Annotated in this window: 55 protein-coding genes and 2 tRNA genes (2 of these 57 cut by a window edge); 18 read left to right on the top strand and 39 right to left on the bottom strand. The window is 57.8% G+C overall.

Features of this window, described 5'->3' with window-relative positions:
• From catC to RAN89_RS10495, 3 genes are all read left to right on the top strand, one after another.
• Window positions 1-172, top strand: the 3' portion of a protein-coding gene (gene catC / locus RAN89_RS10505) for a muconolactone Delta-isomerase (protein WP_313866267.1). Its footprint begins 107 nt before the window's first position; only the last 172 of its 279 coding nucleotides appear in the window; its start codon lies off the left edge, out of view; the stop codon is at window positions 170-172.
• 116 nt (window positions 173-288) lie between these two features.
• Window positions 289-777 (top strand): tripartite tricarboxylate transporter TctB family protein, encoded by a 489-nt coding sequence (locus RAN89_RS10500; protein ID WP_313866266.1) that lies wholly within the window; start codon window positions 289-291, stop codon window positions 775-777.
• A 34-nt stretch (window positions 778-811) separates the two neighbouring features.
• Window positions 812-2,323 carry a tripartite tricarboxylate transporter permease gene (locus tag RAN89_RS10495; RefSeq protein WP_313866265.1) on the top strand — a complete coding sequence of 504 codons (1,512 nt, stop codon included), beginning with the start codon at window positions 812-814 and terminating at the stop codon, window positions 2,321-2,323.
• A 144-nt stretch (window positions 2,324-2,467) separates the two neighbouring features.
• On the opposite strand, the gene RAN89_RS10490 is transcribed toward RAN89_RS10495, so the two are convergent.
• The 6 genes from RAN89_RS10490 to hemN all read right to left on the bottom strand — a co-directional run bounded on the left by RAN89_RS10490 (window position 2,468) and on the right by hemN (window position 8,664).
• Window positions 2,468-3,256 (bottom strand): hypothetical protein, encoded by a 789-nt coding sequence (locus tag RAN89_RS10490; RefSeq protein ID WP_313866264.1) that lies wholly within the window; start codon window positions 3,254-3,256, stop codon window positions 2,468-2,470.
• Between the two features lie 3 nt (window positions 3,257-3,259).
• Window positions 3,260-4,561: a Y-family DNA polymerase gene (locus tag RAN89_RS10485; RefSeq protein ID WP_313866263.1), complete on the bottom strand. Its 1,302-nt coding sequence runs from the start codon at window positions 4,559-4,561 to the stop codon at window positions 3,260-3,262.
• A 20-nt stretch (window positions 4,562-4,581) separates the two neighbouring features.
• Window positions 4,582-5,025, bottom strand: coding sequence for a LexA family protein (locus RAN89_RS10480; protein ID WP_313866262.1), 444 nt, complete (start codon window positions 5,023-5,025; stop codon window positions 4,582-4,584).
• A 402-nt stretch (window positions 5,026-5,427) separates the two neighbouring features.
• Window positions 5,428-6,564, bottom strand: coding sequence for a GGDEF domain-containing protein (locus RAN89_RS10475; RefSeq protein WP_313866261.1), 1,137 nt, complete (start codon window positions 6,562-6,564; stop codon window positions 5,428-5,430).
• 6 nt (window positions 6,565-6,570) lie between these two features.
• Window positions 6,571-7,254 carry a sulfite exporter TauE/SafE family protein gene (locus RAN89_RS10470; RefSeq protein WP_313866260.1) on the bottom strand — a complete coding sequence of 228 codons (684 nt, stop codon included), beginning with the start codon at window positions 7,252-7,254 and terminating at the stop codon, window positions 6,571-6,573.
• A gap of 9 nt (window positions 7,255-7,263) precedes the next feature.
• Window positions 7,264-8,664, bottom strand: a complete 1,401-nt coding sequence (gene hemN / locus RAN89_RS10465) for an oxygen-independent coproporphyrinogen III oxidase (protein ID WP_313866259.1) — start codon at window positions 8,662-8,664, stop codon at window positions 7,264-7,266.
• Window positions 8,665-8,860: 196 nt separating this feature from the next.
• On the opposite strand from hemN, the gene fnr reads away from it, so the two are divergent.
• Window positions 8,861-9,580, top strand: a complete 720-nt coding sequence (fnr, locus tag RAN89_RS10460; RefSeq protein WP_313869377.1) for a fumarate/nitrate reduction transcriptional regulator Fnr — start codon at window positions 8,861-8,863, stop codon at window positions 9,578-9,580.
• A 15-nt stretch (window positions 9,581-9,595) separates the two neighbouring features.
• Here fnr and RAN89_RS10455 read toward each other — a convergent pair whose 3' ends face one another.
• The 9 genes from RAN89_RS10455 to RAN89_RS10415 all read right to left on the bottom strand — a co-directional run bounded on the left by RAN89_RS10455 (window position 9,596) and on the right by RAN89_RS10415 (window position 17,400).
• The gene (locus RAN89_RS10455; RefSeq protein ID WP_313866258.1) at window positions 9,596-9,832 is read right to left on the bottom strand and encodes a hypothetical protein; all 237 of its coding nucleotides are present in this window, start codon (window positions 9,830-9,832) and stop codon (window positions 9,596-9,598) included.
• Window positions 9,833-9,854: 22 nt separating this feature from the next.
• On the bottom strand, window positions 9,855-10,133 hold the full coding sequence (locus RAN89_RS10450; RefSeq protein WP_313866257.1) for a FixH family protein: 279 nt from the start codon (window positions 10,131-10,133) through the stop codon (window positions 9,855-9,857).
• Window positions 10,134-10,145: 12 nt separating this feature from the next.
• Window positions 10,146-11,615, bottom strand: coding sequence for a cytochrome c oxidase accessory protein CcoG (ccoG, locus tag RAN89_RS10445; protein WP_428984440.1), 1,470 nt, complete (start codon window positions 11,613-11,615; stop codon window positions 10,146-10,148).
• A gap of 27 nt (window positions 11,616-11,642) precedes the next feature.
• Window positions 11,643-12,554 (bottom strand): cytochrome-c oxidase, cbb3-type subunit III, encoded by a 912-nt coding sequence (gene ccoP, locus RAN89_RS10440; RefSeq protein WP_313866256.1) that lies wholly within the window; start codon window positions 12,552-12,554, stop codon window positions 11,643-11,645.
• 18 nt (window positions 12,555-12,572) lie between these two features.
• Complete coding sequence (locus RAN89_RS10435; RefSeq protein ID WP_087497098.1) at window positions 12,573-12,716, bottom strand: cbb3-type cytochrome oxidase subunit 3; 144 nt, start codon at window positions 12,714-12,716, stop codon at window positions 12,573-12,575.
• A gap of 10 nt (window positions 12,717-12,726) precedes the next feature.
• Complete coding sequence (gene ccoO, locus RAN89_RS10430) at window positions 12,727-13,353, bottom strand: cytochrome-c oxidase, cbb3-type subunit II (RefSeq protein WP_313866255.1); 627 nt, start codon at window positions 13,351-13,353, stop codon at window positions 12,727-12,729.
• 12 nt (window positions 13,354-13,365) lie between these two features.
• Entirely contained in the window at window positions 13,366-14,799 is a 1,434-nt protein-coding gene (ccoN, locus tag RAN89_RS10425) for a cytochrome-c oxidase, cbb3-type subunit I (protein ID WP_313866254.1), read from the bottom strand.
• 100 nt (window positions 14,800-14,899) lie between these two features.
• Window positions 14,900-15,037: a cbb3-type cytochrome oxidase assembly protein CcoS gene (gene ccoS, locus RAN89_RS10420; protein WP_087493533.1), complete on the bottom strand. Its 138-nt coding sequence runs from the start codon at window positions 15,035-15,037 to the stop codon at window positions 14,900-14,902.
• A gap of 2 nt (window positions 15,038-15,039) precedes the next feature.
• Complete coding sequence (locus tag RAN89_RS10415) at window positions 15,040-17,400, bottom strand: heavy metal translocating P-type ATPase (RefSeq protein WP_313866253.1); 2,361 nt, start codon at window positions 17,398-17,400, stop codon at window positions 15,040-15,042.
• Window positions 17,401-17,504: 104 nt separating this feature from the next.
• Between RAN89_RS10415 and RAN89_RS10410 the strand changes: the two genes are divergently transcribed.
• Window positions 17,505-17,948 carry a universal stress protein gene (locus RAN89_RS10410; protein ID WP_313866252.1) on the top strand — a complete coding sequence of 148 codons (444 nt, stop codon included), beginning with the start codon at window positions 17,505-17,507 and terminating at the stop codon, window positions 17,946-17,948.
• Window positions 17,949-17,993: 45 nt separating this feature from the next.
• Here RAN89_RS10410 and RAN89_RS10405 read toward each other — a convergent pair whose 3' ends face one another.
• From RAN89_RS10405 to RAN89_RS10355, 11 genes are all read right to left on the bottom strand, one after another.
• The gene (locus RAN89_RS10405) at window positions 17,994-19,064 is read right to left on the bottom strand and encodes an HD domain-containing phosphohydrolase (protein ID WP_313866251.1); all 1,071 of its coding nucleotides are present in this window, start codon (window positions 19,062-19,064) and stop codon (window positions 17,994-17,996) included.
• 15 nt (window positions 19,065-19,079) lie between these two features.
• The gene (locus tag RAN89_RS10400; RefSeq protein WP_313866250.1) at window positions 19,080-22,676 is read right to left on the bottom strand and encodes a response regulator; all 3,597 of its coding nucleotides are present in this window, start codon (window positions 22,674-22,676) and stop codon (window positions 19,080-19,082) included.
• Window positions 22,673-23,803 (bottom strand): FIST signal transduction protein, encoded by a 1,131-nt coding sequence (locus tag RAN89_RS10395; protein WP_313866249.1) that lies wholly within the window; start codon window positions 23,801-23,803, stop codon window positions 22,673-22,675. The genes RAN89_RS10400 and RAN89_RS10395 overlap by 4 nt, the downstream gene beginning before the upstream one ends.
• Before the next feature lie 110 nt (window positions 23,804-23,913).
• Window positions 23,914-25,446 (bottom strand): malonate--CoA ligase, encoded by a 1,533-nt coding sequence (locus RAN89_RS10390; protein WP_313866248.1) that lies wholly within the window; start codon window positions 25,444-25,446, stop codon window positions 23,914-23,916.
• A gap of 55 nt (window positions 25,447-25,501) precedes the next feature.
• On the bottom strand, window positions 25,502-26,320 hold the full coding sequence (locus tag RAN89_RS10385) for an enoyl-CoA hydratase/isomerase family protein (protein WP_313866247.1): 819 nt from the start codon (window positions 26,318-26,320) through the stop codon (window positions 25,502-25,504).
• Window positions 26,321-26,328: 8 nt separating this feature from the next.
• Entirely contained in the window at window positions 26,329-27,372 is a 1,044-nt protein-coding gene (locus RAN89_RS10380) for a Bug family tripartite tricarboxylate transporter substrate binding protein (protein WP_313866246.1), read from the bottom strand.
• 43 nt (window positions 27,373-27,415) lie between these two features.
• Window positions 27,416-28,909 (bottom strand): malonyl-CoA decarboxylase domain-containing protein, encoded by a 1,494-nt coding sequence (locus tag RAN89_RS10375; RefSeq protein WP_313866245.1) that lies wholly within the window; start codon window positions 28,907-28,909, stop codon window positions 27,416-27,418.
• Window positions 28,906-29,574 (bottom strand): GntR family transcriptional regulator, encoded by a 669-nt coding sequence (locus RAN89_RS10370; RefSeq protein WP_313866244.1) that lies wholly within the window; start codon window positions 29,572-29,574, stop codon window positions 28,906-28,908. The genes RAN89_RS10375 and RAN89_RS10370 overlap by 4 nt, the downstream gene beginning before the upstream one ends.
• A 140-nt stretch (window positions 29,575-29,714) precedes the next feature.
• A complete protein-coding gene (lgt, locus tag RAN89_RS10365; RefSeq protein ID WP_313866243.1) occupies window positions 29,715-30,527 on the bottom strand; it encodes a prolipoprotein diacylglyceryl transferase in 813 nt (270 codons plus the stop codon).
• A 48-nt stretch (window positions 30,528-30,575) separates the two neighbouring features.
• The gene (ilvD, locus tag RAN89_RS10360; protein WP_313866242.1) at window positions 30,576-32,432 is read right to left on the bottom strand and encodes a dihydroxy-acid dehydratase; all 1,857 of its coding nucleotides are present in this window, start codon (window positions 32,430-32,432) and stop codon (window positions 30,576-30,578) included.
• Window positions 32,433-32,493: 61 nt separating this feature from the next.
• Window positions 32,494-32,739: a TIGR04438 family Trp-rich protein gene (locus tag RAN89_RS10355; protein ID WP_313866241.1), complete on the bottom strand. Its 246-nt coding sequence runs from the start codon at window positions 32,737-32,739 to the stop codon at window positions 32,494-32,496.
• Between the two features lie 100 nt (window positions 32,740-32,839).
• Between RAN89_RS10355 and RAN89_RS10350 the strand changes: the two genes are divergently transcribed.
• Window positions 32,840-33,151 carry a c-type cytochrome gene (locus RAN89_RS10350; RefSeq protein WP_313866240.1) on the top strand — a complete coding sequence of 104 codons (312 nt, stop codon included), beginning with the start codon at window positions 32,840-32,842 and terminating at the stop codon, window positions 33,149-33,151.
• Window positions 33,152-33,244: 93 nt separating this feature from the next.
• Here the strand turns inward: RAN89_RS10350 and acs are convergent, their stop codons facing one another.
• Window positions 33,245-35,239, bottom strand: coding sequence for an acetate--CoA ligase (acs, locus tag RAN89_RS10345; RefSeq protein WP_313866239.1), 1,995 nt, complete (start codon window positions 35,237-35,239; stop codon window positions 33,245-33,247).
• Between the two features lie 169 nt (window positions 35,240-35,408).
• Here acs and RAN89_RS10340 point away from each other — a divergent pair, with 169 nt between their 5' ends.
• Both RAN89_RS10340 and murI read left to right on the top strand, forming a co-directional pair.
• Window positions 35,409-36,962, top strand: a complete 1,554-nt coding sequence (locus tag RAN89_RS10340) for a fumarate hydratase (protein WP_313866238.1) — start codon at window positions 35,409-35,411, stop codon at window positions 36,960-36,962.
• A 4-nt stretch (window positions 36,963-36,966) separates the two neighbouring features.
• Window positions 36,967-37,788, top strand: a complete 822-nt coding sequence (murI, locus tag RAN89_RS10335; protein WP_313866237.1) for a glutamate racemase — start codon at window positions 36,967-36,969, stop codon at window positions 37,786-37,788.
• A 191-nt stretch (window positions 37,789-37,979) separates the two neighbouring features.
• Here murI and RAN89_RS10330 read toward each other — a convergent pair whose 3' ends face one another.
• Window positions 37,980-39,140, bottom strand: a complete 1,161-nt coding sequence (locus RAN89_RS10330; RefSeq protein WP_313866236.1) for an IS30 family transposase — start codon at window positions 39,138-39,140, stop codon at window positions 37,980-37,982.
• A 333-nt stretch (window positions 39,141-39,473) separates the two neighbouring features.
• Between RAN89_RS10330 and RAN89_RS10325 the strand changes: the two genes are divergently transcribed.
• Window positions 39,474-40,037: a hypothetical protein gene (locus RAN89_RS10325; protein ID WP_313866235.1), complete on the top strand. Its 564-nt coding sequence runs from the start codon at window positions 39,474-39,476 to the stop codon at window positions 40,035-40,037.
• Window positions 40,038-40,534: 497 nt separating this feature from the next.
• Here RAN89_RS10325 and RAN89_RS10320 read toward each other — a convergent pair.
• A tRNA-Arg gene (locus tag RAN89_RS10320) sits at window positions 40,535-40,611 on the bottom strand.
• 54 nt (window positions 40,612-40,665) lie between these two features.
• Window positions 40,666-40,742 (bottom strand) — tRNA-Pro (locus RAN89_RS10315).
• 69 nt (window positions 40,743-40,811) lie between these two features.
• Here RAN89_RS10315 and aat point away from each other — a divergent pair.
• From aat to RAN89_RS10300, 3 genes are read left to right on the top strand one after another with little or no spacing between them, the layout of a single operon-like run.
• On the top strand, window positions 40,812-41,576 hold the full coding sequence (gene aat / locus RAN89_RS10310) for a leucyl/phenylalanyl-tRNA--protein transferase (RefSeq protein ID WP_313866234.1): 765 nt from the start codon (window positions 40,812-40,814) through the stop codon (window positions 41,574-41,576).
• Window positions 41,573-42,313, top strand: a complete 741-nt coding sequence (locus tag RAN89_RS10305) for an arginyltransferase (protein WP_313866233.1) — start codon at window positions 41,573-41,575, stop codon at window positions 42,311-42,313. The genes aat and RAN89_RS10305 overlap by 4 nt, the downstream gene beginning before the upstream one ends.
• A gap of 54 nt (window positions 42,314-42,367) precedes the next feature.
• Window positions 42,368-43,153, top strand: a complete 786-nt coding sequence (locus tag RAN89_RS10300) for an IclR family transcriptional regulator (protein WP_313866232.1) — start codon at window positions 42,368-42,370, stop codon at window positions 43,151-43,153.
• Between the two features lie 38 nt (window positions 43,154-43,191).
• Here RAN89_RS10300 and RAN89_RS10295 read toward each other — a convergent pair whose 3' ends face one another.
• The 6 genes from RAN89_RS10295 to RAN89_RS10270 form a co-directional block, all read right to left on the bottom strand.
• The gene (locus RAN89_RS10295) at window positions 43,192-44,247 is read right to left on the bottom strand and encodes a serine hydrolase (protein ID WP_428983764.1); all 1,056 of its coding nucleotides are present in this window, start codon (window positions 44,245-44,247) and stop codon (window positions 43,192-43,194) included.
• Window positions 44,248-44,384: 137 nt separating this feature from the next.
• Entirely contained in the window at window positions 44,385-45,923 is a 1,539-nt protein-coding gene (locus tag RAN89_RS10290) for a 2-isopropylmalate synthase (protein WP_300474365.1), read from the bottom strand.
• Between the two features lie 21 nt (window positions 45,924-45,944).
• Window positions 45,945-46,778: a CDP-diacylglycerol--serine O-phosphatidyltransferase gene (gene pssA, locus RAN89_RS10285; protein WP_087493512.1), complete on the bottom strand. Its 834-nt coding sequence runs from the start codon at window positions 46,776-46,778 to the stop codon at window positions 45,945-45,947.
• A 162-nt stretch (window positions 46,779-46,940) separates the two neighbouring features.
• The gene (ilvC, locus tag RAN89_RS10280) at window positions 46,941-47,957 is read right to left on the bottom strand and encodes a ketol-acid reductoisomerase (RefSeq protein WP_087493511.1); all 1,017 of its coding nucleotides are present in this window, start codon (window positions 47,955-47,957) and stop codon (window positions 46,941-46,943) included.
• Between the two features lie 135 nt (window positions 47,958-48,092).
• Complete coding sequence (ilvN, locus tag RAN89_RS10275; RefSeq protein ID WP_087493510.1) at window positions 48,093-48,584, bottom strand: acetolactate synthase small subunit; 492 nt, start codon at window positions 48,582-48,584, stop codon at window positions 48,093-48,095.
• A 136-nt stretch (window positions 48,585-48,720) separates the two neighbouring features.
• The gene (locus tag RAN89_RS10270; protein WP_313866231.1) at window positions 48,721-50,499 is read right to left on the bottom strand and encodes an acetolactate synthase 3 catalytic subunit; all 1,779 of its coding nucleotides are present in this window, start codon (window positions 50,497-50,499) and stop codon (window positions 48,721-48,723) included.
• A gap of 292 nt (window positions 50,500-50,791) precedes the next feature.
• Here RAN89_RS10270 and RAN89_RS10265 point away from each other — a divergent pair, with 292 nt between their 5' ends.
• The 5 genes from RAN89_RS10265 (at window position 50,792) to RAN89_RS10245 (ending at window position 53,482) form a co-directional block, all read left to right on the top strand.
• Window positions 50,792-51,358 carry an RNA polymerase sigma factor gene (locus RAN89_RS10265; RefSeq protein ID WP_313866230.1) on the top strand — a complete coding sequence of 189 codons (567 nt, stop codon included), beginning with the start codon at window positions 50,792-50,794 and terminating at the stop codon, window positions 51,356-51,358.
• Complete coding sequence (locus RAN89_RS10260) at window positions 51,355-51,792, top strand: DUF3619 family protein (protein WP_313866229.1); 438 nt, start codon at window positions 51,355-51,357, stop codon at window positions 51,790-51,792. Before RAN89_RS10265 ends, RAN89_RS10260 begins: the two co-directional genes overlap by 4 nt.
• 35 nt (window positions 51,793-51,827) lie before the next feature.
• Window positions 51,828-52,469 carry a DUF3106 domain-containing protein gene (locus RAN89_RS10255; RefSeq protein ID WP_313866228.1) on the top strand — a complete coding sequence of 214 codons (642 nt, stop codon included), beginning with the start codon at window positions 51,828-51,830 and terminating at the stop codon, window positions 52,467-52,469.
• An 85-nt stretch (window positions 52,470-52,554) separates the two neighbouring features.
• Window positions 52,555-53,052 (top strand): RDD family protein, encoded by a 498-nt coding sequence (locus RAN89_RS10250; protein WP_313866227.1) that lies wholly within the window; start codon window positions 52,555-52,557, stop codon window positions 53,050-53,052.
• A 19-nt stretch (window positions 53,053-53,071) separates the two neighbouring features.
• Window positions 53,072-53,482: a diacylglycerol kinase gene (locus RAN89_RS10245; protein WP_313866226.1), complete on the top strand. Its 411-nt coding sequence runs from the start codon at window positions 53,072-53,074 to the stop codon at window positions 53,480-53,482.
• A gap of 9 nt (window positions 53,483-53,491) precedes the next feature.
• On the opposite strand, the gene RAN89_RS10240 is transcribed toward RAN89_RS10245, so the two are convergent.
• On the bottom strand, window positions 53,492-53,830 hold the full coding sequence (locus RAN89_RS10240; protein WP_087493503.1) for a P-II family nitrogen regulator: 339 nt from the start codon (window positions 53,828-53,830) through the stop codon (window positions 53,492-53,494).
• Between the two features lie 20 nt (window positions 53,831-53,850).
• Entirely contained in the window at window positions 53,851-55,527 is a 1,677-nt protein-coding gene (locus RAN89_RS10235) for an NAD+ synthase (protein WP_313866225.1), read from the bottom strand.
• Between the two features lie 73 nt (window positions 55,528-55,600).
• On the opposite strand from RAN89_RS10235, the gene RAN89_RS10230 reads away from it, so the two are divergent.
• A complete protein-coding gene (locus RAN89_RS10230) occupies window positions 55,601-56,794 on the top strand; it encodes a GNAT family N-acetyltransferase (protein WP_313866224.1) in 1,194 nt (397 codons plus the stop codon).
• On the opposite strand, the gene RAN89_RS10225 is transcribed toward RAN89_RS10230, so the two are convergent.
• Window positions 56,791-56,966: the 3' portion of a methyl-accepting chemotaxis protein gene (locus RAN89_RS10225; RefSeq protein WP_313866223.1), read on the bottom strand. 1,936 nt of this gene lie beyond the right edge of the window; 176 of the gene's 2,112 nt are visible here — the last part of the coding sequence; its start codon lies beyond the right edge, outside the window; the stop codon is at window positions 56,791-56,793. The genes RAN89_RS10230 and RAN89_RS10225 overlap by 4 nt on opposite strands.

Below are 56,966 nucleotides of genomic sequence, written 5' to 3'. Positions count from 1 at the left end.
GTCAGGGAAATGGCCACACCTTTGGCGTGTCGTGGGTGAGTATGCGAACTACAGCGTTTTTGACGTTGAAAGTAACGACGAACTGCACGATTTGCTGAGCAAGTTACCACTGTTTAAATTTATGAAGATTTCGGTAACGCCCCTCGCCAAGCACCCATCTTCAATCAGATAGCTCTTCATCACAGAACTGACATCGTCGTTCCGGATGTCAGTGAATTGATGCGAAAAAAGTTCGCACGCAAGCGACTTCAATGATGAGTCTTCAAAAAATAATGAGCGAGACATAACGTGAAAATCCAAAGTCAAAAAGACTTCTTTGCCGGACTGATGTTCACGGTGGTGGGAGGCAGCTTTGCTGCCGGCGCCAGCCAGTACACGCTGGGCAGCGGAGCAAAAATGGGACCGGGCTACTTCCCGATCATCTTGGGGCTGATGCTTGCCGTGTTGGGCTGTGCCATTGCCGTCAAGAGCATGATCACCCCCACGCCGGACGGCGACAAGGTAGGCAAATTCGCCTGGAAACCCCTGTTCTTCATCATTGCCGCCAACCTGGTGTTCGGCGCATCCATCGGCGGTCTGCCCTTGATTGGCTTGAAGCCCCTGGGCCTGATCGTGGGCATCTATTTGCTCACCTACATCGCCAGCCACGCAGGTGAAGAACACAAGTTCAAGGAAGTCGCCGTGCTGGCCACCATCCTGGCGCTCTTGAGCTATGTGGCCTTCATCGTTCTCCTCAAGCTGCAGTTCCCCGTTTGGCCTGCGTACTTCACTGCCTGATCACCGCTTAATCACGGCTTATTGAGACTGCAACATGGAACTCTTTGAACACCTCTCCTTAGGTTTCGGTGTGGCCTTCACCGGCCAGAACCTGATTTATGCCTTCATCGGCTGTCTGCTGGGTACCTTGATCGGCGTTTTGCCCGGCATCGGCCCCTTGGCCACCATTGCCATGCTGCTGCCCGCCACCTATGCCTTGCCTCCTGTGGCGGCATTGATCATGCTGGCCGGTATTTACTACGGCGCCCAGTACGGAGGATCGACTACCGCCATTCTGGTGAACCTGCCCGGCGAGTCTTCGTCGGTGGTGACCGTCATTGACGGTTACCAGATGGCCCGTAATGGACGCGCAGGTCCTGCGCTGGCTGCAGCGGGCTTGGGTTCTTTCTTTGCCGGTTGCGTGGGTACCCTGATCCTGGCGGCCTTTGCAGGCCCCTTGACCGAGCTGGCCTTCAAGTTCGGCCCTGCCGAGTACTTCAGCCTGATGATTCTGGGCTTGATCGGTGCGGTGGTGCTGGCTTCGGGCTCCCTGCTCAAGGCCATTGCCATGATTGTGCTGGGGCTCTTGCTGGGCATGGTGGGCACCGATGTGAACTCCGGTGTGGCCCGTTTCAGCTTTGATATCCCTGAGCTCACCGACGGTATCGGCTTCATCGTGATCGCCATGGGCGTGTTCGGCTACGGCGAGATCATCAGCAACCTGGCCAAGAGCGAGAGTGAACGTGAAGTCTTCTCGGCTTCTGTTTCCGGTCTCTTGCCTACCAAACAGGACTTCAAGGACATGTTCCCCGCTGTGCTGCGGGGTACCGCTTTGGGTTCGGTGCTGGGTATCTTGCCCGGTGGTGGTGCGGTGATGGCGGCCTTTGCGGCCTACACCCTGGAGAAGAAGACCAAGCTGCGTCCCGGTGAAGTGCCTTTCGGCAAGGGCAACATCCGCGGGGTGGCCGCGCCTGAGTCGGCGAACAACGCAGGAAGCCAGACTTCTTTCATTCCTCTGCTGACCCTGGGTATCCCACCGAATGCGGTGATGGCCCTGATGGTGGGTGCGATGACCATCCACAACATCCAGCCCGGACCGCAGGTGATGACAAGTAACCCCGAGCTCTTCTGGGGTCTGATTGCTTCCATGTGGATCGGCAACCTGATGTTGGTGATCCTGAACCTGCCGCTCATCGGGATCTGGATCAAGCTGCTTACAGTGCCTTACCGCTGGTTGTTCCCTTCTATCGTGCTGTTCTGTGCGATCGGGGTGTATTCGACCAACAACAACACCTTCGATATCTGGATGGTGGGTCTGTTCGGGGTGATCGGGTATCTGTTCATCAAGCTGGGCACAGAACCCGCTCCGCTTTTGCTGGGCTTTATTCTGGGGCCGATGATGGAGGAGTATTTGCGCCGGGCGCTTCTGCTCTCCCGTGGGGACTGGAGTGTGTTCGTCACCCGGCCACTCTCAGCCAGCCTGTTGGTGGCGGCGCTGGCTCTTCTGGTGGTGGTGATGCTGCCTTCCATCAAGGCCAAGCGGGAGGAGGCGTTTGTGGAGGATTGATTTTCACTGCAACGCTTCCCAGCAAAAGGCACCTTCGGGTGCCTTTTTATGGGGCAGGAAGTGCTCAAGTACACAGATACATCAACAATTCAGGCTGTAGCGCGCAGTCAAATTAACTTTTACACGAGTAGATATTTAAGAAAATTAATGCATCACCTGGTACGGCTCCACATCTGATCGCCTCAACGGCGTAGCCTTAGCCAAGTTCATCCAGACAGCAAACGGCAAGTGATTGAACTGCCTCTTGGGCGCCATCCGCAGAATCTCTAGTCGTTCTTGAACCAGCTGGATGACACCACATTCAACCGGAATTTCATCGGGCTCTGCAATGGGTCTGTCTTTGGCATCGCGTCCTAAGACGTACCAGCACTGCCCGCCGAGCTCTAGATAAGCAGCTCGTTTCTCCGGTCGTTTGAGGTCGCCCAGCAAGTCCGCTCTGTTCACTTTGATCTCATGCACGACTGGCTCGAGGTAGGCCTGGACTGAGGAATTGCGGATAGAGAACACATCGGGCATGCAGTAGCGCCAACTCCCCTGCTCTTCTTCCTGCAAAGTGATCTTCGCTCTAAGGCTCAGGTTGGTCCATACCAGTCGCCCCTCCTTGAACATGTCGTGGGCAACCTTCTCAACGAGCGCTTCGTGAGGGTCTTTGGCTTGTCGGTTGGAGTTGGCAGCAAGTGCGAGGAACTGAATACCGACATCAGTGACTCGCATACGTTCATGACCACCCTCCTCTTGCAATCGCTCCAGCAGACCGGCAGCCAAGAGTTCAATCTCCACGACATCTAGGCAGGGCCATCCGGCAGACCGGTACATGTCTCTGAGTCTTTTGGCATGGATCGTCTTGAGTCCAATGCCATTGACGACTGCAATGTGCTTTGCACTTAGCAGCTTGTTGGAGTCTTTGCTGGTTTCTGTTTTGGTTTCTGTCATGTTTCACGCTCTTGCCACTGGCATGTCATCCCACCGGGTGGTGTACGCCGGGGTTCTCCGCAGTTGCTTCATGGACCACTCTCTTCGCATTCCATCCAGGCCAGCACTGGCGGTCAGGACTGTGCCTTTGCCGAAACGTTGGTTCAGGGTGTCCATGGCAGTCATGAGTTTGGTGCGGTCTTCTTCGGAGTCGCCATCCTCCAGATCCAGTTCTGCCTGCTGGTTGGTATCGGGTTGCAGGTCCAGCAGCATCACCCCGGCTTTGGCGTAGTTGAATCCCTGTTTGAAGATATGGTTCAGGCCTTGAAGGGCTGCTTTGACGATGCAGGTGGTATCAGCACTGGGGTGTCGTAACGGCGTGACCATGGAGCGGCTGTACTGCGCATCTTTGCGAAACGGGCTTGTACGAATGAAGACAAGTACCTGTCCTGCCTGGCTGTGTTGCTTCCGGACCTTCTCCGCCGCTCGAGAAGCAAACTCTGTGACTGCTTCAGCGATGTGATGTTGCTCGGTGATGGGTCGCCCAAAGGATCGCGTGCAGGCAATCTCCTTCTTGGCTGCTGGGCTGTGATCCAGATCGATGCACGGGGTGCCTTGAAGCTCCCGAACGGTTCTCTCCAGCACCACGTTCCATTTGCTTCGCACGGTGGCTGGGTCTAGCTTCATCAGATCCAGCACGGTATGGATGCCACCGGCTTGCAGCTGCTTGCTGATCTGCCTGCCCACACCCCAGACCTCGCCTGCCGCGGTGGCTGCGTACACGGCGTCACGCTCTGCTTGATCCAGTGCAGCCAGATTACAGACTTGGGAGAGCTTGTCGGGGTAGACACCCGGCTTGCGTTCGGCGGTTTTGGCAATGTGATTGGCGAGCTTGGCCAGGGTCTTGGTGGGACCGATACCGATACCGCAGGGAATGCCTACCCACTGCAGGATGCGAGCCCGGATCTTGTGACTGCGCTCAACGAGGTCACCTTTGACGCCACTGAGGTCGATGAAGGATTCATCGATGCTGTAGATCTCTTGGGCTGGGCCAAGGCCTGCTGCTAGGCTCATCATCCGGTCGGACATGTCGCCGTACAGAGCGAAGTTGGCAGACAGGGCTACCAAGCCGGCATCCTCAGCCAAGTGTTTGATTTGGAACCAAGGGGCACCCATGGCAATACCCAGCGCTTTTGCTTCGTTGCTACGGGCAATGGCGCAACCATCGTTATTGGATAGAACGACCACCGGCAGTCCATTTAGGCTCGGCCTAAAAACCCGCTCACAGGACACATAGAAGTTGTTGCCGTCTACCAGGGCGTACATGGAGTGACCAAGGCCATGAGTCAGGCGGATGGAAACTGCTTGATGCAGCTGGTGACCACACCCCAGATCTCGATGGTCTGGCCTTCCTTGGGCACTATGTCAGGATAGGTAGGGTTGGCGGCTTGAAGCTTGACCCGTCCGGCACGCTGAAAAAGCTGTTTGACGGTGAACTCGCCATCCACCACAGCGACCACGATCATCTTGTGCCGTGGCTTGATGGCGCGGTCAATGACCAGTATGTCGTTGTCGAAAATGCCGGCATCCTTCATGGAGTGACCGGAGACACGTTGCAGGAAGGTGGCCTGCGGGTGGGTGATCAGGACTTTGGACAGATCAATGCGTTCAGCTCCCAAGTCTTCCGCCGGGCTGGGAAAGCCTGCGCAAATGCGCGTGGGGACGAGGTCCAGTAGGCAGGGAGTGGCGGTGATGGGCACCGGCGGGTAGCTAACGCAATTACTGTACATTTATACAGTTTAGCCACAAGCTAACTTCCTGACAAGCAACGACCTAGAGCTGATCTTTTTTGCTCAGTGCAGTGGCGGTCAGTCGAAATTTGGAGCGTTTAATTTCAAGCCAAGGCCCAACCCCAAGTTGAAAACCGCAATGACAACACAAAATTGGGGCAGCTTTTTTCCACAAAAAGTGAATACCGCCATTCGATACTTCAATTTCGGTGCTACGAAAGTGCTACATCACGATTTCAAAAAGTCGTAAGTCATTGATTTAAATAGTACTTTTTACGACTATCGGCCCAATCCATCATGGGCGCAACGGACAGGCGCCAGAGTGAGTCCGGCACAGCAGACTGGTTTTCTATAGCGGGCATGGTTTGATTATCCCAGCCCCGCTCCCAACCCGCTGCCGACTCAGATCGGGGGCAAAAAAAGCTCCACCCGATCACGCCCCCCTTGCTTGGCCAGGTACATCGCGTTATCGGCCAGCTCAACCAAACGTTTGGGGCTGTTGACACCTTCGGAATACGCCACGCCGATACTGCCAGTCATGGGTCGGCGTAAACCGATGATGCCCTTGATAGCTTCGCGGATACGCTCGGCCACCAGCAGCGCTTCGTTGAGTTTGGTGTCGGGCAGGATGACGCAAAACTCTTCGCCACCATAGCGGGCCACGTGGTCGTAAGCGCGAGCCTGACTCTTGATGGCCAGTGCGATAAACATCAAGGCCTGGTCGCCGGCCACATGGCCGAAAGCATCGTTGTAGGCCTTGAAGTGATCTGCATCTACCATCAACAGACACAGGGGCGACTTGGAGCGCTGCGAACGTGCGAACTCGTTGGCCAGCAACGTGTCAAAGGCGCGACGGTTCTTCAATGCCGTCAGCGGATCGGTGAGCGTCTGCTCCTGCAGGTCTTGGTTCAGCTCTTCGATACGGCGCTGGTGGTTTTCAAGTTGCTGCTGGCGCAGTGTTTGCGCTTTGGCCACCAACTCCAGCTCAGCATTGGCGCGACGCAAGGCCAACAATTGCACCACTTGGCGAGACAGCGCCTGCAGGGCCAATGACTGACGTTCTGTAAGTTTGCGCGGGACTCTGTCGATCACACATACGGTGCCAAGAGCCGCACCGGAGGGCGTCAACAGGGGCGCACCGGCATAAAAGCGAATGCCAGGGTCGCCGGTCACCAAGGGATTGTCTAGAAAGCGCGCGTCAAGCAGGGCATCAGGCACTTCCAAAACTTTGTCAGGCTCCACGATAGCGTGGGCACAAAAGGCTTGGCCACGGGGCGTCTCCATGGCGCTCAAACCCTGTCGGGCTTTGAACCATTGGCGATCTTCATCCACCAACGAGATCAGCGCTATGGGCGTATCGCAAATGTAGGAGGCCAAGCTGACCACATCGTCATAGGCCTGTTCGGCAGGCGTATCCAGAATATTGAAGCTGCGCAGGTCTTCAATCCGTAGCTTCTCATCCAGGTTGGCGGGGTCGTGCATGCAGGCGGACTTTCCTTGGGTCTGCGTGGGCGATGGGCCGCCTGAAGACGATGTCATTCAGTGTCAGACGACGGCACACCATGGTGCTTTATTGTGCACCAATCCCATCCACAAAGCCCACGTCGAGGCTACTGCCAAGGCCGCCCCGGCCAATCGCATACCCCAAGTGCCATCACCCATGCGCGACAGACCCAAGCGTAACCAGAGCCAGGGACCTGCCATCATGGTGAGTGTGGTCCCCAGCGCAAAAAGGGCCATGGTCGCAGCACCGGATAGCGGTTCCCCTGACAGGGAGGCCAGCAGCAAGGCGGAGTACAGCAATCCGCAAGGCAGCAGGGACCACACCACGCCCAAGCCCATGGGAGCCGCAAACGCACCTCCCGCCGACACTTTGCGCACGCGGGCCCAGATGCTGCGTGCACCGGCTTGCAGCCAAAGAGGTTGCCGCCCCGAGAACAGAAGGACGAGCCCCAGAACCGAAGCCGCCACGTGCAACAAGGACCAGACCGGCCTCAGCGCAGCGGATTGCACGGTGAGCCAACCCAAGCCTTGCACCGAAGCAGCCGCAAGTGCCCCCAGTGCTGCATAGCCTATGACTCTGCCCGCTTGGAAACTCAGCATGGCCGTCGTGCCTCTGGCGCCTGCGGCCTGCCCGATGCCTGCGCAAGCCGCCCCGCACATGGCAAGACAATGAGGCCCGCCCACGAGGCCCATCAACAAAGCGGCAACTGCCAGAGACGACTGCATCCGGGCAGGTTAAATGATTTTGGAGAAGCGGGCGCGGGTACGGTCGATTTGCAGGTAACGGTCAAACACCATAGCGACGGCGCGCACAAAGAACCACCCTTGGCTGGTCACTTGGATACCGTTGTCATCCAGCGTCACCAGACCCTGCTCTTCCAAGCCTCGCAAGGTATTGAGTTCAGCGGCAAAGTAGGTTTTGAAGTCCAACAGATACGCAAGATTGATAGATTCAAACTGCAGCTGGCCTTGGCACATGAGCGCCATGATCACCGCACGGCGCACCAGGTCGTCACGCGTAACGGCCATGCCCCGCACGATGGGGAAGCGCCCTTGGTCCAGGTAGTCGTAATACTCTTCCAGTGTCTTGGCATTCTGGCTGTAGGTGGCACCGATGCGGCCGATGGCAGACACCCCCAAGGCAATCAGGTCGCAATCGGGCTGGGTGCTGTAGCCCTGGAAGTTACGGTGCAAGCGCCCCTGACGTTTGGCGATGGCCAGCGAGTCGTCCGGCAATGCAAAGTGATCCATACCCACATACACATAGCCGGCCCCCATAAAGGAAGCCAGTGAGTGCGCCAACATGGACACCTTGGAGGCGGCACCGGGCAGCTCCACTGTGGCGATACGCCGCTGGGGCTTGAAGCGCTCCGGCAGATGCGCATAGGCATAGAGGGCAATGCGGTCAGGGCGCAAGGCATTCACTTGTGCCAGGGTACGGTCAAACGACTCGGGGCTTTGACGGGGCAAGCCGTAAATCAGGTCCACATTAATGGACTCAAATCCGCGGGCCCGTGCCGCGTCGACCAAGGCAAATACCTGCTCGGCAGGCTGCACGCGGTGCACGGCCTTCTGCACTGCGGGGTCAAAGTCTTGCACGCCGAAGCTCAGTCGGTTGAACCCAAGCTCGGCCAAGGTATCCAGGCGCGATGCATCAACCGTGCGGGGATCCACCTCTATGGAATATTCACCGCCGGCGGCAAAGCTGAAGTTGCGGCGCAGCATCGCCATGAGTTCCCGCAGTTCAGCGTCGCTTAAGAAGGTGGGGCTGCCCCCACCCAAGTGCAACTGGCTGACGGACTGTCCCGTTCCCATCAGTTTCGTGTGCAGCTCCACTTCCCGGGTCAGGTAGCGCAAATACGTAGCTGCCTTGTCGTGGTGCTTGGTGATAATCTTGTTGCAAGCGCAGTAGTAGCACAGCGATTCGCAAAATGGGATGTGCACGTAGAGAGACAAGGGCAAGGCCAGCGCAGCAGCCCCGGACCGGCGTTGCTGCAAGGCTTGGGTGTAATCGTCCGCACTGAAAGCCTCGACAAAGCGATCCGCCGTCGGGTACGAGGTGTAACGCGGCCCGGAGACATCAAACCGGGTCAATAGTTGTTCTGATATGGGTGCGGATGCAATGGCTGCGTTCATGAATACTCCAAGCTAGCGCACAGACTGTGACCGAAGCGCCCGCCAAACTCCTTGATTTACATCAAGGAGTTTCAGGATGACCGGGACCATAATTGACTTGCATCAGGGGAACACCATGCTTGAACACGCAATGCCTAACGCCAAGTCTCACGACGCCCACGCTTCTATCGCAATCACTCCGGTTGCGACTGCGGCATTGAACCCCCACACCATCAAAGTGGCTTGCTCCAACTGCAACCTGCGCGAACTGTGCATGCCCTTGGGGTTGAGCGCTGCAGAGCTGGACAAAATCGACGATGTGGTAGCCAGCCGCCGCAAAGTCAAACGCGGAGCAACCCTCTTCCGCAACGGAGAAAAATTCACCAGCCTGTTTGCCATCCGCACCGGTTTCTTCAAAACGTGCGTTGCTTCTGAAGACGGCCGCGACCAGGTGACCGGCTTCCAAATGGCCGGTGAGATCGTAGGGCTCGATGGCATCGTGAACGACCACCACACATGCGATGCCGTGGCTCTAGAAGACGCCGAGGTTTGCGTCATGCCCTTTGACCGCATTGAAGAGCTCTCGCGGGAAGTGAATTCGCTGCAGCGCCATGTCCACAAGATCATGAGCCGCGAAATCGTGCGTGAAAACGGCGTGATGCTGCTTCTGGGCAGCATGCGAGCCGAAGAGCGACTGGCTGCGTTTCTGCTGAACCTGGTTCAGCGCCTGCATGCCCGCGGCTTCTCGCAAAGCGAGTTGGTGTTGCGGATGACCCGCGAAGAGATTGGAAGCTACTTGGGTCTGAAGCTTGAGACCGTGAGCCGTACATTCTCCAAATTCGTGGAAGACGGCATTGTGGAAGTCAAGCAGCGCCATGTGCGCATCTTGAACACAGAGGCCCTGAAGGACATTGTCAACCCCAAGGTCTGCAACTGAGCGGGACTCAAACTCCTAATCGTTGACCTCGGCAGCGCTCATATTGAGCAAGGCGGTCAAGGCGCTGGAGGCCAGCGTCACCCCCCAGAAAACGAAGAACGCCAAGGTGTAAATCCCTTGGCGTGAAAGCGGTAGCGCGCCATCGTGCCAATGCAGATCGTGTGGGTCAATGAATGCAAACACCACGATCTCCAGTACGCCGGCCGCCAGAAAAGCGGGCCAGACGACTGCCATCCATTTACCTGTCGGCATACATCGCTCCTGAAAATCCGCTTTAGCGCGGTGCAGTGTTGGGCACTACCCCTGTCGCTGCATGGTTGCGTGCCTGCATGGCCGGGGCCAGGCTCTCAGGTTTGGCCGCCAAAGACTTGTTGATGTCCAAGCCGGCCTGGTAGTAGTTTTCATCAACGATGGGGTCCATGCCACGCACAGCAATGTAGAAGGTCAGGAAACTCGCCACCACCACGATGAGCGGACCGGAGACTACCAGCCACACATGACCGAACTTCCACCAGGGAGCGGGAGTGTTGGACGAGGTTGTAGGGTTGGACATAAGCAGTCTTTCTTAACGCGGAACAATAAACACGGATTTTTCAGTCACTACGGCAGACACGGGGGCCGATTTCACCGTGAAATGGATGGGGTACGAACCGGGAGCCGCACCTTCGTAGGGAAGCTGCACACGGACGGCGATCCAGCGCGATTCGGTAGGGCCAACTTCCATGCTGGCATCGGTCGACACCGTTAACCCCGGCAGCCCTTCGACGCTGACTTCATAGGTTTGCGGAGTTTCCCGGGTGTTCATGATTTGCAGGCGGTACACATTCTCCAGACGACCGCCCGACACAATGCGCGCCAAAGTGCCGCGGTCGCGCTCCACATCCACTTTGAATGGCGCGCGCAACCACAGGCTGGTCAGCATCGCGATTACCACGGCCAGCAGGATGCCGGTGTAGATCAGCACACGAGGTCGAAGCACATGACGCAAGGTTTGGGCATTGGTCCAGTGCTTACTCAAGGCATTCTGTGTAGAGTATTTCACCAAGCCACGGGCGTAACCCATTTTTTCCATTACGGTGTCGCACACATCGGCACAAGCACCACAACCGATGCACTCGTACTGCAAGCCTTTGCGGATATCAATGCCGGTCGGGCAGACTTGCACGCACAAGCTGCAGTCCACACAGGCGCCCAGATTCAAGGTTGCGATGTCGGCCTTTTTGGAGCGGGCACCCCGTGGCTCCCCGCGCTCCTGGTCGTAGGTCACGATCAAGGTGTCTTTGTCAAACATGGCGCTTTGGAAGCGCGCATAAGGGCACATGTATTTGCAGACCTGCTCGCGCATGTAGCCCGCATTGCCGTAAGTGGCAAAGCCGTAGAACAACACCCAGAAGGTTTCCCAAGGGCCCATGGACAACGCCATGAATTCAGCGCCCAGACTGTGGATGGGTGTGAAGTAACCCACGAACGTGAAACCGGTCCACAAGCCAACGGCAATCCACATGAACTGCTTGGCTGCTTTGCGCCAGACTTTGTCAAGATTCCAGGGACCTGCGTCACGCCGCATGCGGGCAGAGCGGTCCCCTTCCGCCAGCTTTTCCAACCACAGGAAGATTTCGGTGTACACCGTTTGCGGGCAGGCATAGCCGCACCACAAACGCCCTGCTACCGCCGTAAACAAAAACAAGGACAGTGCGGAGATCACCAGAATGCCGGTGAGATACACAAAGTCCTGCGGGTACAGCACAAGGTTGAAGATATAGAACCGCCGGGCCCCGAGATCAAACAGCACCGCTTGGCGCTGCCCCCACTCCAGCCATGGCAATCCATAAAACACCAACTGGGTCAGGAAGACCAACGCCCACCGCCACTTCGAAAAGTAGCCCGACACGCTGCGCGGATAAATCTTCTTGTGCGCTTCGTACAGGGCAATCGTCTCCTCGTCGGCACCGGGTGGCGGGGCAATAGGCCCTTTGTCCGGTGATGCGACGACAGGAATGATTTTCTTCCCAGCAGTGGAGGCGGGTACGTTCAAGGAATGTCCTTTGCTTGGCTGCCGGCTTTACTTGGCAGCACCGGTGTTGGAAAAACCCCAGACATAGGACGCCAGAACCTTGATCTGCGCGGGAGACAGTTTTTGCGCCTGCGCGGGCATCTGGTTGACCTTGCCGTTGTTCACCATATTGATGATGGCGTTCTCACCATAGCCATGCAGCCAGATGTCATCGGTCAGGTTCGGTGCACCGAGCGCCTGGTTGCCCTTGCCGTCTGCCCCGTGGCAGGCTGCACAAGCCGCGAACTTGGGCTTGCCCAGAGCAGCACGCACCGAGTCGTTGGGGCTGCCCGACAGACTGAGCACGTAGTTCGCTACGTTCTTCACGTCATCTGCGGTACCGACGGCTGCTGCCATGGGTGGCATCTGGCCGATACGACCCTGGTTCAGTGTCTCGATGATCTTGTCGGGTGTGCCGCCGTGCAGCCAGTCAGCATCGGTCAGGTTGGGAAATCCTTTGGAGCCATGGGCGTCCGAACCGTGGCATTGGGAGCAGTTGTTCATGAACAAACGCTCACCGATGGCATGGGCCTGCGGGTCCTTGGCCATGTCTTCAGGCGTCATGCTGTCAAAGCGCGCATAGATGGGCGCGATGTCGGCCTCACCCTTGGCGATTTCGGCTTGCAGCTGGCCGGTCGAAGTCCAGCCCAGCTTGCCGGCGGAATTACCCAAGCCGGGGTAGAAAGCCAGATACACGCCGGCAAACACGATGGTGATGACAAACAAGCCTACCCACCAACGGGGCAAGGGGTTGTTCATTTCACGCAGGTCGCCGTCCCAGACGTGACCGGTTGTGTTGTCATTGGCGGTCATGGCCTTGGCTTTACCGCTGAACCACAACAGGAACAGACAGGCCACGATGCCGATGACCGTGACGGCGGTCACATAGACCGACCAGAAGTTGCTTGTGAAGTCACTCATTTTGATTCCTTTTGGGGCTCAGTCCTGCTCGAAAGGCAGGTTGGCGGCCTCTTGAAAGTCGCTGGAACGGCTCTTGGACCAGGCCCAGCGAACAATGGCGATAAAGACCACGAAACTGATAACCGTGGTGATAGAGCGCAGGTTGTTGACATCGATGTCCATGGTCATCCCCTTACTTCAGTGCCAGGCCCAGAACCTGCAGGTAAGCGATGGTGGCTTCCAGCTCGGTCTTGCCCTTGACTTCTTCCGAGGCCTTGGCGATCTGCTCGTCCGTGTAAGGCACACCCACTTTGCGCAAGGCACGCAGGTGCGATGGCAGGGACTCGGCATCCACCAGGTTTTTCTCCAACCAAGGGTAGGCCGGCATGTTGGACTCAGGCACCACATCACGCGGGTTGGTCAAGTGGATGCGATGCCATTCATCGCTGTACTTGCCGCCCACACGGGCCAGGTCCGGACCGGTACGTTTGCTGCCCCACTGGAAGGGGTGGTCATACACCGACTCGCCTGCCACAGAGTAGTGGCCATAGCGCAGTGTCTCGGCCCGGAAGGGGCGGATCATCTGCGAGTGGCAGTTGTAGCAACCTTCACGGATGTACACATCACGCCCGGCCAATTGCAAGGCGGTGTAGGGCTGTATGCCCTGGATGGGCTCTGTGGTGGATTTCTGGAAGAACAGCGGAACAATTTCCACCATACCGCCTGCCAGCAACACCAGCAGGATCAGGACGATCATCAGAAAGTTGCTGGTCTCGATCTTCTCGTGCGACAGACCGGATGTACTTTTTTCGTTTGCCATACAAAGGTCCTTTTAAGCGTGGGCTGCTGCGGGAATGGCCACGGTATTGGCGCGTCCTGCAGTAGCAGTCATCAGGGTGTTCCACAGCATGATCAGCATGCCTCCGAGGTACAGCAGGCCGCCCAACAAGCGCAACACATAGAAGGGGTAGGTCGCTTTCACCGACTCCACGAAGGTGTAGGTCAAAGTACCGTCAGGGTTGATGGCGCGCCACATCAGGCCTTGCATCACACCGGCTATCCACATGGCGGCGATGTAAATCACGATACCGATGGTGGCAGTCCAGAAGTGCAACTCAATCGCTTTGACGCTGTACATCTGCTTGCGGCCGAACAGGCGGGGAATCAGGTAGTACATGGAACCCATGGTCACCAGACCCACCCAGCCCAAGGCACCGGAGTGCACGTGGCCCACGGTCCAGTCGGTGTAGTGGCTCAGGGCGTTCACGGTCTTGATGGACATCATGGGGCCCTCAAAGGTGGACATGCCGTAGAAGGACAGGGACACGATCAGGAAGCGAAGGATGGGGTCGTCACGCAGTTTGTGCCATGCGCCGCTCAGAGTCATGACGCCGTTGATCATGCCGCCCCAGCTGGGTGCCAACAGAATCAGGGAGAACACCATGCCCACAGACTGGGTCCAGTCCGGCAAGGCGGTGTAATGCAAATGGTGTGGACCCGCCCACATGTAAGTGAAGATCAGCGCCCAGAAGTGGACGATGGACAGGCGGTAGCTGTACACAGGCCGTTCTGCCTGCTTGGGAATGAAGTAGTACATCATGCCCAGGAAGCCGGCGGTCAGGAAGAAGCCCACCGCATTGTGGCCGTACCACCACTGAACCATGGCGTCTTGCACACCAGCGTAGGCGGAATACGATTTCATGAAGCCCGCGGGGATCGCTGCACTGTTCACCAGGTGGAGGATGGCCACCGCAATGATGAACGCACCAAAGAACCAGTTGGCTACATAGATGTGCTTGACCTTGCGGGTTCCGACGGTTCCGAAAAACACCACCGCGAACGAGACCCAGACCAGTGTGATCAGGATGTCAATCGGCCATTCCAGCTCCGCGTATTCCTTGCCGGAGGTGTAACCCAATGGCAGAGAAATGGCTGCGGCCAGGATCACCAGCTGCCAGCCCCAGAAGGTGAATGCGGCCAGCTTGTCGCTGAAGATGCGCACGTGACAGGTGCGCTGCACGACGTAATAGGCAGAAGCGAACAAGCCGCAACCGCCGAACGCAAAAATCACTGCATTAGTATGCAGCGGGCGCAAGCGCCCATAGGTGAGCCACGGAATACCGAAGTTGAGTTCGGGCCAGGCGAGTTGGGCGGCGATGATCACGCCCACCAACATGCCGACCACCCCCCAGACCACGGTCATGATGGCGAACTGGCGCACAACGGTATCGTTGTAAACGCCAGCCTGCTGATTTGGAAATGCCATATTTACCTCTTCTTGGATTACTTCAAAGCAAGTGTCTGCCGGGCTTTACAAACGCGGGTTGACCCAAATCAACCGGCAGAGAAAAAGCGGGGAACCTTTTTCAGGGTTCGCGCAAAATGCGCTCACCCTCGGACTCGATGTCCTCGAACTGGCCCCGGTCAATGGCCCACCAGAGTCCGGCCAAAATGAAAAACACCAGCACCACCGAGAGGGGAACGAGCAAATACAAAATGTCCATGACTATTCCTGGGTGAGTGAGAAGAGAGTCCCCGTGCGCACTGCGGCAGGGGCAGACGAACTCAAAGGCGCAGAGAGGCGCAAGGCGTTCAACACCACCAACAAGGAGCTGCAGGCCATACCCAAACCGGCCAGCCATGCTGGCAAATAGCCCGCTACGGCCAAAGGAATGCACGCTGCGTTGTAGGCCAAGGCCCATCCAAGGTTCTGGCGCACCACCTGCATGGTTTTGCGGGCCAGCATCCATGCGCTGCTCACGCTGGCCAACTTGTCACCCATGGCTACGAAATCAGATCGCGATTGCGCGATCGGCACCGCGCGCCCGAAGGCAAATGACACATGCGCGCCTGCCAGCACCGGCCCGTCGTTCAAACCGTCGCCCACCATGGCCACCACGTGCCCGTCAGCCTGCAGCTGCTGCATATAGGCCAACTTGTCCGACGGCGAGCACGCGCCACGCACATGAGCGATGCCCAATCGGCTGGCCATGGTGCGGGCTGCTTCTACACGGTCGCCGGATAAGAGATGCACCCCTATTCCCATGCTTTGCAAAGTGCGCACCACCCGCACGGCATCTTCACGCACTTCTTCTTGCAAATGGAAGCTGGCCACCCAGCCTGAAGCATCGCTCAGGTGCACGACCGGACCTTGTGCCTCAGCCGATAGCAACTCTGGCGGAACACCGCCACAAAACGATGCGCCCCCCAAGCGAAAGCGCCCCTCCGCGAGGCTATCCGTCATCAATGCCATGCTGATTTCCGCCTCTACCCCCTGCCCTGCCACCTCGTGCGAGTTGTTTACGCGCAGGGGGCTTATGCCTTCGCGCTCCGCAGCCAGCACCAACGCCCTTGATAGGGGATGTAGGGACTGAGAGGCCAGGCCGGCGGCAGCGGCCAAGGCAGAAGCCCGGTGAACGCCAGCACGACACGCGACCGTTTGCAGAGCCATGGCGTCGCGGGTCAATGTCCCGGTTTTATCAAACACCACGGTATCGGCAGCCGCCAGAGTTTCCAAGGCGGGCAAGCTGCGGACCAGCAGCCCATTGCGGGCCAGGTTTCCTGCTGCCGCCAGCATGGCCGCTGGAGTCGCAAGCGACAAAGCACAAGGGCAGGTCACCACCAACACCGCGACCGCCACCATCAGGGCATGGGCAGGGTCGGTCGGCCACCACCAGATGGCGGCACCCACAGCAGCGAAGAGCACGCCGATCAAAAAGGGTTTGGCCCAACGGTCGGCCATCTGCGCCGCGCCGGGCTTGGTGAGGGAGGCACTTTCCATGAGGGCCAGAATCTGGGCAAAGCGGGTGGATTCCCCCAAGGTCTGCACCCGTACCAAAACGGTTCCCGACAAGTTGTGACTTCCAGCAATCACGCCCTGCCCCAAACCGCGCTGCAAAGCATGCGACTCACCGGTCAACAAGGACTCATCCACCAGCGTGTGCCCCTGCTCGATCACACCGTCAGCCGCAAAGGTCTCCCCGGCGTGCACCTGCATCAGGTCACCCACTACCAGGCGACGCACCGCCACACGCTCAAAACTGCCGTCGGCAGCCCTGCGCTGCACGCTGTCGGGCATGCGGTTCATGAGCGCCTCCAGCGCACCCGCTGTGCGGTCGCGCAAGCGCAACTCCAGCCAGCGGCCGGTCAGCAAAAAGAAAACAAACATGGTGAGCGAGTCGAAGTACACCTCGCGTCCGAAAAGCCCGGCCGGATCAAAAGTACCCGCTGTGCTGGCTGCAAACGTGATCCACATGCCGATGGCCACGGGCAGGTCCATGCTGATGCGGGCGTGGCGTACGTCCGCCCAAGCCTTGCGGAAAAACGGACCGCAAGAAAACAGGATGACCGGCAGCGACAAGACCCACGAGGCCCAACGCAGCAATTGCTCGTACTCGCCGGTCAGGTCGCCGGGGCGTGCCTGATAGGCAGGCCACGCATACATCATCACCTGCATCATGCACAGGCCGGCCACCAGCCATTGCCACAGTGCCTTGCGGGATTCGGCTTTGCGGCGCTCCATGGCGAACACATCGTTCGCAGGCACTGCGCGGTACCCGGCAGCTTGCACCGCGTGCATCCACTCCGAAGGCCTGACCTGCTCTTGCGACCAGCGCACTTGCGCGCGCTGACTGGCTGCGCTTACCCGGGCCTCCTGCACGCCGGGCACGCTGCGCAATGCATCCTCTATCGTCATGGCACAGGCAGCGCAGTGCATGCCCTCGATCACGACATTCGACTCCCAGCAACCGGGCGCTGTGCCCGACGCGCGGCTGAAGGCAGTCCACTCAGCCGGACTATCGACGACGGCAAGCGAATCCCTGTCCAAAGGCAGAGAGGTGGGAGCAATGGCCGTAGTGCTGATCATTGCAAAGGATTCTGAGTCGGTGGAGCAGAACGAACCTTGATGCACATCAAGTCTTTCGCCGATGGAGGGCGTAACCTGAAAGCTCACAACCCAGGAGCCTCACCATGTACCAACGTATTCTTGTCACCACCGACGGCAGCAAACTCTCACAAAAGGCCGTCAGCACCGCGATTTCCCTGGCCGGACTGTGCGGTGCCGAACTCATTGCACTCAAGGTCGTGCCCCGTTACCCCCAAACCTACTTCGAAGGCGGTATTGCGCTGGCCGGTGAGGACATCAAGCAGGTGGAAAAGGCCTGGAGCGACGCTGCCCAGAAAGTGGTCGACGCCGTTAAGAAGACCGCGGAGTCCAAGAAAGTGACAAGCAAAGCCGTCGTCGTGCGGTCCGATGTGGTGTCAGACGCAGTCTTGGCCACCATCAAGAAGCACAGCTGCGATCTGGTTGTCATGGCGTCCCACGGGCGCAAGGGCATCAAACGTCTGCTCTTGGGCAGTGAAACCCAGCATGTACTCACCCATGCCAGCATTCCTGTGCTTGTTTTGAAGTAAATCAGCATCTAGCGCCCATGAAATGGGCGCTAGATGCTCCTGAAATCATAGCAATTTTGATGCGGCGAATTCGACGTCGTCCTCTTCCTGATAACGGTCCCGAATGACCAGGACCTCATCAAACCCATTCAGGAAGGCCTGAACGCAGCGCGGATCAAAGTGAGTACCGGCGCCCGCATTCAAAAAGTCTACGGCCTGCTCCAGGGTCCAGGCTCTTTTGTAGGGACGCTCGGAGGTCAAAGCATCAAACACGTCTGCCACCGCAACAATGCGGCTGAAGATAGGGATGGCCTCGCCCTTGAGGCCCTGCGGGTAGCCACTGCCATCGAACTTCTCATGGTGGCCCAATGCAATCTCTGCACCTGCCTGCAGCACCCGTGAGTTGCTGTTTTTGAGCAGCTCATAGCCGAAGGCGGCGTGCTGCTTCATGATTTCAAATTCAGCTTCATCAAGACGGCCGGGCTTGAGCAGGATATTGTCAGTAATCCCCACTTTGCCGATGTCGTGCATGGGGGCGGCTTCCAACAAGAGTTCCTGTTGGTCTACCGGCAGTCCCAGGTTCTTGGCAATCAGCTGGGAATAGTGCGCCATGCGCAGGATGTGCGCGCCGGTTTCCGGATCACGGTACTCAGCGGCTTTGCACAGGCGGAACACGGTGTCCCGCTCACGCTGCAAAATCACCTCAGTGGCTTTGCGCACTTCGGACGCCAGCCACTCGGCGTGGTCAGCCAATTTGCGGCGTGCGCTGCTCAAGCTCAGCATGTTCTTGGCGCGTGCCAGGAACTCGACCTTGTCGACCGGCTTGGCTAGAAAGTCGTTGGCTCCCGAGTCCAGTGCCCGGTAACGTACCTGCTTCTGGTCATTGGCCGTGATCATCAGGATGGGGACGTCCGCACAGTTGGGCAGCGCCCGGAAGCGTTGGATGAATTCCAGACCGTCGATATCCGGCATCATGTAATCCACAATCACCAGATCCGGTGTGTGTGTCGCCGCCCAAGCCAACCCTTCCAAGGGACCAGCAAAGCTGTGGCTCTGACAGTTGTCCAGTTTTTTGATCAACGCACCAAAAAGAATCAGATTGATTTCGGTGTCGTCAATGATCAGTACTTCCTGCATGGTCACAGTATCGCCTTAAATCGGACCGCCGAACCCGGCTGACCGGTTGCGCAAAATTAACATCAGGCGCTCTACTTCTTGAATCAGAGGCTCCACCACGCTACCGACCGACGTCTTGTCGGCAAAAGCTGCCATGGCTTCCAGTCGATGTGCGAGATTGCTGGCAGGTGCGGCACCGAAAAGCGCCAAGGTGCCCTTGAGGGCATGGGCCACGTGAAGCAGACCATTGAAGTCACCTGCAGACGCCATAGCACCCAGCCTTTGCCTCTCTTTGGGCCATTGCTCAATGAACGCATCCACCACGATATCCACCATCTCTTGATCCGCTTCGCTCAAGGCTTTGGCGTAATCAAATATCCCATCGTCCTGCGTCGCCAGACTGGAAGAGGACTGGCCTACACTGACCTCCACATCAGTCTTACCCAGCGTGGCGTGGGATATCTGCAAAATTTTTTGCTGCAACTCATCCGGCTTGATGGGTTTGGCGATGTAGTCATCCATGCCGGCTTCGAGGCAAAGATTGCGGTCCGACTCCATGGCATTGGCCGTCATGGCAATGATGGGTATGCGCCGTCCGCGCTCATTGGCCCGGATGCGGCGGGTCGCCTCCAGCCCGTCCATCACCGGCATCATCATGTCCATCAACACCAAGTCATACGGATGCTTGGGCAGCATGTCGAGTGCAATCTGTCCGTTGTCAGCCACGTCCACACGATGCCCCCATCGCTGCAGCAGAGTGACCGCCAGTTTCTGGTTGATGGCGTGATCCTCCACCAGCAGAACGTCCAGGACTGGATGCGAGTCACGAATGGAGTGGCGGGTGACCAGAACCTCAGGCCGCACTTTATGCAGTTGCAAGACGCCGGAGACCATTTGCAGCAAATCCTGCCGTGCAATCGGCTTGGACAGATAGCCCGCGATACCCACCTGGCGTGAACGTTGACCGTCGCCTTTCATGCCGGCGGACGAAAGCAGAACCATCGGCAAGCTGCCGCAATTGGGCAGCGCACGCACCAGCGGTGCTGTGGAAAAACCGTCCATCTGTGGCATTTGACCGTCAAGCAGCACCAGATCGCAAGGGGTCTGCCCCGTTGCCACAGTTTGCTGACCCAACCAATCCAATGCGGCACGGCCAGAATCCGCCTCACTGGTGCGTGCCCCGAATGCATGCAGCATGCCGCACACAACTTCGCGGTTGACCTGGTTGTCATCGACCACCAGGAAGTGAAGGCCATCGAACCGTGTCAGGGACGATGCCTCTACCGGAGCAGTCGTGTCCTTGACCAAGGCCACAGTGAAGTGGAACACGCTGCCCTGTCCAGGCGTGCTTTCCACCCAGATCGTGCCACCCATGCCTTCGACCAGGCGGGCACAGATGGTCAATCCCAATCCTGTCCCACCGTATTTGCGGGTGGTGGAGCTGTCCTCCTGGGAGAAAGCGTCGAAAATGCTGCCCAACTTGCTGGCGGGGATGCCAATGCCGGTATCGCTCACTGTGAGATGAAGCAGGGGTTTTCCGCTGGACGCCATTTCCTGACGGATGCGCAATACCACTTCGCCACGTTCAGTGAACTTGATGGCATTACCCAAAATGTTGACCAGCACCTGCCGCAAGCGCCCCGGGTCACCCACCAAGGCACGCGGGACATCAGGAGCCACGTCCCAGACCACCTCCAAGCCCTTATCGTGAGCCCGCAACACCACGGTCTTGAGAGTGTCGGCGACCGTGCGTTCCAGATTAAAGGGAATGGACTCGATGTCCATCTTGCCGGCTTCAATCTTGGAGAAATCCAGAATATCGTTGATCACCCGTAGCAAGGCTTCGGACGAGGTCTTCACAATATTCAGATACTCCTTCTGTTCCGCATCCAGTACCGTGTCCAGCAACAGCTCGGTCATTCCAATGACACCATTCATGGGTGTACGGATCTCGTGGCTCATGTTCGCCAAAAAATCAGACTTGGCGCGATTGGCCGCCTCCGCAGCATCTTTGGCTTTCTGCAACTCTTCGGATATGTGGCGGGCCTGGGTCACATCGGTCAGGTATCCGTTCCAAACGATATGGCCATTGGGTTTGTACTGCGGCTGCGACTCACCACGCACCCAGAATATTTCCATGGTCTGTGCATTGACCATCCGGAAATCCAAGCCCCATGGAGCGCCAGCGGCAGACGCCTCCACCAAGGACTGCGCGACCGCTGTACGGTCTTCGGGATGCAGACACTGCAAGAAGGCGTTGGAGTCGCTCATCAAGGTGTCGATGCGCACGCCCATCATGGTTTCTGCCGCGTGGCTCATAAAGGCGATCTTGAACAAGCCGCCCTTGGTCACGAAATACTGGAACACCGCCACCGGAATGTGTCGGGTTACCTCGCGCAGCCGTTCATCAGCTTCTTTGGCACGGGTCACATCCTGCCAGATGCCGGTAAAAACGGTAGCCCCGTCCTGACCGGACTCTTGCTCGGGGCTGATTTCGGTACGAATCCAGCGTATGGATTTGTTGGGCAACTGAATGCGGTATTCACCCTGCCAGGCTTCGCGCCGCTGGGCTGCCATATACACACCGTCGCGCACGGCAGGCCAGTCCTCTTCCAACACCTGGCGGGAGGCAGATTTGGGGTCGTCCAGCAGCTCCTGCACACTGATGCCGCGCACCTCCTGAACGCGATCATTCACAAAGGTGTAGCGCTGGCCACGCTCACTGACATGTACTTGGAACACGACACCCGGCAGAGTGTTGGTGATGTGCCGCAGCCGCGCTTCCGCGGCCTTTATATTGACCTCCATGCGCTTGCGGGCCGTAATGTCCGTGCGGATGGCGATGTACATATTGGGCTTGCCACTGTCGTCTTTCAGCGGAACGATGGTGGCGTCCACCCAGTAGAGCTGCCCTGATTTGGAGCGATTGCAAATTTCACCCCGCCAGACTTTGCCTGCGGTAATGACGGCCCACAGATTGGTGAAATACACCTTGTCCTGCAGACCTGAATTGATCATGCGGTGGTTCTGGCCCAGCAGTTCGCCACGCGAATAACCGCTGAGCTGACAGAACTTGTCATTGGCATACACGATGTCACCCGCCGCGTTGGTGATGCTCACGATGGCGTGCTGGTCCAGTGCGAACTTCTGGTTGGCCAAATCGGTCAGGGCGAACTGAAGATCCTTCTGACTGTCCTCTTTCTGGCGCACCAGAGTGCTCATCAACTCCGACAGGGACTCCAGCGAATCGTCGATCAACGGGGGATGGTCCGGATCGACCTGTGCCATCAACGCGGTCGCAGTAGCACGCAGGGAGTCCATGGCCCGCGTGCGGCTTTCCAGCTCTTCACGCAGTCGGGTATTGCTTTCGCTCAGGTCGACTGAACTGAGTTCAAGGCTGCGACTTTTAAGCTCAAGGTCCCGGTCGTTTTGGAGGTAGGCCTCTTCCACTTCATGCATCAAAGGCCCGAGGCCTTTGATCGCCTGCAAGGTAGCCGGGGACAGCGGTACGCCCTCTTGCAAACCTTCAAGCTCCTGCTGCACCACAGCCCATGCCTGCGGGTCCAGGCCCAGGTTTCGTTTGACCTGCCTGGCCAACAATTTGTGACTCAGGAGACGTCCCGTCTCTGTCATGCCGATTCCGAAAAATAGGTAATGGTCATCGTCTGGTTATGCAGGAGACACTGCGCCCCATTGTGCGCCGGGCTGATTTCACCATACGAATAAAAACCGGCCAGAGTCGGTCCTGTTCCTACAACGGCAGCCACGGCCTCCACTTCCTCATCCACACGCCCGCCCATGACCAGCTTGCGTCCCACGCAGCTGACCATCAAGGCCAGTCCGTCAGACTGTTGGATCTTCAGTCCCTGGGCTGCCTGCTCTGCACCATTCACCAGCGCGTCAGTGCCCGCCTGCATCATGCGCAGGTAACCGCCCTCCTGCACGTCGCCGGCCAGCGTGATGCTGCCCTCCGCTTCATCGATACCGAGAATGGTGCGCAACAAACCTTCCTCTTTACCGCCTGCCGACACCACCGAGAACGGAAACAGCAATCCTGACGCTGGCAAATCTTTGGCGTGCTCCCCGAGATAGCGTTTGTAGGTCGCCAACGCCGGCTCGCCATCCAGGGTGAAAAGCACATTGCGACGGGCTTTGGTCACCCGCCGGGCAGGGCCGAAGGCTGACCAGCCGCCATACACCCCGTGAGACACCTGCAGGTCACTGCCATAGAGGCCAGCGCACACCAGCCGGGTGGCACTGACGCCTGAGTGATCCAGCACCACGGTTCGCACGAAGGCTGCGCCGTCGCCGGCCAGGCCGCCCACGATCGGCACGTCCGCGCCCAGCACGTGCGACAAGCCGAGGATCAATGCACTGCCATTGATCTGGACGCCCTGCCCGATCACGACCACGGCACGCAGACCGTCACGTGGCAAACCGGACGCAAGGCGAACGCCCGCGTCAAAAGAATCGTCCATGTCTTTGAGGTCTGTGGCGGCGGGCTGCATGCAGGTGGAATCCCAGCGGACGGCCGTCAGCGCCAGAGAATCGTCGGCCACCCCGTCGCCGGAAATTTCGCCGGCTGTGGAGCAACCCATCAGAACGGCACCGGCGAAGGCCTTGCTCAGTTCAGGTTGGGCAGATCGCAACAGGTCTTCATTGCCAAAGGCCAGCACCCATTGGGGCCCGGATGCAGCCATGGCAGACAAGCCCTCCGCAGCTTTAGAACTGGTGCGCCATGTGGTTTGAGATACTTGCATGCGTCGGCTCCGGTATGTTGGAATTTGCAGCCCGTAACCATGATACGACGCTTAGGAGACAAATGCACAGAAATTGGCATTTATCTCACACTTAACAAATTTACCGTATTCTAAGTCGCCTTGTACTGGTCACGCAAAAGATTCTTTTGCACCTTGCCCATGGCGTTGCGCGGCAAGGCATCCACCACCACGCAGCGTTTAGGGACCTTGAAGTTGGCCAACATGCCTTTCAAGGTGGCAACCACCTGTGCACCGTCCACCTGGTGACCGGCCTTGGGCACCACGACGGCCACGCCCACCTCCCCAAAATCGGCATCCGGCACGCCCACCACGGCGCTCTCGTCCACACCGGGGAGGTTGTTGATGTAGCCCTCAATCTCGGCCGGGTAGACGTTGTAGCCACCACTGATGATCAGGTCTTTGCTGCGGCCGACGATGGTCACATAGCCCTTGGCATCGATGTGGCCCACATCCCCGGTCTTGAAGAAGCCGTCGGCAGTGAACTCCTGCGCGGTTTTTTCCGGCATCTGCCAGTAGCCCTGGAACACATTGGGGCCCTTCACCTCGATGCCGCCGGTATCACCCGCCTGGACGTGACGGCCGGACTCGTCACGCACCCGCAACTGCACACCCGGCAGTGGTTGCCCTACGGTGCCCACCACCCGCTCACCATCCGCTGGTTTACAGGGGTTGGACGTCAACATCACGGTCTCCGACATGCCGTAGCGTTCCAGAATCGTGTGGCCGGTGCGCTCCTGCCACTGGCGGTGCGTATCCACCAGCATGGGCGCGGAACCCGATATGAAGAGGCGCATGTTCCGGGTGGACTGGGTGTTCAGCCCCGCCTCGGCCAGCAAGCGCACGTAAAGAGTGGGCACGCCCATGAACACCGTGGCCCGGGCCATCATGCGCAAGGCCGTTTGCGGCTCGAACTTGGCGCACCAGAGCATTTTGCTGCCATTGATCAGCGCGCCGTGGATGGCCACAAACAAGCCATGCACATGGAAGATAGGCAAAGCATGAATCAGCACATCGCCTTTCTTCCAGTCCCAGTACGTTTGCAGTACGCGGGCATTACTCAGCAGATTGCCGTGGCTGAGCATGGCGCCCTTGCTGCGACCGGTGGTACCGCTGGTGTAAATGATGGCGGCCAGATCGTTGGCAGCGCGCGGCACCGGTGTGTGGGTGCGTGGAAATTGGGATGCCCGCTCCAGCAGCGTGCCGGTGCGGTCGTCATTGAGCGAAAACACGTACTGCGTGCCGGCCAGAAACGCCATTTTGCTCAGCCAGCCGAAGTTGCGGCCTGCACACACCAGCACCGCCGGCTTGGCATCGCTGATGAAGTAGTCCATCTCCGCGCTCTGGTAGGCCGTGTTGAGCGGCAGGTACACCAAGCCCGCCCGCAGCGTGGCCAGATACAGCACCAGTGCCTCCACCGATTTGTCCACCTGCACCGCGACGCGGGTACCCGCCGGCAGGCCCAGAAAGCCGAACAGGTTGGCCACCATGGCGGTAGCCTCGTCCAGGTCTCGCCAGGAATAGTGCAAGCCACTGTCTGTCTCTACCGCAACGGCATCCAGGTCAGCGGGGAATGCCGCACGCAGCGCGGTGAAAAGGTTGTGGTCGGTGGAGAGTGTGTTCATAACGGGATCTCAAACGTTCATGATTACGTGGGAAAGATGGCAGTGCGGGACCGGGCTAGAACACCGGCGGGCGCTTGGCCAGAAAGGCGGCAATGCCTTCCCGGTGTTCCGCGGAGTTGGCGTAGGCGTAAGGGTCGACGCCCGCCGGCTCATTTGCTATCAATTCAGGAGCTTCTTGCGCATATTCCACGGGCGCCAGGGGCCGATTTATTGCCCGAAGTGTCTGTTTGTTCAAGCGGGCGGCCTGTGGCGCCAAACCGGCGATGCGAACGGCCACATCGCGGCAGGCATCGTCCAGCGTGTCTGGCGTGTGCACGCGGGTCAAAAAGCCGTGACCCAGCATGGCGGCAGCGTCAAACACCTCGGCGGCGAGCAGCATGGCGCGTGCCACGGTGGCGCCCGCCACCTGCCCCACCAAGGCAGCTTCCCGCGGCGCCATGGGAAAACCCAAGCGCGCAATCGGCGCACCGAAGCGGGCGGTATCAGTCGCCAGGCGCAGGTCGCAGCAACTTGAGATTTCCATGCCCGCGCCCATGCAATTTCCTTCGATGCGCGCGACGATGGGCACATCGCAATCCAGCATGGCCTGCAAGCCGCCCCACACCTCTTGCTCATGGAAGTGGCGCAGCTGCGCCTCGTCAAAGCGGAAGGACGGGTACTCGGCAATGTCGCCCCCGGCACAGAAATGCCCTCGGTCGCCCTGCAACAGCACACAGCGCACACTGGCGTCCTGCTGCACCGCGGTAAACACCTCCTTCAACTCCGTCCACATGCTGCGGGACATGGCGTTGAACTTTCCCGTGTGGGTCAAGGTCAGCCGCCAGACCCCGGGGGTGCCGAAAGCGTCCTGCTCGATTGCAATACCACCCGCCATGTCGCCCCTCAGTCGAGTTTGGCGCCGGAGGCCTTGACGACTGCCGCCCAGCGCTTGATTTCTGCACTCACAAAAGTGCCGAATTGCGCGGGGGTGAGCTTGCCGAACTCGGCACCGTTGTTGGCCCACGCGGTCTTGATTTCGTCCGCTGCAGCCAGGCGGTTCACCTCTTCCACCACACGCGCCTGCACATCGGCGGGGGTGCCCTTGGGTGCCCACAAGCCGTACCAGGTGGTCACGGTGTAGTTGGGCAGGCCCAGTTCCGCCGCGCAGGGCACATCGGGGAAGGCCGGGCTGCGTTTGGTGCCGGACACCATCAACGCCTTGATGCGCCCGCCCTTGATGTGGTTGGCGGAAGAGCCCAATCCGTCAAACATCATGTCCACACTGCCCGCCATCAAGTCCTGCAAAGCCGGACCGGCACCGCGGTAGGGAATGTGGGTGATGAAGGTGCCCGTCTGCTGTTTGAACAATTCGCCGGCCAGGTGGTGGGAGGTTCCGCCACCTGCGGAGCCGTAGTTCATCTTGCCGGGGCTGGCTTTGACCTGCGCCAGAAAGGCCTTGAAGTCGCCGGGTACGTTCTTGGGATTCACCACCAGCACCTGGGGCACGTTGGCCACCAGCGCGAGGGGGATGAAGTCTTTCTCGATGTCGTAGTCCAGCTTGGGGTACATGCTGGGCGCAATCGCGTGGTGTACCGCGCCCATGAACAAGGTGTAGCCATCGGGCTGCGCTTTGGATGCAATGCTGGCGCCCAAGGTGCCGCCTGCGCCACCCCGGTTGTCAATGACCAGCTGGGTGCCAGTGAGCTTGGAAAACTGCGCCGACATAGGGCGCGCAAACGCATCAGTGCCGCCGCCGGCCGGAAAGGGCACCACCAGCGTGACCGGCTTGGCGGGCCACTTGGCCTGAGCGAGAGCACTTGCCGGAGCCAGTGCCCAAGCGGCGGCCGCGACGGAACCTGCTCCCAGCAGGCTGCGGCGGCTTAGTGCTGCATCGGGTGGGAATGGAAAAAACGTGTTGTCTGCATTGTCTGTGTTGTGATTCGCCATGTTTGTCTCCTGCTTGTATGAATGGAAGTACCGTTCGCGCACACTAAAAAAACAGATTGCTCACCGCGCTGGCCACCGGGATGCGGCCACTGGCCAGCCCTTCCCGGTGCTTGTCCAGCCGCTTGAGGTCGTAGAGGTAATTCACCATCAGCCCGTAGGACTGCTTGATGCCTTTGGGCGATGGGTCGCCCGCCCAGTTCAGCCGCTCCACCCGCGCGCCGTTGCCCAAGTGAAAGCGCGCCACCGGGTCCAGCGGCTTGCCATGCACAGTCTCCCGGCCCAAATACTGCGCCGCGCAGCGCATCAGCATGTGCTGCACCGGGGAGCCGGTCTTGAGAGACAGGGGGGACTCGGCCGCCGTCAGAAAGTGCGCGGCCGTGACGGGCTCGAATCCGCAGGCGCGGCCCAACTCTTCACGGGCTTTGTCGTCAAGCTGTTCGAGCTGGGCCGTTGCGTTCTTCTGCAACCAGCTGCGGAAGCCGGGAATGGGCGAGAGCGTCGCGAAGGTCTTGAGCTGGGGAAACTCTGCCTTGAGGGTTTCGACCACGCGCTTGATCAGCGAGTCCCCGAAGCTCACGCCACGCAGCCCGTCCTGGGTGTTACTGATGGAGTAAAAAATGGCCGTCGTGGCAGCGTTCAGGTCGGCCGCGTCGGCGGACTCGTCCAGGAGCGGCGTAATGCAGTCGGTGAGCGCATCCACCAGCGCCACTTCCACAAAAATCAGGGGCTCATCCGGCAAGCGGGGGTGGAAAAAGCCGTAGCAGCGGCGATCCGAGTCCAGACGGTTTTTCACGTCTGCCCAGCTCTTGATATCGTGCACCGCTTCGTACTTGATGAGCTTCTCAACCAGCGAAGCCGGTGAATCCCAGCTGATGCGCCGCAGCTCCAGGAAACCCACATCAAACCAGGTGGAGAACATGTATTCCATCTCCACGTCCAGCGCTTGCAAGCGCTTGTCGGTTTTGACGGCGGACTGCATCTCTGCCCGCAGGTTGACCAGAAAGCGAATGCCGGTGGCGTCTGCACTGAAGCGCTGCAAGAGGCGCCGGCGTGGAGAGACGGTAGCGCGGCGGTAGTGCACCTCGGCGGCTGCCTCGTCCGGCGTGCCCAAGGCGGCCGCAAACTTGGCTTGAGCGGCCTGGGCCTTGACCGGGTCGGCGACAAACATTTCGCTCATCAGCAACCAGAGGTCCAGCCGCCGGGCGGGTGTGGCACCGGCGTACCAAGCCATCAGGGCTGCGGCGCGACGACCACCTTCGACCTCACTGACCCGCTCATCGATAACGGCTTGCAATTCCTGCAGGATGCGGCGCAAGACGCGGGGTGACAAGGCCTCATCCCCCTGGCGCAGCGTGGCCTGCAGGCGCTCGCGCGTGCTGCGTGGCCCCGTGCGTTTGGGCGCCGGAGCGGCCGCATCGTTTGCTCCTTTTTTAGGAGCTGCTTGCGCAGATTCTGCGGGCGCCGGAGCCGTATTTTCCTTAAAGCTGCGCGGCAGCAGGCGGGCCACATTGCGGTTGATCCAGGAGTCCTGAGTCATGCGAGTAACCTGCTCTTTCCGTGGCGGGCCAGCTCCCGCAAGGCATCGCGCTGGCGCATCAAATGCTTGCGCATGGCGGCATCGGCGGCCTCTGCATCACCCGCACGGATAGCAGCAAAAACGGCCAAGTGCTCGCCCAGGCTCTGCTCCAAGCGGCCGGGGGCATGCAGCTGCTGCAGGCGGGCCAGCTTGAGGATCTTGCGCAAATCCGCAATCACCTGGGCCAGCCAGCGGTTGTCCGCCAGGGTGATGATGGCCTCATGAATGCTGTAATTGGCTGCGTAGTAATCGGGGATGCGGCGCGCCGCTGCGTGGGCCTGCAGACTGTCATGCAAAGTATCCAGCGCGGCAATGTCTGCAGCCGTGGCTTTGCGGGTGGCCTCGAAGGCGCAACGCCCTTCTAGCAGTGCAATCACCGGAAAAATCTCGTCCAGATCCTGTTCCGTGACCTCGCTGACAAAGCTACCGCGGCGGGGCTCATGGCGCACCAGACCCTCCGCGGCCAGTACCTTGAGTGCCTCCCGCAGCGGTGTGCGAGAAATCGCCCACTCGGTACATAGCGCGGCTTCGTCAATAAACGCGCCCGCGTGCAAAGCCCCTTCAAAGATGCGGGAGCGCAGCCGGTCGGCTACGTCATCATGCAGTGAATTGGGGACGGCTCGCATGGGTTGGGTCGGGCTCCACAAGGCTGATAAGTGCTACGTAATTTTTCATAATTACGTGTAATTACAAGCAATGGTAAAGAGATGCCGCTCTTTTGAGCCCCGTATTTACCCTCGGGGCGCGACCCGGTTTGTCATGGATATCAGTGGGACCGGCGAGCTGCCCAGACCCACAAGGCTGCGCCGCCCACGATCATGGGCACGCACAACCATTGGCCCATGCTCAAGCCGGTTTGCTGCTGCAGCCACAAGAGATGCGCATCCGGCTCCCGGAAGAACTCGGCAATGAATCGGAACACCCCATAGCCGAACAAAAAGGCCGAAGCAACCTTCCCCTGCTTACGCGGCTTGCTGGCGTACCACCACAGCAGCACAAAAAGCAGCATCCCTTCGAGCAAGAACTGGTAAATCTGTGAGGGGTGCCGCGGCAACGGGCCACCATCACGGAACAGCATGGCCCACGGCAAGGACGGATCGGCGACCCGGCCCCACAGCTCGCCGTTGATGAAGTTGCCCACCCGGCCGGATGCCAGGCCGGTAGGCACGCAAGGCGCCACAAAATCCGCCACCTGCCAGAAGGGCTTGTTGCGGGACACCGCAAACCAGACCATGGACGCAATCACACCCAGCATGCCGCCATGAAAACTCATGCCTCCCTGCCAGACAAACAACACCTCCAGAGGATGGGCGGCGTAATACGCGGGCTTGTAAAACAGGCAGTACCCGATGCGCCCACCGAGCACTACGCCCACTACGCCCAGGAACAGAATGTCCTCGACATCCTTGAACGACCAGGCTCCACTGCCCTGAACTGCCGCAAACGGCGCGTGCCGCAATCTGCGGGACCCCAGAAACAAAAAAAGCCCGAAGGCCACGAGGTAGGTCAGCCCGTACCAGTGCACGGCGACCGGACCGAGCTGCAATGCAACCGGGTCAATATGGGGATGGATCAGCATGGGGAAACAAATGCGCCCGGAGCCTGTAAGGGCCCCGGGCGGGTGGGTTTAGTCAAGCAAGGACAGGTCGCGCACAGCGCCTTTGTCCGCAGACATGACCAGCTTGGCGTAGGCCTTGAGGGCTGCAGTCACCTTGCGGGGGCGGGGCTGCGCAGGCTTCCAGCCCAGCTTGTCCTGCTCCACACGGCGCGCCGCGAGCTCTTCATCAGAGACCAACACATTGATGGAACGGTTAGGGATGTCAATGCGGATGCGGTCGCCATTGCGCACCAAGCCAATCGCGCCACCGGCAGCGGCTTCGGGCGAAGCGTGGCCGATGGACAGCCCTGAGGTACCACCCGAGAAACGGCCATCAGTCAACAGGGCGCAGGCCTTGCCCAGACCCTTGGACTTGATGTAGCTGGTGGGATATAGCATTTCTTGCATGCCGGGGCCGCCCTTGGGGCCTTCATAACGCACGATAACCACGTCGCCTGCCACGACCTTGTCGGCCAGGATGTTGGCCACGGCTTCATCTTGAGACTCCACCACGTGGGCAGGACCTTCAAACACCAGGATGGACTCGTCAACACCGGCGGTCTTCACCACACAGCCGTCCAGTGCAATGTTTCCTCGCAGCACTGCCAAACCGCCTTCCTTGGAGAAGGCATGCTCGTAGGAGCGTATGCAACCCTCTGCGCGATCTGTATCCAGACTGGGCCAGCGGGTACTCTGGCTGAACGCAACCTGGGTCGGGATGCCGGCAGGACCAGCCATGTAAAACGTCTTTACGGCGTCTGAAGGATTGCGCTTGATGTCCCACTGATCGAGTGCGTCCTTGAAGGTTTTGCTGTGGACCGTGGGCACGTCAGTGTGCAGCTTGCCAGCCCGGTCCAACTCACCCAAGATGCCCATGATGCCGCCGGCACGGTGCACGTCTTCAATGTGGTACTTGTTGGTATTGGGGGCCACCTTGCAGAGTTGAGGCACGTCTCGCGAAATGCGATCGATGTCCGTCATTGTGAAGTCGATCTCTGCCTCTCGGGCGATCGCCAAGACGTGGAGGATGGTGTTGGTCGAGCCGCCCATGGCAATGTCCAGCGCCATGGCGTTTTCGAAAGCTTTGAATCCCATGGACCGCGGCAAGATGCTGGAGTCATCCTGTTCGTAGTAACGCTTGCACAATTCCACCACCAAATGTCCGGCACGCTTGAAAAGCTGTTCGCGGTCAGCATGCGTGGCAACCACCGTGCCGTTGCCGGGCAAGGACAAGCCCAAGGCTTCGGTCAGGCAGTTCATGGAGTTGGCGGTGAACATTCCAGAGCACGATCCGCAGGTGGGGCACGCCGAGCGCTCGACTTCCGCAACGTCCGCGTCTGACATCTTGTCGTCTGCTGCCATGACCATGGCATCGACCAAGTCCAGCTTCCGGAATTCCACCACCTGGGTTTGGGGGTTGGCCAAACGCACCTTGCCAGCCTCCATCGGGCCGCCGGACACAAATACCACCGGGATGTTCAGGCGCATGGCGGCCATCAACATGCCGGGGGTGATCTTGTCGCAGTTGGAGATACACACCATGGCGTCTGCGCAATGCGCGTTGACCATGTACTCCACCGAGTCGGCAATCACGTCGCGACTGGGCAGCGAGTACAACATCCCGTCATGGCCCATGGCAATTCCATCATCCACCGCGATGGTATTGAACTCTTTGGCCACACCGCCTGCCGCTTCAATCTCGCGTGCCACCAGCTGGCCCAGATCCTTCAAGTGCACATGGCCAGGAACAAACTGGGTAAACGAATTGACAACGGCGATGATGGGCTTGTCAAAGTCCCCATCCTTCATACCCGTGGCACGCCACAGAGCGCGTGCACCGGCCATGTTGCGGCCTGCGGTGGTGGTTTTGGAACGATAAGCTGGCATGTAAATGAAAGTGGTAAGTCGGTAAAAAGTCGGGACGCCTGATGATTATCGCCCAGCCCCCTCAGCGGCGCTTCTTTGACCCCTGGAGACCCATGGCTTCCCGCTGGCGGTCAATGCGGGCCTGTTTGCGCGCATTTTCTTTGTCCATGGCCTTGCGCTTGGTGTAACCCGAGCTGTCCGCCCAGGCCCACCAAGCCACCGCCAATGCGAAAGGCATCAATACCTGCCACCACGCCCAGTTGGCAACTGGTTCGATGAGCATGTATTTCATCACCAGAAGAATCAAACCCAAACCCAAAAAGTACATCGTCGTTGCTCCAATGCGTTGCCCCTGTTTCTGCTGGGGGGTCAACGTGCGTTACTACAATCCCGTTGTGGAGATGGTATCCAAACCCGAAAGGCTCGTGATGAAACAATTTTTCTTGCGCAGTGTGACAGTAACCCTGATGGCAATGGCGCCTGCAGCGTGGGCAGACCAAGCCTTGGCCACAGCCAAAAACTGTATGACTTGCCACATGGTGGACAAGAAAGTCTTGGGCCCGGCATTCAAGGAAGTGGCCGGCAAATATAAGGGCGACAAAGCAGCGGTTGACCGCTTGGCCACCAAAATCATGAAAGGCGGTAGCGGCGTATGGGGCACCGCATACATGCCTGCCAACGCCCAGGTGAATGAAGCCGAAGCCAAGAAGCTGGCCGCTTGGGTGCTATCCCTGAACTGATCACTCAATCACCAAGAAAAAGCCGCTGTCACCAGCGGCTTTTTTTGTGCCCGGCAACGGGCAACTTGAGAGTTGCCCGACGGCAAGGAAGTGTCAGTAGGCTTGACCCAACTGGTCCAGGATCGCCGGGTTTTCCAGCGTGCTGGTGTCTTGCGTGATGGACTCGCCTTTGGCCAGCGAACGCAGCAAACGGCGCATGATCTTGCCGGAACGGGTTTTAGGCAAGTTCTCACCAAAGCGGATGTCCTTGGGCTTGGCAATCGGGCCAATTTCCTTGGCGACCCAATCACGCAACTCTTTGGCAATCGCCTTGGCCTCATCGCCTTCAGGGCGGGAGCGCTTGAGCACCACGAAGGCGCAAATGGCCTCACCCGTCAGGTCATCAGGACGGCCCACCACCGCAGCCTCGGCGACCAGATCGGATTTGGCCACCAACGCAGACTCAATTTCCATGGTGCCCATACGGTGACCGGACACGTTGAGAACGTCGTCGATACGGCCGGTAATGCGGAAGTACCCGCGGTCCGCGCTACGCACTGCGCCGTCGCCGGCCAGGTAATAGCCCTTGAGTTCGTCAGGGAAGTAGCTCTTTTTGAAACGATCCGGATCGTTCCAGATCGTACGGATCATCGAGGGCCATGGACGCTTCACCACCAGAATGCCACCGGATCCATTGGGCATTTCGTTGCCGCTTTCATCCACGATGGCGGCCATGATGCCGGGCAAGGGCAAAGTGCAACTACCGGGCACCAAAGGTGTGGCACCTGGCATGGGGCTCATCATGTGGCCACCGGTTTCGGTTTGCCAGAAGGTATCCACAATGGGGCACTTCTCGTGACCCACGTTCTTGTAGTACCACATCCAGGCTTCGGGGTTGATGGGCTCACCCACTGAACCCAGAATGCGCAAGGACGACAGGTCAGAACGATCCGGGTGCACGGCGGCATCCGCCTCCGCCGCCTTGATCAACGAACGGATAGCCGTGGGCGCTGTGTAGAAGATGGTGCACTTGTGGCGCTCAATCATTTGCCAGAAGCGACCTGCGTTCGGGAACGTTGGCACGCCTTCAAAAATGATCTGGGTGGCGCCCGCGGCCAAGGGGCCGTAGGCCACGTAGGTATGGCCGGTAATCCAGCCGATATCGGCCGTGCACCAGAACACATCTTCCGGCTTCAGGTCAAACGTCCAGTCCATGGTGAGCTTGGCCCACAGCAGGTAGCCGCCGGTGGAGTGCTGCACGCCCTTGGGCTTGCCGGTGGACCCCGAGGTGTAAAGGATGAACAAGGGGTGCTCAGCGCCTACAGGCACGGGCGCGCAATCAGTGCTCTGGCCGGCCAGTGCTTCATCAAAGGTCTTGTCGCGCCCTGCCACCATGTTGCATGCGGTCTGGGTACGCTGGTACACATAGACCGTCTTGATGGACTCGCAGCCACCCATGGCAATGCCCTCGTCCACAATGGATTTCAGAGGCAACTCTTTGCCGCCGCGCATCTGGTAGTTGCTGGTGATGACAGCCACCGCGCCTGCGTCAATGATGCGCTCCTGCAATGCTTTCGCAGAGAAGCCGCCGAACACCACACTATGGGTGGCGCCGATACGGGCGCAGGCTTGCATGGCAATCACACCTTCCAGCGTCATGGGCATGTAGACCAGTACGCGGTCGCCTTTTCGGATGCCATCGGCCTTCAATGCGTTGGCAAATTGACTGACTCGGGCAAGCAGCTCTTTGTAGGTGGTCTTGGTGACTTTGCCATCATCGGCTTCGAAGATCACGGCCACTTTGTTTTCTGTGGGTGTGCCGATGTGCTTGTCCAGGCAGTTGGCAGAGGCGTTCAGCTCGCCATCGTCAAACCATTTGTAGAAAGGTGCATTGGATTCGTCGAGTGTGCGTGTGAATGGCTTGTTCCAAACCACATTGGTTTTGGCCAATCGGGACCAGAAACCTTCAAAATCTTTCTCAGCCTCCGCACACAGGGCGTTGTAGCCCTCTATGCCCGAAATGCGGGCCGCCTTGACGGTGGCTTCGCTGGGCGGGAATACCCGGTTTTCAACCAGGACGGACTCTATGGCAGAGGTGGAAGCGCTCACGGGTTTGTCTCCTCGGAATTATTAAAAACTGTGCGAATGGTTATCCCATGCACTTACAAATCACTGACTGACGCAGGTCAAGCCCGACCGTCAGGATGGCGAGAGAGTCATTCGCTAAACTCAAGAGGTTCGCGTTTCTCCGCTTTCCACTTCTCCAATGAGACAGACCATGACCACCTCCATCCGCCAGGCTGACCTTATCGAATCCGTGTCCGCCGCGCTGCAGTACATCAGCTATTACCACCCCGCCGACTACATTGCCCACTTGGCACGCGCCTATGAGCGCGAGCAGAGCGCGGCCGCGAAAGATGCCATCGCCCAGATCCTGACCAACAGCAAGATGAGCGCCACCGGACACCGCCCTATCTGCCAGGACACCGGCATCGTGAACGTGTTCCTCAAGGTCGGCATGGATGTGCGCTGGGAAGGCTTTACCGGCAGCCTGGACGACGCCATCAACGAAGGCGTTCGCCGGGGCTACAACCATCCTGACAACACCCTGCGCGCCTCGGTGGTGGCCGACCCCGAATTTCTGCGCAAAAACACCAAAGACAACACACCTGCTGTGATCTTTACCGAGATCGTCCCCGGCAATACCGTCGAAGTGACCGTGGCAGCAAAGGGGGGCGGTTCTGAGAACAAGAGCAAGATGATCATGCTCAACCCCGGCGACAGCGTTATCGACTGGGTGCTGAAAACAGTGCCCACCATGGGCGCAGGCTGGTGCCCACCCGGAATGCTGGGCATCGGCATCGGTGGCACCGCGGAGAAGGCGGTGCTCATGGCCAAAGAAAGCCTGATGGATGACCTGGACATGTACGAGTTGCAGGCCAAGTCCTCCCGCGGTGAGGCGCTGGACAAGGTGGAGGAAATGCGCCTTGAGTTGTACGAGAAGGTCAATGCGCTGGGCATAGGCGCTCAAGGCCTGGGCGGCCTGACCACCGTGCTGGACGTGAAGATCAAGATGTACCCCACCCACGCCGCCAGCAAGCCAGTGGCCATGATCCCCAACTGCGCGGCTACCCGCCACGCCCATTTTGTGTTGGATGGATCCGGTCCTGTCTACATCGACCCGCCGAGTTTGGATCTGTGGCCCAACGTCAACTGGACACCCGACACCCAGAAGAGCAAGCGCGTGGATTTGAACACCCTGACGCCCGCTGAAGTGGCCAGCTGGAAACCCGGCCAGACGTTGCTTCTTAACGGCAAGATGCTGACGGGCCGCGACGCCGCACACAAGCGCATACAAGGCATGCTGGCCAAGGGCGAAAAGCTGCCGGTGGACTTCACCAACCGTGTCATCTATTACGTGGGCCCGGTGGACCCTGTGGCAGGCGAAGCAGTGGGCCCCGCCGGCCCTACCACAGCCACCCGCATGGACGGCTTTACCGAAATGATGCTGGCGCAAACCGGCCTGATCGCCATGGTAGGCAAAGCCGAGCGCGGACCGGTCGCAATTGAGGCTATCAAGAAACACCAGAGCGCTTATCTGATGGCCGTGGGTGGCGCCGCCTACCTCGTCTCCAAAGCGATCAAGCACGCCAAGGTGGTGGGCTTTGAAGACCTGGGCATGGAAGCCATTTACGAGTTCGACGTGGTCGACATGCCCGTCACTGTGGCGGTGGACTCCGGTGGCACCAGCGCGCACATCACCGGCCCCGCGGAATGGCAAAAGAAAATTGCGACGGGCGAATTCAAAAACATCCCGGTGACTTCGCGCTAAGCCTTTGTCCAAGTTCAGCAATTGCCCCATCGGGGTGTTTGACAGTGGGGTGGGTGGCCTGAGCGTCCTGCGGGCGCTCAGGGCCGAGCTGCCCCATGAGAAGTTTGTCTATGTGGCCGACAGCGGCCACGCGCCCTACGGGGAGCGCGATGACGACTACCTGATTGAGAGATGCCACACCATTGTTCGATGGTTCCGAGACCACCATCAGATCAAAGCATTGGTAGTGGCGTGCAATACGGCGACCGCAGCGGCCATTCACGTCCTGAGGGAGGCCCACCCGGAGCTGCCCATCATCGGCATTGAGCCTGCATTAAAGCCGGCAGTGCTACTTAGCAGAACCAAGCTAATCGGCGTGATGGCGACGCGCAGCACGCTCCATAGTGAAAAGTTCAAGCGGCTGCTTACATCGCTGGAGAACCAAGCCACCTTTGTTCTACAGCCCTGCTCCGGCCTCGTGCCTGCCATTGAGGCGTTCGACGCTATCAAAATAGGAGCTGCTTGCGCAGAATACACGGGCGCCATGGGCCGATTTGGCTCCAATCCAGGGGAAATCGACACCTTGGTCTTGGGATGCACTCATTACCCCTTCGCGGAAAGCTCGTTGCGGTTGGGGACTGGCATGGCCGTCACTTATATGGAAGGCGGAGCACCCGTGGCAAGACAGACAAGACGATTGCTGGAAGCGGCAAACCAGCTCCAAGTTGGCGACCAAGGGAAAGCCGCAATTGTCAGACTCTATAGCTCTGGCGACCCCTTGGCCTTGGCATCCGCAGCGGCGCGGTGGCTGGGTCTGAAAGCCGACGCACTCTCGCTTGTCGCTTGAACCATAACCATGCCGGATGAAGAAGCATATCCATGCCGCCTATGTAAAAAACTAGTCAGACGGCCACGCTGCGTATTCTGGTTGACCTGACCATCTGTTTCGGAAATTGCTGACAACCAACAGCTAGTTTTCTTGTGTTGATCAGAGTGAGTTGCTCTGGAGGCGTTCAATGTCATCTATGGGCGGCGGATTCAACCGGTCGATGCAACACATTCGCTGAACATTTCAGCGGGTGTATGGAAGCCGAGCGTTTTGCGCGGCCTCTCATTCAATTGTCTGGCAATTGCATTGAGTTGAACCTGAGAGAAACCCGAGAGGTTCATGCCCTTTGGCATGTACTGTCTTAGCAACCCATTCGTGTTCTCGTTGCTTCCACGTTGCCATGGGCTTTGCGGATCGCAGAAGTAGACTTGGATGTCGGTGGCTACGGTGAACTTCTTGTGTCCATGCATTTCCGTACCCCTGTCCCAAGTCAATGACTTATAGAGCTCTTGCGGCAGTTTTTGAGCGTTCTTGATTAGCGCGCTGACAACTGTTTGCGAGTCTTTTCCATCGAGTTTGACTAGCATCACGTACCGCGTCTGACGCTCAACCAGTGTTGCGATCTGGCTATTGCCACTGCCAAAGACTAAGTCCCCTTCCCAGTGACCAGGTACTGCTCGATCCTCAACGCCGAGTGGCCGCTCACTGATCGAGACAGCGTCGATGATCTGTCCGTGGATTGCCGTCTTCTGCGTGTAGTGACGAGACCGACGCATGCCACGAGTACGCCTCAGATGGGCCAAAAGCTCCTTCTTCAAGGCGCCACGTGCTTGGATGAACAGGCTGCGGTAGATGGTCTCGTGTGACACGTGATGGCTTTCGTCGCACGGATAAGTATGCTTGAGCCAGCCTGCGATCTGTTCCGGTGACCAGAGCATCCGCAGCTTCATTGCCACGATGCGAGCCAAGGCACGGTTATGCACTAACTTGCAGACCTTGGGGCGATGCCCCCGATTCCATGCAGCTTGGTCGGCTTGATTCGCGCGGTAGTTCTCTTGGCCGCCGTTACGCTTAATTTCACGACTGACAGTCGAAGGGGCACGTCCGAGCGTCGTCGCTATCGCTCGAATCGACAAGCCAGCCACCACCGCACGCGAAATCTCCTCACGCTCTGCCAACGTCAGTGCAAGACAGGAACGGCGACGCTCTGGTGGGCGGATTCCACCTGTCTCTGCCAGGATTTGGCGCACCGATCCATGGTGGCGATCAAATAGCTTGCCAATCTCGTGCAGCGTCCACCCTTGCTTCCAGCGCTCCCACATGAGCGCCTTCTGACTGTCTGTGTAGTAGGTTCGCGTTCGATACTTCATCTGCAACACTCCTTCTGCTCGCGCAGGTTTTAGTGTGTTGCATCGACCGGTTGAATCCGCCGCCAGTTGCGGACATTTGCGAATGTCTGCTTACGAGCAACGACCAATGCTTGCTTGTGTGGCTAGTCCTAGTTCCAAAAGTCAATGCAAGTCACACGTGAAGGAGGAAGGACATTTCAAAAATTAGTAAGTCAGAATTGAAGCGTAGCTGGCCTGAGTTTATGGCAGCTCCCTGCAAAGTGACCTCAAGCAATTTTTTGGGTCGACGTCCACCAATTTCCGAACGCATCCAAACTGGATCTGCTAAGACTGCTAAACACCTCTTCTCATTCAATGTTTTCCAAGATTTTGTCAGGCAAGTACTCTGAAGAGAGACTCCAGCTCTTAACGGTTGCTGTTAGTTGCGTTGTGCTCGCCACGCTGAATGCTGCTGTGTATTTTTTTGTCCCCCTTAGTCAGGGAATAACACTTCAACCGTTAACGGGTGCGGATGTTGAAATCACGGCCACTATGAAGATGCTCTACCTTGGAGCATCCGGGGCATTCGTGACAGTTGTACTTTCACTTGTTCGAAATCCGGCGAGATGGATTGTTTCTATCTTTTTCTTCATTGCGATTGCTATTCTGGGCAATTTCACGATTTCGAAGTTAAACATCGTTCTCGATGAGTCGATACCGAAGTTAGTACAGGGAAAGCTAAAAGAAATTTCAAAAGAAAAAAGGTACGGAAAAACTCTCTGGGCTGTGATAAGCGATGAAAACGATCAGCCGATTCTGATCACAACGAGGTTCGACGTTTCACGTAAGCTGGTACAGGTTGATGGGACAAGCGTGACCTTCTTCATGTGTGATGGATACTATAAAGATCCTTACATCTGTACCAATACGCCCAAATAGCTGATTTGACTTGATTGCAGAGTACAAGAGAGCTTCCTATCAACCTTCGACACGTCTGAACGTCTAGCTCTAAGGTATTGCTTCTGCTCAAAGCCACAAGTTTCCTTGTCTGTCTATGAAGTCCGCAGTCAAGTCGAAATTCAGTGTTGTCAGGAGTCCGTTTTGGGTCGATTTCTGCCTTACTCACGCGCGCCGGTCCAAAGGAATACGCGTACCACAGGGCAAGATTTTCGCCACGGACTCTTGCCCCCACCCATTGGAAGTAATTCCGTGCCGCAGTTTTCATAAGCGTGCTATGTCAAAAACTGCATTTAGAAGAATCTGCGTCCGAACCGCCAGCTTGAGCAGACTACTGCCCCGTTCGCAGGCGAAACGAAGAAAAATTCGCTGTTGGGCTTGTGAAGCATATGCGTGCCGCCCAATTTTGGAAGTAATTGCGTGCCAAAGCGGCACGGTTATGAGTACAGGTACATCGCTGGGTGCCTAAATTTGCACCATGGCGTGCCCGGAGGGGATCGAACCCCCGACCCACAGCTTAGAAGGCTGTTGCTCTATCCAACTGAGCTACGGGCACAAAGAACAAAGGCCCCAAAGCAGTACAACTTCAGAGCCTTTGATTTTGAAAGAATGGTCGGGGCGGCGGGATTCGAACTCGCGACCCTCTGCTCCCAAAGCAGATGCGCTACCAGGCTGCGCTACACCCCGACAGCTGGTATTCTAACCCGATTCGAGGACTGTTTTAGCCAACGGACTGACTTTTTGAACACCACTTGAATGCAAGTACCTTCCCCTACCGTCCCATGGTTGCAGCCGGCGGATCCATTTCCCTCCATTTTTGACGCTTGGGGAGAAGATACGCCCGCGCCCGGCCTATTGGCCGCCGGAGGAGCACTGGACGCTGACACGTTGCTGGATGCTTACAGACACGGCATTTTTCCGTGGTTCAGCGATGGACAACCGACCCTCTGGTGGAGTACCAATCCCCGGATGACATTGCACACCTCTGAATTCCGGCTGCACAGATCGCTACGCAAAGTTATCAAAAAGTTCCGCAATACACCTGGTGCTGAAATCCGCATCGATCATGATTTTGGGGCCATCATCGACGCATGCGCAGGTGTCAAGCGCGCTGGCCAAAGCGGCACATGGATCGTTCCGGAAATGAAAGCAGCCTACATGGAGCTGCATAGACGCGGGCACGCTCACAGCGTGGAGACCTGGCAGGATGGCGTGTTAATAGGTGGTTTGTATTGCGTATCCGTGGGTCGTGCAATTTTCGGGGAGTCGATGTTCGCACGGCGGACGGATGCATCCAAAATCGCACTCACAGCGTTGGTGGGCATGTCATTGGCACAGGGTGTGGATTGGATCGATTGCCAGCAGGTGACTGATCATTTGGCTTTCATGGGAGCGCGGCCGGTTGACCGGAGCATTTTCTCGGACTACTTGTCGGATGCAACGGCCCATCCCGGAATCGAATGGAAGTTTCAGCCCCTATACTGGGATCAGCTGTTGTCAGCCTGCGCAAACCCCACATGACGGATCTGACCGACCTTCCTCTCCAGACGCTGCAGTTTTACGCCACAGCGCCTTACGAATGCAGCTACCTGCCCGATCGTCAGGCACGCTCCCAGGTGGCTACACCTAGCCACATCATCGACACCGCTACTTATTCGAGTCTGGTTGCCAAAGGGTTCCGACGCAGTGGCATGTTCACTTACCGCCCTTATTGCGATGGTTGCCAGGCCTGCACACCGCTGCGAATTCCCGTGAACGAGTTCAAGCCAGACAAAAGCCAACGTCGTGCTTGGAAGCAGCACGCTGACTTACAGGTTCGCGTGTTGAATCTGGGGTTCTCCCGTGAGCATTACGACCTTTATCTGAAATACCAGCTGACCCGGCATGCAGGCGGAGGCATGGACGAAGACAGTATCGACCAATACGTGCAGTTCTTGCTGCACAGCAGAGTGAACTCCCGCTTGGTTGAATTCCGGAAAGCACCTGCTACTCCTGACGCGGTCGGCGAACTCAAGATGGTCTCCATACTCGATGTTCTAGACAACGGTATCTCGGCTGTTTACACTTTTTTCGCCCCGGAATCCCAGACCAGCTACGGTACATACAACGTACTTTGGCAAATTGAGCAGGCTCGCCAATTGGGCTTGGAATATGTTTACCTCGGCTATTGGATCACTGAGAGCCCGAAAATGGATTACAAGGCACGGTTTCGGCCTCACGAAATATTGGCAAATGGTCAATGGACCCTAGGTGCCTAGCCGAAGGGAACATGAATGATCCTTTGAGGGGTTAACATCCAGCAAAGCACCACCATGACTAAAAAAGAACACGACCCACAATCCGCGCCGGCTGTCCAAGTTCTGGAACGCATGTTCACCTTGATCGATGTGTTGGCTTCGCGTGAAGATGCCATCCCCCTGAAGGAAATAAGCGAGAGGGCCGGCCTGCATCCATCAACGACCCACCGTATCCTCAATGACTTGGTGTCAGGTCGTTTTGTGGATCGCCCGCAATCTGGTAGCTACCGTTTGGGCATGCGCTTATTGGAGTTGGGTAATCTGGTCAAGGCCCGCCTGAATGTGAGGGACGCTGCGCTGGGTCCCATGCGCGAGCTCCACAAACTGACACAACAACCCGTCAATCTGAGCATGCGCCAAGGGGATGAAATCATCTACGTGGAGCGTGCCTACAGTGAGCGTAGTGGCATGCAAGTGGTTCGCGCAATCGGTGGCAGAGCTCCACTCCATTTGACATCAGTAGGCAAGTTGTTTCTCGCAGCCGATGACCCGCTGCGTATCCGTTCCTACGCCAGCCGAACAGGCCTTCAAGGGCATACTAAAAACAGCATCACAGAATTGGATGCTTTGGAGCGTGAACTTGCAAGAGTCCGCCAATATGGCCAAGCCAGTGACAACGAAGAGCTTGAATTGGGGGTCCGCTGCATGGCCGCAGGCATTTACGACGACCAAGGCAAGCTAGTCGCAGGCCTGTCGATTTCAGCTCCGTCTGGGCGATTGGAAGACGACTGGCTGCCTAAATTGAAAGAAACTGCCCGCCACATTTCGGAGACATTGGGATTCCGGCCGAACTTACGCTGAATTTCATCAAAAAAGGCCTGTCGATACAGGCCTTTTAATCAGTTCGTAGCAATGCGGCTATCGAATCCGCGTAATGCCAATGGCGAGACTTTGCTCGTACTCGCAGGATGCGCGGTTTCAACCCACTTACGCACCCGTTCAGCATCTGCAATACGAGTCAGTTTGCCAGCAGAGTCCAGGAAAACCATAATCAGCTTGCGACCCGCAATTTTGGCCTGCATAACCAAACATTGTCCGGCTTCTGTGATGTAGCCAGTCTTCTGCAAGCCGATTTCCCAAGCCGGATTTTTCACCAAGCGATTGGTGTTGTTGTATTGAAGAGTACGGTTCCCCACTTCCACCTGATAACCAGTGGATGTCGACAACTCGCGCAATGTGGCATCGCTGTAGGCGTAATTGACCAGCGTTGCCAAGTCCTTGGCGCTGGACTGGTTGCGGCTATTCAGTCCTGTGGGCTCCACATACTGGGTATCTGTCATACCCAAGATTCGGGCTTTATTGTTCATCAATCCCACGAAATGCTGCAAGCCACCGGGGAACGTGCGGCCCAGCGCATGTGCCGCCCGGTTCTCACTGGCCATGAGAGCCAAATGCAGCAACTCACCGCGAGACAACTCCGTGCCCACACGCAGGCGGGATGAGCTGCCTTTTTCGGTATCCACATCCGCTTGTGTGATTTCGATGGTTTCATCCATCGACAACCGCGCCTCACTCACAATAACACCCGTCATCAGCTTGGTGATGGAGGCAATGGGCAAGACTGCGTTTTCGTTTTTGCTAAACAAAACCTCTTTGGTGTCCTGATCAACCACGAAAGCCACACTGGACTTCAAAGCCAAGGCATCCTGCTTGCCATGCAGGCCAGCGAGTTGCCCATAAGACGGCTTGGGCGCTGCAGCAACCACTTTGGCGGCTTTGGGGCTTTTGGCGATTTGTTTCTTCTGACGGGACGGCTTGACGTTGGCTTGCACTTTGGTCGCTGTGGCTTTCGCTACAACTTTTTTGTGCTTGGTCGTCGCAGCTGCATCCTGAGAAAGCAACAGCGACGAGACCAAAAAGCCTGCGACGCCCAGTTGAATGAGTATGCGTTTCAACGTAATTCCTTTGAAAAAAGCGTCTTCACACGGGATGCAAACGCTTTTTATGATGTTTGCCGGCAGTTTAATCAAAAAACTCTAAATAGATCAACTACTTGCAAGCTAAACCTCAACTATTTTTCAAAAGACTGTACTCAACCTTGAGCAGCAACCCTGTCAGCCTTGTTCTGAAGCTTGTTCAGGGCACTCAAATAAGCCTTCGCAGAAGCCACCACGATGTCGGGATCAGCGCCGACTCCGTTAACGACCCGGCCACTATTTTGCAAACGTACCGTCACTTCGCCTTGGCTTTCAGTTGAACCACTGATGGCATTCACAGAGTACAAGACCATCTCGGCACCACTCTTGACGAGCGACTCAATGGCTTTGAGAGAGGCGTCCACAGGACCATTTCCATCGGACTCGCCCTTCATTTCCTTGCCACCAGCAGTAAAGACGATTGCCGCACGGGGACGTTCGCCGGTTTCACTGTGCTGGGACAGGGACACGAAGCCATATTGCTCACTCTCCAACGACACGCTTTCGTCCCCGACAAGAGCCAAAATATCTTCGTCAAAAATCTCGCTCTTGCGATCAGCCAGCTCTTTGAATCGCGCAAACGCTGCATTGATTTCCGACTCGCTGTCGAGCTGAACACCCAGCTCCTGCAATCGCTGTTTGAACGCATTGCGACCACTGAGCTTTCCAAGCACCAGCTTGTTGGCCGTCCAACCCACGTCTTCAGCACGCATGATTTCGTAGGTATCCCGCGCTTTGAGTACACCGTCCTGGTGAATGCCCGATGCGTGGGCAAAGGCGTTGGCCCCAACGACTGCCTTGTTCGGTTGCACCACGAACCCGGTCGTCTGGCTGACCATACGACTTGCAGCCAGGATGTGCTTGGCATCGATACCCAGCTCCAGACCAAAATAGTCCTTGCGGGTTTTGACCGCCATGACGATTTCTTCCAAGCTGCAATTGCCGGCCCGTTCGCCCAAACCATTGACGGTGCATTCAACTTGGCGTGCACCCCCGATCTTGACGCCTGCCAACGAGTTGGCGACAGCCATGCCAAGGTCGTTATGGCAGTGCACCGACCAGATCGCTTTGTCCGAGTTAGGTATGCGTTCCCGTAAATTCTTGATGAAGTTGCCGTACAGCTCTGGCACGGCATAACCCACGGTATCCGGCACATTGATGGTGCTCGCCCCTTCCGCAATCACGGCTTCCAGAACACGGCACAAAAAATCAGGGTCACTGCGGTAGCCATCTTCGGGGCTGAACTCGATATCTGCTACCAAATTGCGCGCAAACCTTACGGACTGCTTGGCCTGCTCGAGCACCTGCTCGGGCGTCATACGCAGCTTCTTTTCCATGTGCAAGGCAGAAGTTGCAATGAAAGTGTGAATACGTGCGCTGTTGGCCCCCTTGAGGGCCTCGGCTGCACGGGCGATGTCACGGTCATTGGCGCGCGACAACGAACACACGGTCGAATCCTTGATGGAGTTGGCGATCAGTTGAACAGCCTCAAAATCGCCGTTCGAGCTAGCTGCAAAGCCAGCCTCAATGACATCCACTCGCAAGCGCTCCAACTGGCGCGCAATACGCAACTTTTCGTCGCGCGTCATGGATGCACCGGGCGACTGCTCACCGTCACGCAAGGTCGTGTCAAAAATGATCAACTTGTCTGTCATCGCTTCTTCTCCAATACAGTTTTACATGTGCAAGCCGCGTTCGTCCGGCTCGTCGGTTGAAGTACTGATCACGCTCGTCTGCACGCCGCGAGCTTTTCTGACGGCATAGATCACATAGCCGCTCAGACCATAGACCACAAAAACCCCAAAAATGACGGTAGGCGGATCAATGTTGATCACCGCGATACCCAAAGCAATCAGAACGATCACGGCGAACGGCACGCTCTTCTTCATGCTGACATCTTTGAAACTGTAGAAAGGCACGTTGGTTACCATGGTCAAGCCGGCATACAAAGCGAAAGAGAAGGTGACCCAAGCGATGGAAATGCCCCAGACTGACTCGGTTCCCTTGAAGCCCAACTCGGTCATCAGCCAGATAAAGCCGATGACCAACGCTGCAGCTGCCGGTGAAGGCAAGCCTTGGAAATAGCGCTTGTCCACAACGGCGGTATTCACATTGAATCGGGCAAGTCGAAGCGCAGCGCAGGCGCAGTAGACAAAGGCAGCGATCCAACCCCAACGTCCCAGCTCCTTGAGAGCCCAAATATAAGAAATCAACGCAGGAGCCGCACCAAATGACACCATGTCGGAAAGAGAATCCATCTGCTCACCAAAGGCACTTTGGGTATTGGTCATGCGCGCTACGCGGCCATCGAGACTATCCAGGACCATGGCCAAAAAGATGCCCACACAGGCCAGATCGTATCGGCCATTCATCGCCATCACGATGCCGTAAAACCCGCCAAACAGTGCGGCCAGCGTGAACAAGTTGGGCAGAACATAAATGCCCTTGCGTCGCTTCACAATGACCACGGCGTCAGCGCTTGCGACTTTTGATTCAGAACCATCATGCATAAATTCTCCTTGCCAGCCACACACGACCAAGTGATCCACACTGGAACACTCCGTGCCGGCACGATTGGGGTGCAGTGTAAAGCAGTGCAATGTAGCCCTGCCGAAGAACACCCACCAATACAAAAGGCCACCGAAGTGGCCTTTTGATGTACCTGCAATGGCTTAGTTGCGGGTCTGGTCCACCAGCTTGTTCTTGGCAATCCAAGGCATCATGGCGCGCAATTGCGAACCCACCACCTCAATGCTGTGATCAGCGGTGTTGCGACGGCGTGCGGTCATGCTTGGGTAATTCAAACGGCCTTCCTGGATGAACATCTTGGCGTAGTCACCGTTCTGGATGCGCTTCAATGCGTTGCGCATGGCCTTGCGGGACTCTTCGTTGATGACTTCAGGGCCTGTCACGTACTCACCGAACTCCGCATTGTTGGAGATGGAGTAGTTCATGTTGGCAATGCCGCCTTCGTAGATCAGGTCCACGATCAACTTCAGTTCATGCAAGCACTCGAAGTACGCCATTTCAGGTGCGTAGCCGGCTTCCACCAGGGTCTCGTAACCCATCTTGATCAGCTCAACCGCACCACCGCACAACACTGCCTGTTCACCGAACAAGTCGGTTTCAGTTTCTTCCTTGAAGTTGGTTTCAATGATGCCGGCCTTGCCGCCACCGTTGGCCATCGCGTAGCTCAGAGCCAAGTCACGGGCTTTGCCGGACTTGTCCTGGTGTACAGCGACCAAGTGAGGCACGCCGCCACCTTGGGTGTATGTGTTGCGCACAGTGTGGCCAGGGGCCTTGGGAGCAACCATCCAGACATCCAGGTCGGCACGGGGCACAACTTGGTTGTAATGCACGTTGAAGCCGTGTGCAAACGCCAAAGAAGCGCCTTGCTTGATGTTGGGGGCCACGTTGTTGGTGTACACCTCGGCGATTTGCTCGTCGGGCAACAGGATCATGACGACGTCAGCAGCCTTGACTGCATCGTTCACTTCCATCACGGTCAAGCCGGCTTTGCCAACCTTGTCCCAGGAAGCTCCGCCCTTGCGCAGACCGACCACGACCTTCACGCCGCTGTCGTTCAAGTTTTGCGCGTGTGCATGGCCTTGGCTGCCGTAACCGATGATGGCAACTGTCTTGCCCTTGATCAGGCTCAGGTCACAATCCTTGTCGTAAAAAACTTTCATTTTTCTCTCCGAAATAAATATTGGCGAAAAGCGCCCTGTTGCAAAAACTACCTAAGCTCGGGGCGAACGGTAAACACTGTCGCCAAACAATCCCTGTGTGTTGAGCCAGCCGAAGCACACACAGGAAAACCTTTATCAAACCCGCAGAATACGCTCGCCGCGACCGATGCCACTGGAGCCGGTTCGCACCGTCTCCAGAATGGCGGTGCGCTCGATGGCTTCCAGGAACGCATCGTTCTTGGATTGATCGCCTGTAAGTTCGATGGTGTAACTCTTTTCAGTCACATCGATGATGCGGCCACGGAAGATGTCGGCCATGCGCTTCATCTCTTCGCGCTCCTTGCCCACCGCACGGACCTTTACCATCATGAGCTCACGCTCGATGTAGGCACCTTCTGTGAGATCCACCACCTTCACCACCTCAATCAGGCGGTTCAGGTGTTTGGTGATTTGTTCTATCACGTCATCCGAACCGGTGGTCTGAATGGTCATGCGCGACAAGCTCGGGTCCTCTGTGGGCGCCACGGTCAACGATTCAATGTTGTATCCGCGGGCCGAAAACAAGCCCACAACACGGGACAAGGCGCCGGGTTCGTTTTCCAGCAAAACTGCAATGATGTGTTTCATAGGTACCGATTCCTCTTTTCGCTGCCCTCCCCGTGCGGCGGTAACCGCACAGCTTGGCAGACAATAGATTCTTCAAAAATGATAGCAACTCGCGCACACGGGATGCGCGCCAGAGCACTAATTGACGTAAATCTGCTTAGAGATCCTCCGACCCGAGCAGCATCTCTGTGATGCCCTTGCCGGCTTGGACCATGGGGAACACGTTTTCAGTGGGATCTGTGCGGAAGTCCATGAACACGGTGCGGTCCTTGAGTTTGCGGGCCTCGCGCAATGCGGGTTCCACATCGTGGGGGCGCTCAATCAACATACCGACGTGACCATAGGCTTCCGCCAACTTCACAAAATTCGGCAATGCATCCATATAGCTGTGGCTGTAGCGACCTTCATATTCCACTTCCTGCCACTGACGCACCATCCCGAGATAACGGTTATTCAAGGAGCAGATCTTGATAGGCGTGTTGTATTGCAGGCAGGTGGAAAGCTCCTGGATGTTCATTTGTACCGAGCCTTCGCCGGTAATGCAGAACACCTCGCTTTGCGGCTTGGCCAGCTTGATGCCCATGGCATAGGGAATGCCCACGCCCATGGTTCCCAGACCACCGGAGTTGATCCAGCGACGGGGCTCGTCAAACTTGTAGTACTGCGCAGCCCACATCTGGTGTTGCCCCACATCGGACGTGATGTAGGTATCGGCGTCTTTGGTCATGTTCCAAAGAGTTTCCACGACATACTGCGGCTTGATCACATCGCCGTTGCCGGGGCTGTACTTCATGCAATCGCGCTTGCGCCAGCCTTCAATCGTGTCCCACCAAGCACCCAGTGCATTCGCGTCAGGCTTGGTCGAACCCTCGCGGATCATCGCGATCATTTCGTTGAGCACGTCCTTCACATCGCCCACGATAGGAATATCGACCTTCACCCGCTTGGAGATGCTGGATGGGTCAATGTCAATATGAATGATCTTGCGCTCATTCTGGGCGAAGTGCTTGGGGTTGCCAATCACGCGGTCATCGAAACGCGCACCCACCGCCAGCAGCACATCGCAGTTCTGCATGGCGTTGTTGGCTTCGACGGTACCGTGCATGCCCAGCATGCCGAGGAACTTGCGGTCACTCGCAGGGTACGCACCCAGACCCATCAAGGTGTTGGTGCAGGGGTAGCCCAACATGTCCACCAGAGTGCGGAGTTCGTTGGAAGCGTTGCTCAGCAACACGCCGCCACCGGTGTAGATATAAGGACGTTTGGCGGTCAACAACAGTTGCAAGGCCTTGCGAATTTGCCCACCATGCCCCTTGCGCACCGGATTGTAAGAACGCATTTCCACGCTCTCCGGGTAGCCGTGATAGGGCACCTTCTTAAAAGACACGTCCTTGGGAATATCGACGACCACAGGGCCGGGACGACCACTGCGAGCGATATGGAACGCCTTCTTCATGACTTCCGCCATGTCCTTGGCGTCCTTCACCAGAAAGTTGTGCTTCACGATGGGGCGTGTGATGCCGACTGTGTCGCACTCTTGGAAAGCATCCAGTCCGATCGCGTGCGTAGGCACCTGACCGGAAATAATCACCATGGGAATGCTATCCATGTAAGCAGTAGCAATGCCGGTCACGGCATTGGTCAGACCCGGCCCGGATGTCACCAACGCCACGCCGACATCACCGGTGGCACGGGCATAGCCGTCGGCAGCATGCACGGCTGCTTGCTCGTGGCGTACCAGAACGTGTTGGATCGTGTCTTGCTTGTAGAAAGCGTCGTAAATGTGCAGAACTGCACCACCGGGGTAACCCCAGATATATTTGACGTTTTCGGCTTGTAGCGCTTTGACAAGGACTTCCGCGCCCCTCAATTCGGGAACAGCGGCGGATTTGGATGCGGATGCGGCCGAAGCGATTTCGGCTTTAGAAATTTCCATGATGAACCTTTGTGAATTTCTCTGACGAAAAACCTTGGGTGCCCCTTCGCAAACACTTGTGGAGTCGCGTCGGGACTTAAGGTCAAAGCCATGGACGCATTGAATGTTGCGCCGGACCAGGACCCGTTTGCCTTTTAATAGCACCGGTATTATGGCATTTGTTTAGACACGCACTTTCGGACGTCGGTTTGCAGTCCTTGCCGGAATGCAATAATCACGGGCCTCTCCGCCAGAAATATTGCGTTGAGACAGACTGTCAGACTTTAGTTTATGCCTTCAATGGTCCCGTCACTTGGCAACCGAAAAAGAACTCTCTGATTTCCTGAAAAGTGTCGAAAGACGGGCCTTCAAACGGGCGGCATACCATGTCCGCAACGATGAATCCGCTTTGGATATCGTTCAGGACAGCATGATGAAGCTGGCCGAACATTACGGCCACAAGCCGGTCGAAGAGCTCCCCATGCTGTTTCAGCGGATCTTGTCCAACAGCACCCTGGACTGGTTTCGCCGGCAGAAGACTTACAGCGCTCTGTTTTCAACATTGAGTGATTTCGAGTCGGGAACTGAGGACGATGACTTCAATCTATTGGAGTCCTTGGTAACCGACCAAGGCGGAGAACAATCAGAAAGTGCGGAAACGCAAACCGAGCGTGCACAAACCTTGCTTTCGATAGAAGAAGAGATATTGCGGTTGCCGCCACGTCAACGGGAAGCCTTCCTTATGCGTTATTGGGAGGATATGGATGTTGCGGAAACGGCTGCCGCAATGGGCTGCTCACAAGGCAGCGTCAAAACACACTGCTCCAGAGCAGTACAGGCCTTGGGAAATGCGTTGAAAGGAAAGGGGATCCGGCTATGAAAACCACAAAAATGCACCGTTCAAGTGCGGAAATCCAAGACGCTGTGGGGCGCGCCGTTACCTTACGCCTGAACGAAAGTGCAGACTCCCTGCCCCATGACATTTCCGAGAGACTGAAGGTCGCGCGTATGCAGGCGCTTGCCAAACGCAAGTGGGTGGCTGAAACCACATCGGCCAACGTTGTCACAGGGCAAAGCGGCGAGGCTACCCTGCAAATGGGCTCCGGTTTCCGCCATTGGATGACCCAACTTGGCTCATGGCTGCCATTGCTGTTGCTGGTGACGGGAATGATCGTCATCGGTTTGGCGCAAGACGACTGGACCGCCCAGGAAATTGCCGATGTGGATACCGAGCTGCTAACCAACGCCCTGCCGCCTGCAGCTTACACAGACCCAGGTTTTGCGCAATTTTTACGCAGCAACCAAGAGAAGTAAGCGGCTGTAACCCTACATCCGCATCAATCGACGCCATGCAACGCCCCCCCTTTCACGTTTGCGCCAGTCATGAGGTGATTGCTGCTGTTTGCGCGGTAGCGCTGCTTGGCGCATATGACGTTTCCATCGCTCAGAGCAGCCCCGCGCTGCCGCCCCAAGCCCCGGCGACAACCCCAGCCGTCACTTGGAGTAGCTTGAACGCAGCCCAAAAGACGGCCCTTGCGCCTTTGCAAACCTCTTGGGAAACCTTGGCAGCCGGACATCAGCGCAAGTGGATTGCTTTGTCCCAAAACTTCGCCAACATGTCTGCCGAGGACAAGGAACGGCTGCACAGCCGCATGGGAGAGTGGGCGGCTCTCAAGCCCAAGGAGCGGCAGCAAGCGCGATTGAACTTCGCCGAGACCAAAAAAACCCCACCTGCGGAGCTCGCGGCCAATTGGGAAGCCTATCAAGCCTTGAGCGCAGAAGAGAAGGAGGCTTTGGCCAAAAAAGCGGCTGCCAAACCGGCGGGGGCAGCGATTGCCACCAAAGCGCCTTCCCCTCAAAAAATTACACCTGTTCCGCTGACCCGCAATTCTCCCGAGTCGAAGAGGGAAAAACTGGTCGCTCAGCAGCCTTTGGATCAAAACACCCTCTTGCCTCTGGCCCCGGCGGCAAAATCCAATAGCAGCAACTAAGCAACTGGCTTGCTTGGCACCTGGGTGCGGGTGGTACTGAGGTGCCTACAATCTGGCCTTCATTTCTACGAAGGTCGGTACTTTGATGACAATCGCGTTGGACACCCCCGGTCTTTGGCGCCGGATGGCGTGCTGGGTTTACGAAGGCATTTTGCTGTTTGCTGTTGCATTCTTTGCCACTTGGCTATTTAGCACCTTGGGGCAAGTGCGCAGCGGCATAGACCCCCGGCGTCCGCTTTTGAGTCTCTTCCTCTTTGTGGTGCTAGGTGTCTACTTCGTCTGGTTTTGGGCCCACGGGCAGACGCTGGCCATGAAAACATGGAATATCCGCGTAGTCGGTCGTGACGGCAAAAAGATTACGCAACTGCGCGCATTGGGACGCTACGTGTTGAGCTGGGTATGGTTCCTCCCGCCCTTGCTGGCGGTTTCGCCCTTTCACCTGTCGGGTGGTGAGATTGTCGTCATCTGCTTGGGCTGGTTTGCTGTCTGGGCCATCTTGAGCCGCTTTCACCCTCAACAGCAGTTCTGGCACGACGCGTGGGCTGGCACCCGTCTCATCACTTCAGCCCCCCTCAGCCGCTGATCGGCGACCCAAAGGCCTCATGGAATCCACGCCCGAAAATCACATTGATCCCGCAGTCAACCCGCAAAAGCAACGTCGGGGCTTGAGCCGCATTCTGCATGCGACCCGCTACTCATGGGCTGGCTTGCAAGCCGGGTGGAACGAGCCCGCATTCCGGCAGGAATGTGTTCTGGCGTTGGTGCTGCTACCTGCATCCCTTTTTGTGGGCCAAAGCTGGGTAGAGAGCGCCGTCCTCGCGGCAAGCGTCATTGCAGTGATGGTGGTGGAGTTACTGAACACCGCGGTCGAGTCCGTCGTCGACCGGGTAGGCCCCGAATGGCACCAGCTGTCCAAACGGGCCAAAGACATCGGCAGTGCAGCCGTGCTGCTGAGCCTGCTGCTCTGCGCCGCCATCTGGTGTGCGGCGCTCTGGCAGCGCTTTGCTGTTTAGGCGTTTAGCTTAAACAGCGGACTCGTCCTGCTCGCCAGTACGGATGCGGACTACACGCTCCACGCTGGTCACAAAAATTTTGCCGTCGCCGATTTTGCCGGTGTGAGCTGCTTTGACGATGGCGTCCACGCAGCGGTCCACGTCATCGGTTTTCACAACCACTTCCACCTTCATCTTGGGCAGAAAGTCCACGACGTACTCCGCACCGCGGTAGAGCTCGGTATGACCTTTCTGGCGGCCGAAGCCTTTGACTTCGGTCACGGTCAGGCCGGTCACGCCGCATTCAGCGAGCGCTTCACGGACTTCTTCCAACTTGAAGGGTTTGACGATGGCGGTAATTTGTTTCATCTGCGTGTCCATGGTAAAAATCAGGCCCGAAAACGGTTGGTAATAGGATAACGCCAATCCTTGCCGAAGCTGCGGTGGGTAACGCGGATTCCTACCGGCGCCTGGCGGCGTTTGTACTCATTGATCTTGATGAGCCGGGTGACGCGCTCGACATCCTCCGTCCGGTAGCCTGCGGCGATGATGGCGTCGATACTCTCGTCGTTTTCCATGTAGCGCTCCAAAATACCGTCCAGCACCTCGTACGGCGGCAGACTGTCCTGGTCCTTCTGATCCGGGCGCAACTCGGCACTGGGCGGGCGCGTGATGATGCGCTCAGGAATCGGGTAGGCGCCGGTGCCATAGGGGTCATGGGCGTTGCGCCACCAAGCGAGCTTGAACACTGTGGTTTTGGCCAAATCCTTGATGACCGCAAAGCCGCCGGCCATGTCGCCATACAAAGTGCAGTAGCCGGTGGCCATTTCGGACTTGTTGCCTGTGGTCAGCACGATGCTGCCGAACTTGTTGGACAAGGCCATCAACAAAGTGCCGCGGATACGGGCCTGGATGTTCTCTTCGGTCGTGTCTTCCGCGCGGCCGGCAAACTCACCTGCCAACGATGCCTTGAAGGCTTCGAACTCCGGCACGATGGAAATTTCATCGTAGCGTACGCCCATGCGGGCCGCCATGTCGCGGGCATCGATCCAGCTGATGTCAGCGGTATAGGGCGAAGGCATCATGATGGCACGCACCTTGTCGGCCCCCAGCGCGTCCACCGCAACGGCCAGTACCAAGGCGGAATCGATGCCACCCGACAAACCCAGCAACGCACCGGGGAAGCCGTTTTTGCCCACATAGTCGCGAACGCCCAGCACCAGCGCGTCCCACAGGTCCGCCTCAGCAGATCGCTCGGGCTCAACATCCGCTACCAATTTGATAGCTGCTTGCGCACGCGCCACCTGCGCTACAAACAGATTTTCCTTGAAACTCGGAGCACGACCGGTGACGGCACCCTGTGCATCCAAGGTGAAGGAGTGGCCTTCAAACACCACCTCATCCTGACCGCCCACCAGATGGGCGTAGACCAGTGGCAAGCCCGTGGCACGGCAGCGCTCACCCATGCGTGCTTCGCGTTCGTAGCCCTTGCCTACATGGAAAGGTGACGCGTTGATCACCGCCAGCAGCTCGGCGCCTGCTTCTTTGGCCAGACGGGCCGGCTCTTCAAACCAAGCGTCTTCGCAAATGAGCAAACCCACTTGAACGGCATCTGCTCCCTCGCCCGCTTCAAACACACACACACCTTGGCCGGGGCTGAAGTAGCGACGCTCGTCAAACACCTGGTAGTTCGGCAGTTCACGTTTGGCGTAGTGGGCGACCACCTGCCCTTCGCGCAACACACTGGCCGCATTGAAGCGGCTTTGGATGGCGACCGAGCGGGTGCGGCTGTCACCTCCGGTGGGGTGACCGACCACCACGCTCAAGCCCTTTAACCCGGCGAGCTGCTGCGCCACCGATTTCACGGCATCATCACAGGCTTGGATGAAGGCAGGGCGCAAGAACAAATCTTCAGCGGCATAGCCGCAAATGGACAATTCAGGCGTCAACACCAGCCGCACACCCTGCGCATAGGCATGGGTGGCCGCATCGACGATTTTTTTCACATTACCGTTCAGGTCACCGACGATGAAATTGAGTTGCGCAACGCACAGTTTGAGAGTCATGAACCAGCAGATCGAAGTTCACAGCCTGAGGGCGTTTGCAGGCGCCGTTTGGCTGTCGCGCCGGGGGCGCTAAATGGGTAGCACTGATTATGTCATCCGGGTGTCAGCGACACCCTCTGAGGTGGATTCCCGAGCTTGGGATGCGCTGCTGGCCACGCAAAGCCACCCTACCCCCTTCATGCGCCACGCTTACTTGGCCGCCATGGCTGAGAGCGGCAGCGCCACGGCCGCGACCGGCTGGAGCGCCCACTTCATCACCCTGCACCGGGACGAGGCCTTGTGCGCCGCCTGCGTGGTTTACCTGAAAGACCATTCGTATGGCGAATACGTGTTCGACTGGGCCTGGGCCAGCGCCTACCAGCAACACGGCCTGGAGTACTACCCCAAGGGCGTGATTGCCGTGCCTTTCACCCCCGTGCCCGGCACCCGCTTGCTGGCGGTGGATGCACAGGCCCGCGCAGCGCTGCTGCAGGCGGTGCAGGCGTGGTGCGAGTCGGTGAACGTGTCATCGGCCCACATGCTGTTTGCCGCCGATGCCGACATGCAGAGTGCTAAGGATGCCGCATGGATGGCAAGGCATACGGTGCAGTTCCACTGGCACAACACTACGCCGGGCTATGCAGACTTTGACCAGTTCCTGCAGTCCATGAATCAGGAGAAGCGCAAGAAAATCAAGCAGGAGCGTCGCAAGGTGGCTGGGGCTGGGGTCACGTTCCGCCACAGCCAAGGCGCAGACATCAGCGCTGCAGATTGGGATTTCTTCTACCGCTGCTATGCCCGGACCTATCGCGAGCACGGCAACCCGCCCTACCTGACGCCCGACTTCTTCCGGCGCATGGCCGCCACCATGCCCGAGCATTGGCTGCTGTTTGTGGCGGAGCGCGGAGGCAAGTCCATTGCTAGCAGTTTGATAGCTGTTGGCGCTCGTTCCACGGGCGCTACAGGCCTATTTGATACAGAAGACCGGGTTGCGTACGGCCGCTACTGGGGCGCTGTGGAGCATGTGGACTGCCTGCACTTCGAGGCTTGCTACTACCAGCCATTGCAATGGTGTATTGCGAATGGCTACCGGCGCTTTGAGGGCGGCGCCCAGGGCGAACACAAGATGGCCCGCGCCCTGCTCCCCGTCAAAACCAGCAGTGCCCACTGGCTGCAGCACCCGGCGTTTGCGGATGCGGTGCAGCGCTTTCTGGAGCGTGAAGGCGAAGGCATCCAAAACTACTTGGAACACCTGGAGCAGCGTACGCCGCTCAAGAAGCCGGTTTAAAAAGTCTCCCAATCATCATCCCCGCCCGCAGGCGTGACGCGGCTGCTGGTCTTGGGCGGCGAGATGGCCTGAGCAGTCAGCACCGGCGGGGCTTTGGCCGGTGAGGCTGCCGGTTTGGCGGCTGGCTTGGGGGCAGTTTTGGCAGAACTTGCTGCGGCCGCTGCCCTGCGCT

Source organism: Rhodoferax mekongensis, from assembly GCF_032191775.1.
GTDB classification, from domain to species: Bacteria; Pseudomonadota; Gammaproteobacteria; order Burkholderiales; family Burkholderiaceae_C; genus Allorhodoferax; species Allorhodoferax mekongensis.
The sequence above is the reverse complement of the archived record's forward strand: the minus strand, read 5'-3'. Positions and strand labels throughout refer to the sequence as shown.

Coding starts and splice junctions, on each gene's coding strand:
- RAN89_RS10415 (WP_313866253.1), bottom strand. CDS start 17,400: ATGATCAGCACTACGGCCATTGCTCCCACCTCTCTGCCTTTGGACAGG.
- RAN89_RS10480 (WP_313866262.1), bottom strand. CDS start 5,025: ATGTACAGTAATTGCGTTAGCTACCCGCCGGTGCCCATCACCGCCACT.
- RAN89_RS10405 (WP_313866251.1), bottom strand. CDS start 19,064: ATGCAGGAAGTACTGATCATTGACGACACCGAAATCAATCTGATTCTT.
- RAN89_RS10375 (WP_313866245.1), bottom strand. CDS start 28,909: ATGACTCAGGACTCCTGGATCAACCGCAATGTGGCCCGCCTGCTGCCG.
- ilvC (WP_087493511.1), bottom strand. CDS start 47,957: ATGAAAGTTTTTTACGACAAGGATTGTGACCTGAGCCTGATCAAGGGC.
- RAN89_RS10455 (WP_313866258.1), bottom strand. CDS start 9,832: ATGCCGACAGGTAAATGGATGGCAGTCGTCTGGCCCGCTTTTCTGGCG.
- RAN89_RS10250 (WP_313866227.1), top strand. CDS start 52,555: ATGACAATCGCGTTGGACACCCCCGGTCTTTGGCGCCGGATGGCGTGC.
- RAN89_RS10290 (WP_300474365.1), bottom strand. CDS start 45,923: ATGACAGACAAGTTGATCATTTTTGACACGACCTTGCGTGACGGTGAG.
- RAN89_RS10485 (WP_313866263.1), bottom strand. CDS start 4,561: ATGTACGCCCTGGTAGACGGCAACAACTTCTATGTGTCCTGTGAGCGG.
- hemN (WP_313866259.1), bottom strand. CDS start 8,664: ATGAACGCAGCCATTGCATCCGCACCCATATCAGAACAACTATTGACC.
- ccoP (WP_313866256.1), bottom strand. CDS start 12,554: ATGAGTGACTTCACAAGCAACTTCTGGTCGGTCTATGTGACCGCCGTC.
- RAN89_RS10300 (WP_313866232.1), top strand. CDS start 42,368: ATGACTAAAAAAGAACACGACCCACAATCCGCGCCGGCTGTCCAAGTT.
- ccoO (WP_313866255.1), bottom strand. CDS start 13,353: ATGGCAAACGAAAAAAGTACATCCGGTCTGTCGCACGAGAAGATCGAG.
- ilvD (WP_313866242.1), bottom strand. CDS start 32,432: ATGCCAGCTTATCGTTCCAAAACCACCACCGCAGGCCGCAACATGGCC.
- RAN89_RS10450 (WP_313866257.1), bottom strand. CDS start 10,133: ATGTCCAACCCTACAACCTCGTCCAACACTCCCGCTCCCTGGTGGAAG.
- RAN89_RS10325 (WP_313866235.1), top strand. CDS start 39,474: ATGTTTTCCAAGATTTTGTCAGGCAAGTACTCTGAAGAGAGACTCCAG.
- RAN89_RS10235 (WP_313866225.1), bottom strand. CDS start 55,527: ATGACTCTCAAACTGTGCGTTGCGCAACTCAATTTCATCGTCGGTGAC.
- RAN89_RS10260 (WP_313866229.1), top strand. CDS start 51,355: ATGAAAACCACAAAAATGCACCGTTCAAGTGCGGAAATCCAAGACGCT.
- RAN89_RS10490 (WP_313866264.1), bottom strand. CDS start 3,256: ATGACAGAAACCAAAACAGAAACCAGCAAAGACTCCAACAAGCTGCTA.
- RAN89_RS10390 (WP_313866248.1), bottom strand. CDS start 25,446: ATGAACACACTCTCCACCGACCACAACCTTTTCACCGCGCTGCGTGCG.
- RAN89_RS10355 (WP_313866241.1), bottom strand. CDS start 32,739: ATGTACTTTTTGGGTTTGGGTTTGATTCTTCTGGTGATGAAATACATG.
- ccoN (WP_313866254.1), bottom strand. CDS start 14,799: ATGGCATTTCCAAATCAGCAGGCTGGCGTTTACAACGATACCGTTGTG.
- pssA (WP_087493512.1), bottom strand. CDS start 46,778: ATGCATGATGGTTCTGAATCAAAAGTCGCAAGCGCTGACGCCGTGGTC.
- RAN89_RS10495 (WP_313866265.1), top strand. CDS start 812: ATGGAACTCTTTGAACACCTCTCCTTAGGTTTCGGTGTGGCCTTCACC.
- RAN89_RS10435 (WP_087497098.1), bottom strand. CDS start 12,716: ATGGACATCGATGTCAACAACCTGCGCTCTATCACCACGGTTATCAGT.
- RAN89_RS10380 (WP_313866246.1), bottom strand. CDS start 27,372: ATGGCGAATCACAACACAGACAATGCAGACAACACGTTTTTTCCATTC.
- RAN89_RS10350 (WP_313866240.1), top strand. CDS start 32,840: ATGAAACAATTTTTCTTGCGCAGTGTGACAGTAACCCTGATGGCAATG.
- RAN89_RS10395 (WP_313866249.1), bottom strand. CDS start 23,803: ATGCAAGTATCTCAAACCACATGGCGCACCAGTTCTAAAGCTGCGGAG.
- RAN89_RS10230 (WP_313866224.1), top strand. CDS start 55,601: ATGGGTAGCACTGATTATGTCATCCGGGTGTCAGCGACACCCTCTGAG.
- RAN89_RS10370 (WP_313866244.1), bottom strand. CDS start 29,574: ATGCGAGCCGTCCCCAATTCACTGCATGATGACGTAGCCGACCGGCTG.
- RAN89_RS10385 (WP_313866247.1), bottom strand. CDS start 26,320: ATGGCGGGTGGTATTGCAATCGAGCAGGACGCTTTCGGCACCCCCGGG.
- RAN89_RS10270 (WP_313866231.1), bottom strand. CDS start 50,499: ATGGAAATTTCTAAAGCCGAAATCGCTTCGGCCGCATCCGCATCCAAA.
- RAN89_RS10410 (WP_313866252.1), top strand. CDS start 17,505: ATGTACCAACGTATTCTTGTCACCACCGACGGCAGCAAACTCTCACAA.
- ccoS (WP_087493533.1), bottom strand. CDS start 15,037: ATGGACATTTTGTATTTGCTCGTTCCCCTCTCGGTGGTGCTGGTGTTT.
- ilvN (WP_087493510.1), bottom strand. CDS start 48,584: ATGAAACACATCATTGCAGTTTTGCTGGAAAACGAACCCGGCGCCTTG.
- aat (WP_313866234.1), top strand. CDS start 40,812: ATGCAAGTACCTTCCCCTACCGTCCCATGGTTGCAGCCGGCGGATCCA.
- RAN89_RS10245 (WP_313866226.1), top strand. CDS start 53,072: ATGGAATCCACGCCCGAAAATCACATTGATCCCGCAGTCAACCCGCAA.
- RAN89_RS10470 (WP_313866260.1), bottom strand. CDS start 7,254: ATGCAGTCGTCTCTGGCAGTTGCCGCTTTGTTGATGGGCCTCGTGGGC.
- RAN89_RS10330 (WP_313866236.1), bottom strand. CDS start 39,140: ATGAAGTATCGAACGCGAACCTACTACACAGACAGTCAGAAGGCGCTC.
- lgt (WP_313866243.1), bottom strand. CDS start 30,527: ATGCTGATCCATCCCCATATTGACCCGGTTGCATTGCAGCTCGGTCCG.
- RAN89_RS10305 (WP_313866233.1), top strand. CDS start 41,573: ATGACGGATCTGACCGACCTTCCTCTCCAGACGCTGCAGTTTTACGCC.
- RAN89_RS10400 (WP_313866250.1), bottom strand. CDS start 22,676: ATGACAGAGACGGGACGTCTCCTGAGTCACAAATTGTTGGCCAGGCAG.
- RAN89_RS10340 (WP_313866238.1), top strand. CDS start 35,409: ATGACCACCTCCATCCGCCAGGCTGACCTTATCGAATCCGTGTCCGCC.
- RAN89_RS10255 (WP_313866228.1), top strand. CDS start 51,828: ATGCAACGCCCCCCCTTTCACGTTTGCGCCAGTCATGAGGTGATTGCT.
- RAN89_RS10475 (WP_313866261.1), bottom strand. CDS start 6,564: ATGACATCGTCTTCAGGCGGCCCATCGCCCACGCAGACCCAAGGAAAG.
- RAN89_RS10240 (WP_087493503.1), bottom strand. CDS start 53,830: ATGAAACAAATTACCGCCATCGTCAAACCCTTCAAGTTGGAAGAAGTC.